Here is a 57,140-nt window from a genome sequence, read left to right as displayed (position 1 = left end):
ACAGATCCTCGTCACCCAGGCCTACAAGTTCTCGTTCGAGATCAGCCCGCGCGACTTCGCGCAGTCCTCCACCTGGGGCGTGCTGATCCTCGTGCTGTTGATGCTCTTCGCCGCTGTGTACCGGCGAGTGCTCCGTAAGCAGGGAGACGTCTGGTGAGCACCTCGTCCATGACGACCGGTTCGACTCTGGTGACCGGCCAGCGGGCCAACGTGCAGTTGCGGGAGAAACGCTCCCCGCTGGCGTCGTTCGCGCTGCACGCCACGCTCGTCGTCACCTCGGTCGTCGCCGTGTTCCCCGTGCTGTGGGTGCTGCTCACGTCGCTCAAGCCGGCGAAGTACGCGACGACCACGGACTTCGTGCGCGAGACGACCTTCGACAACTACACCCGGCTGCTCGGCGACACGCCGTTCCTGACGTGGTTCGGCAACTCGCTGCTGATCGCCGGGCTCTCGACGGTCATCGGCGTCTTCGTCTCGGCGACGACGGGCTACGCCATCAGCCGTTTCCGCTTCCCCGGGAAGCGGGGGCTGATGTGGACGCTGCTCATCACGCAGATGTTCCCGGTGGCCGTGCTGATCGTGCCGATCTACAACATCATGGCGAAGCTGGGGCTGCTCAACCAGCCGATGGGCCTGGTCATCACGTACCTGACGATCTCGGTGCCCTTCTGCGCGTGGATGATGAAGGGCTTCTTCGACGGGATTCCGCAGGAGATCGACGAGTCGGGGCAGGTGGACGGGCTCACCCCGTTCGGGACCTTCTGGCGGCTGATCCTTCCGCTGGCCAAGCCGGGCATCGCGGTGACGGCGTTCTACTCGTTCATCACGGCATGGGGCGAGGTCGCCTACGCGTCGGCGTTCCTGGTCGGGGACGAGAACATGACGCTGGCGGGCGGGCTGCAGAAGTTCGTGAACCAGTATTCGAGCCAGTGGGGGCCGATGGCGGCGGCGTCCGTGCTGATCGCGATTCCGGCGGGGGTGGTGTTCGTCTTCGCGCAGAAGCATTTGGTGAGCGGGATGACGGCGGGCGCCACCAAGGGCTGACACATCATCCCCGGCCCGCCCCGTCTCTGGTTCCCCCCGGGGGACCCGGCTCCCTCGCGCGACGCAGCCGCCCTTCGCCCTCGTCCCCTTGGGCGACGGGACGGCCCTTCGCTTCCCCAGCCGCCTTGGGCGACGGGGCCGCCCCAAGGGGGCGGGACGGGCGGGCAAGGGGGCGGCCCCGTCGCTCCCGGCCCACCCGGGTGCCGCCCCTGCCCGAGCGCCTGCGCCGGACGCGCGACCCCGCCAAGGCCGAGAGCTCAGCCCCGGCACCGGATGCCTCAGCCCCGTTCCGCTCACGCAGAAGAGGCCCCGGACCCGCCCCTTTCCCTAAAGCGCTCGCCGCGCGGCCAGGTACACGGTTCCGTGCAGGAGCGTCGTGGCTGGTCGCGCAGTTCCCCGCGCCCCTGACGGGGCGCACCGCCCGGTGGGAGATGTGCACGTACGTCGTGGTTGCTCGCGCCCCCTGAACGGGGCGGACCGACCGGGCCCGCCCCTCCCCACCGACAACACCCCGTACACCCCACACCCCCCAGGGACGACATGACCCAGCACCTCACCGCCCCGGCCTCCGCCGCCGCCCCGGCCGCCCCCCGCGCCGACTGGTGGCGCGACGCCGTGATCTACCAGGTCTACCCCCGCAGCTTCGCCGACGGAAACGGCGACGGCATGGGCGACCTCGCCGGTGTCCGCTCCCGTCTGCCCTACCTCCGCGACCTCGGCGTCGACGCCGTCTGGCTGAGCCCCTTCTACGCCTCCCCGCAGGCCGACGCGGGCTACGACGTCGCCGACTACCGGGCCATCGACCCCATGTTCGGCACCCTCCTCGACGCCGACGGCCTCATCCGCGACGCCCACGCGCTCGGCCTGCGCGTCATCACGGACCTCGTGCCGAACCACTCCTCCGACCAGCACGACTGGTTCCAGCGCGCGCTCGCCGAAGGGCCCGGTTCCCCGTTCCGCGCCCGGTACCACTTCCGTCCCGGCAAGGGCGCGGACGGCGAACTGCCGCCCAACGACTGGGAGTCCGTCTTCGGCGGCCCCGCCTGGACCCGCACCACCGACCCCGACGGCACCCCCGGCGACTGGTACCTCCACCTCTTCGCCCCCCAGCAGCCCGACTTCAACTGGGACCACCCCGCCGTCGCCGACGAGTTCCGCTCCATCCTGCGCTTCTGGCTCGACATGGGTGTCGACGGCTTCCGCATCGACGTCGCCCACGGCCTCGTCAAGGCCGACGGGCTGCCCGACATCGGCTCCCACGACCAGCTCAAGCTGCTCGGCAATGACGTCATGCCCTTCTTCGACCAGGACGGCGTCCACGCCATCTACCGCGCCTGGCGGAAGATCCTCGACGAGTACCCGGGACAGCGGATCGGCGTCGCCGAGGCCTGGACCCCCACCGTCGAGCGCACCGCCAACTACGTCCGCCCCGACGAGCTCCACCAGGCATTCAACTTCCAGTACCTGGGCACCCATTGGGACGCCGAGGCGCTGCGCGAGGTCATCGACGTCTCCCTCGCCGCGATGCGCCCCGTCGACGCCCCCACCACCTGGGTCCTCTCCAACCACGACGTGACCCGCCACGCCACCCGCTTCGCCAACCCGCCCGGCCTCGGCACCCAGATCCGCACCCCCGGCGACCGCGAACTCGGCCTGCGCCGCGCCCGCGCCGCCACCCTGCTGATGCTGGCCCTCCCGGGTTCGGCGTACGTCTACCAGGGCGAGGAACTGGGACTTCCGGACGTCACCGACCTGCCCGACGAGGCCCGCCAGGACCCGTCCTTCTTCCGCGCGGCGGGCCAGGACGGCTTCCGCGACGGCTGCCGGGTGCCGATCCCGTGGACGGTCACGGGTTCCTCGTACGGCTTCGGCGACGGCGGCAGCTGGCTCCCGCAGCCCGACTCCTGGGCGGAACTGTCCGTCGAGGCCCAGACCGGCGACCCCCACTCCACCCTGGAGCTCTACCGCTCCGCCCTCGCCGTCCGCCGCGACCACCCGGACCTGGGCGCGGGCACGGACGTGAGCTGGCTGCCGGACACCGCGCCCGGCGTCCTGGCCTTCGCCCGCGGCGGTTTCGTCTGCACGGCCAACACCACCGCCGAGCCGGTACGCATCCAGGCCCCCGGCCGGCTGCTCCTCGCCAGCGCCGCGGTGGACGCCGGCGACGGCGAGGTGACGCTTCCCGCCGACACCACCGTCTGGTGGTCCGTGTGACGAACCCCGCGCCGGGGAGCGGCCCGCCCGCTCCCCGGCTGGCCCACATCGCCACGCAGGCCGAGGTCAGCGAGGCGACGGTGAGCCGTGTCCTGAACGGCAAGCCGGGAGTCGCGACCACCACCCGCCACCGCGTCCTGGCCGCCCTGGACGTCCTGGGCTACGCCCGCCCCGTACGTCTCAAGCCCCGCGCGACGGACCTGATCGGCCTGGTCACCCCGGAGCTGACCAACCCGATCTTCCCCGCCTTCGCCCAGATCATCGAGCAGCAGCTCGCGGGCCACGGCCACACCCCGATCCTGTGCACCCAGATCCCCGGCGGCGCGACGGAGGACGAACTCGTCGAGCAGCTCGTCGACCGGGGCGTCGGCGGCATCATCTTCCTGTCCGGCCTGCACGCCGACCTGTCCGCCGACCCCGCCCGCTACGCGAACCTCTCCGCGGCCGGCGTCCCGTACGTCCTGGTCAACGGCTACAACGAGCGCGTCAGCGCCCCCTTCGTCTCCCCGGACGACCACGTCGCGGTCCGCATGGCCCTCACCCACCTCGCCGACCTCGGCCACACCCGTATCGGCCTCGCGGTGGGACCGGCCCGCTACGTCCCCTCCCACCGCAAGCGCCAGGCGTTCCTCGAAGCGCTCGGAGACGCCGCCGAAGGGGCCGTCCAGCACACCCTCTTCAGCGTCGAGGGCGGCCGGGCGGCCGCCGCCGCCCTCCTCGACCAGGGCTGTACGGGCATCATCTGCGGCAGCGACATGATGGCCCTCGGCGCGGTCCGCGCCGCCCGCGAGCGGGGCCTGCGCGTCCCCGCGGACGTCTCGGTCGTCGGCTACGACGACTCCCCGCTGATCCCCTTCACGGACCCGCCCCTCACCACGGTCCGCCAGCCCGTCCAGGCGATGGCCTCGGCGGCGGTCGGAGCCCTGCTGGAGGAGCTGAGCGGCAGCCCCGTCCAGCGCACCGAGTACGTCTTCCAGCCCGAGCTGGTGGTGCGCGGCTCCACGGCGCAGGCGAGTGTCAGGGGGCCGGCCGCGCGGACGCGGGCCCCCTTCTGATCACCGGACGGCTCTCTCCTCCTCGGCCGACGGCCGCCAGGAGGGGGCGTTCCGACCGGCAGGCGTCCTTCCCGGGTCCGAAGAACCGGTCCGGGTCCAGTGCCTCGGGGACCTGGCCCGGACCGCCGCACCTCATCGCTCGCGTACAGGTCCGCGCGCCCCTCCGCGAGGTGCCGCCGGAACGCCTCGTGCCCTTGCGCCGCCTGCTCCCGCGTGAAGTCGATCAGGGCCTGCAGCCGGTCCGGTAGGACGTCCAGCACCTCGGGGCCCGCCAGGTCCGGCCCGTACGCCCGGCAGAACGCGGTCACCCGTCGCCCCTGTTCCGCCGACGTGCCGAAGCTCGGCCCCTGCAAGGGGTGCTCCCGGCCCACCGGTCAACTTCCCCGTACGGCCAGCAAGTTACCTGACCTGCACGGACGGACGCCCGACCGTTCGATCAGCCCGGTCCCGGAACTCGATCAGCCCGGCACCGGAACAGCCCTTGCGCGGAGGGTTGACCTCCCCCCGGCCCGCTCATAACGTCACCCCGCAAGAAATTCCCGGTAGTTGCAGCAAGAACCTTCAACGTGCCCTGCGCGGCCCGCGCAGCGCCCCCCACCGAAGGAATCCCCATGCCCCGCAAGCTCCCCGTACCCCGCAGACTCCCCTCCGTCCTCGCTCTCCTCGCCACCACCACTGCCCTCCTCGCCGCCCCCGCCCCCGCCGTCCAGGCGGCCCCGCCCGGCGGCAAGGACGTCACCGCCGTCCTCTTCGAGTGGAAGTTCAGCTCGGTCGCCAAGGCATGCACCCACCGGCTCGGCCCCGCCGGGTACGGGTACGTCCAGGTCTCGCCGCCCCAGGAGCACATCCAGGGCGGCCAGTGGTGGACCTCGTACCAGCCCGTCAGCTACCGGATCGCGGGGCGGCTCGGCGACCGGGCCGCCTTCAAGGCCATGGTCGACACCTGCCACGCGGCAGGCGTCAAGGTCGTCGCCGACGCCGTCGTCAACCACATGGCCGCCGGTGACGGCACCGGCACCGGCGGCTCCTCGTACCGGAAGTACGACTACCCCGGCGTCTACTCCGGCTTCGACTTCGACGACTGCCGCGCCCCCGTCACCGACTACCGCAACCGCTCCAACGTCCAGAACTGCGAACTCGTCGGCCTCGCCGACCTCGACACCGGCGAGGAGTACGTGCGCGGGCGCATCGCCGGCTACCTCAACGACCTCCGCTCCCTCGGCGTCGACGGCTTCCGCGTCGACGCCGCCAAGCACATGCCGGCCGCCGACCTGGCCGCGATCAAGTCCCGGCTGAGCGACCCCGCCGTGTACTGGAAGCAGGAGGCGATCCACGGCGAGGGCGAGGCGGTCTCCCCGGGCGAGTACCTCGGGACCGGGGACGTCCAGGAGTTCCGGTACGCGCGCGGGCTGAAGCACGCGTTCCAGGGCGGCAGCCTCGCCTGGCTGAAGAACTTCGGCGAGGGCTGGGGCTTCATGGAGTCCGGCAGGTCGGCGGTGTTCGTCGACAACCACGACACCGAGCGCGTCGGCGACACCCTCAACTACAAGGCGGGCAGCACCTACACCCTCGCCAACGTCTTCATGCTGGCCTGGCCGTACGGCTCCCCGGACGTCCACTCCGGTTACGAGTGGACCGACAAGGACGCCGGCCCGCCGAACGGCGGTCACGTCAACTCCTGTTACGCGGACGGCTGGAAGTGCCAGCACGACTGGCGTGAGATCGCCTCCATGGTGGCCCTGCGCAACACCGCCGCCGGGCAGCCCGTCACCGGCTGGTGGGACAACGGCGGCAACCAGATCGCCTTCGGGCGCGGCTCCAAGGCGTACGTCGTCATCAACCGCGACGGCTCCCCGCTGACCCGCACCTTCCAGACGTCCCTGCCCGGCGGCGCCTACTGCGACGTCCAGAGCGGCCGCCCGGTCACGGTCGACGGCGCGGGCCGCTTCACCGCGACCGCCCCCGCAGGCACGGCGATCGCCCTGCACGCGGGCGCGCGGGCCTGCTGAGGGCGCGGGGGCGGGCCGTCCGAGGGCCCCGGCGCGATCCGCCCCCGCCTGACCAGCCCAAATCCCCATCCCGTCCAACCCCTTGACCCCTCCCCGCCCCCCTCGTACCGTCACGCGCAAGAACTTTCTGCTGTCTTGCTGCAAGAACATTCAGCGGCAGGCCGAGGACATTCCGCGGTGGATCCGGACCGGCCCCGCACCGCCCCCGCCCGCACCGCCGACCCCGCGCCACCGCCGCTCCGCGTCACCACCCCCTCCGGTCGACCCGTACGAGGAGAACCCGCCCGTGATACCCACACCCCTGCGAAGAGCCGTCGTCGGCGTCGTGAGCGCGGCCCTGTGCGCCGCCCTCGCCCCCGCCGTCCCCGCTCTCGCGGCCCCGAAGGCCCCGGCGGCCCCGAACGCGCCGGCCCCGCCCTCCGACGCCCGGCTGGCCGCGCAGCCCGCCCGCCACGACCTGACCCGCGACCAGTTCTACTTCGTCCTCCCGGACCGGTTCGCGAACGGCGACCCGGCCAACGACCGCGGCGGCCTCGCCGGAACCCGTCCCGACCACGGCTTCGACCCCGCCGACAAGGGCTTCTACCAGGGCGGCGACCTCAAGGGCCTGACCGAGAGGCTCGACTACATCAAGGGGCTCGGCACCACCGCCCTCTGGCTGGCCCCGATCTTCAAGAACAAGCCCGTGCAGGGCACGGGGAAGGACGCCTCCGCCGGATACCACGGCTACTGGATCACCGACTTCACCCAGGTCGACCCCCACTTCGGGACCAACGCCGACCTGGAGCGGCTCATCGACAAGGCCCACGCCAAGGGCATGAAGGTCTTCTTCGACGTCATCACCAACCACACCGCCGACACCGTCGACCACGCCGAGAAGAAGTACGGCTACCGGCCGAAGGGCTCCCACCCCTACCTCGACAAGGAGGGCCGCCCGTTCGACGACCGCGTGCGGACGCCCGAGGTCGACCGGGACGCGTTCCCGTACACGCCCGTCCCGCGCACGGGCGAGCGCAAGACCCCGGCCTGGCTCAACGACCCGACGATGTACCACAACCGGGGCGACTCCACCTTCGCGGGCGAGAGCGCCGAGTACGGCGACTTCTCCGGCCTCGACGACCTGTGGACCGAGCGGCCCGAGGTCGTCGACGGCATGGCGAGGATCTACGAGAAGTGGGTCCGCGACTTCGACATCGACGGCTTCCGCATCGACACCGTCAAACACGTCGACCTCGGCTTCTGGACCCAGTGGGCCACCGCCCTCGACGCCTACGCCAAGAAGCGGGGGCGCGCGGACTTCTTCCTGTTCGGCGAGGTCTACGACTCCGACCCGGCCGCCACCGCCCCCTACGTCACCCGGGGCCGCCTCGACGCCACCCTCGACTTCCCCCTCCAGGACGCCCTGCGCGGCTACGCCTCCCGGAGCGGCGGCGCCGCCCGGCTCGCCAAGGTCTACGGGGCCGACTACCGCTACACCACCGACAAGGCCAACGCGTACGAGCAGGTGACCTTCACCGGCAACCATGACATGGGCCGCATCGGCGCCTTCCTCAAGCAGGACAACCCGAAGGCGAGCGACGCCGAACTGCTCCAGCGGGCGCGTCTGGCCAACGAGTTGATGTTCTTCGGGCGCGGCAACCCCGTCGTCTACTACGGCGACGAGCAGGGCTTCACCGGCGCGGGCGGCGACAAGGACTCCCGCCAGACCCTCTTCGCCTCCCGGACCCCCGACTACCTCGACGACGACCAGCTCGGCACCGACCGCACCCACGCGAGCGACGCCTACGACACCGCCCACCCCCTCTACCGCTCGATCGCCGAACTGTCGAAGCTGACCCGGGCGCACCCCGCCCTGCGCGACGGCGTCCAGGAGGAGCGGTACGCGCGGGACTCCGTGTACGCCTTCTCCCGTACGGACAGCAGGCGCAAGGTCGAGTACGTCGTCGCCACGAACAGCGCCACCGGGGCGAAGACCGTCGAGATCCCGGTCGCGAGCACCGGCTTCCGCACGCTCTACGGCGGCGCCGCCCCCGTGACGGCCACCGGCGGCACGGTGAAGGTCACGGTCCCCGCCCTCTCCAGCGTCGTCCTCCGGGCCGAGAAGCCGCTCGGCACACCGGCTGCCAAGCCCTCCCTCACCCTGAAGGCCCCCGCACCCGGCGCCACCGGCACCGTCGAGATCGAGGCCGCCCCCGCCGGCGGGCAGCTCAACCGGGTCGTCTTCGCCGCCCAGGCGGGCAACGGCCCCTGGCGCGTCCTCGGCTCCGCCGATCACGCCCCGTACAAGGTCACCCACCACGTCGACGCGGCCACGCGTGCCGGAACCGCCCTGCGGTACAAGGCGGTCGTGGTGGACAGCGCCGGACGCACGGCCAGTGCCCTCGCCGCGACGACGGCGGGGCGGACGCCCCCGCCCGAGAAGCCGCGCGCCGGGGACCGGACGTACGCCGTCGTGCACTACCGGCGGACGGACGGCGACTACACCGGCTGGACGCTCAAGTCCCCGCTCGGGACCGGCGCGTTCACCGGCCGCGACGCCTACGGCGCCTTCGCCTGGGTGAAGCTCCCCGAAGGGGCGGCCGCCTTCCCCTACACCGTCGAGAAGGACGGCGCCGCCGACGGGCCCGCGCGGACCGTCGACCTCGCGGCCACCGGCGAGGTGTGGATCGAGCAGGGCGGGGACGGGCAGGCGACGAAGGCCCCCCAGGGCACGTACCCGCCGCAGGACAAGGGCAAGGCGGTGCTGCACTACCAGCGGGCCGACGGGAACTACGACGGCTGGGGCCTGCACGTCTGGACCGGGGCCAAGGACCCGACCGACTGGGCGAAGCCGCTGCCGCCGGTGCGCGAGGACGCGTACGGAGTGACGTACGAGGTGCCGCTCGCCGCCGGGGCCGCCTCCCTCTCCTACATCCTGCACAAGGGCGACGAGAAGGACCTCCCGACCGACCAGTCCCTCGACCTCGCCACCCACGGGCACGAGGTGTGGGCGCTCGCCGGACAGCCGGCGTACGTCCTGCCGCAGACCGCCGGCGCGGGCTCGCTCGACCTGGGCAGGGCCGAGGCGCAGTGGCTCGACCGGGACACCGTGGTCTGGAAGGTCAAGGCCACCGAGGCGACCAGCCAGCAGCTCGTGTACGCGAAGGACGGCGGCATCGAGGTCGTCGACGGCGCGCTGAGCGACGAGGGCCGCTGGCTGCGGCTGAACCCGATCGCGCTGAGCGAGGCGCAGAAGGCGAAGTTCCCGCACCTCAAGGACCATCCGGCCTTCGTGGTCGACGCCCGTGACCGCGACCGCGTGGAGGACGCCCTGCGCGGCCAGGTGATCGCCACCCAGCGGGCCGCCAACGGCGCCCTGCTGGCGGCCACCGGCGTGCAGCTCCCCGGTGTCCTCGACGCCACCTACGCGGCGAGCGCCCAGCAGGCCGCGCTCGGGCCCGTCTTCCGCGACGGCCGCCCGACGCTGTCCGTGTGGGCGCCGACCGCGCAGCGGGTCGTGCTCGACCTGGCCGGGCGCAAGGTCCCCATGCGCCGGGACGCGCGCAGCGGCGTGTGGTCCGTCCGGGGCGAGCCGGGGTGGGCCGGGAAGCCGTACCTGTACGAGGTGACCGTGTGGGCGCCCAGCGTCCGGAAGGTCGTCACCAACCGGGTCACCGACCCGTACTCCACCGCGCTGACGACGGACTCGGCGCGCAGCCTGGTGGTCGACCTGCGCGACCCCGGGCTCGCGCCGAAGGGATGGCAGGGGCTGAGGAAACCCGCCCCCGTGCCCCTGCGGAACGCGCAGATCCAGGAGCTGCACGTACGGGACTTCTCCGTCGGGGACCGGACGGCTGAGCACCCGGGCCAGTACCTGGCCTTCACGGACCGCGCCTCGAAGGGCTCGCAGCACCTGCGGAAGCTGGCGGCCGCCGGGACCTCGTACGTCCACCTGCTCCCCGTCTTCGACATCGGGACCGTACCGGAGAAGAAGTCCGGACAGGCGTCTCCCGCCTGCGACCTGGGCTCCTACCCGAAGGACTCCGAGGCGCAGCAGGACTGCGTCGGGAAGGCCGCGGCGAAGGACGCCTACAACTGGGGCTACGACCCGCTGCACTACACCGTGCCGGAGGGCTCGTACGCCAGTGACCCGGAGGGGACGCGGCGCACGGTCGAGTTCCGGCAGATGGTGCAGGCGCTCAACGGCAGCGGGCTGCGGACCGTGATGGACGTGGTCTACAACCACACCGTCGCCGCCGGACAGTCGGAGAAGTCCGTACTGGACCGGATCGTGCCGGGCTACTACCAGCGGCTGCTGCCGGACGGCTCCGTCGCGACCTCCACGTGCTGCGCCAACACCGCGCCCGAGAACGCCATGATGGGCAAGCTGGTCGTGGACTCCGTGGTCACCTGGGCGCGCGAGTACAAGGTCGACGGCTTCCGCTTCGACCTCATGGGACACCACCCGAAGGCCAACATCCTGGCCGTCCGCAAGGCGCTCGACGCGCTGACCGTCGCCGAGGACGGGGTCGACGGCAAGGCGGTCGTCCTGTACGGCGAGGGCTGGAACTTCGGCGAGATCGCCGACGACGCGCGCTTCGTGCAGGCCACCCAGAAGAACATGGCGGGCACCGGCATCGCGACCTTCTCCGACCGGGCGCGGGACGCGGTGCGCGGCGGCGGCCCCTTCGACGAGGACCCGGGCGTGCAGGGCTTCGCCTCGGGCCTCTTCACCGACCCCAACTCCTCTCCCGCCAACGGCAGTCCGGCCGAGCAGAGGGCCCGGCTGCTGCACTACCAGGACCTGCTGAAGGTCGGCCTGAGCGGAAACCTCGCGGACTACTCCTTCGTGGACAGCGGCGGCCGTACGGTCAAGGGGTCGCAGGTCGACTACAACGGCTCCCCGGCGGGATACGCGGCCGCCCCCGGCGACGCCCTCGCCTACGCGGACGCGCACGACAACGAGACCCTCTTCGACGCGCTGGCCTTCAAGCTGCCGGTGAGGACCACGGCGTCGGACCGGGCGCGGATGCAGGTGCTGGGCATGGCGACGGCGGCCCTGTCGCAGGGCCCGGCGCTCTCCCAGGCGGGGACCGACCTCCTGCGGTCCAAGTCGCTGGACCGCAACTCCTACGACAGCGGGGACTGGTTCAACGCGGCCCACTGGGACTGCCGGGACGGCAACGGCTTCGGCCGGGGCCTGCCGCCGGCGGCGGACAACCGCCCCAAGTGGCCGTTCGGCAAGCCACTGCTGACGTCCGTCTCGGTCGGCTGCCCGGAGATCGACGGGGCGTCGGCCGCCTACCGGGACCTGCTGAAGATCCGTACGACGGAACCGGGCTTCGGGCTGGCGACGGCCGGTGCGGTCCAGTCCCGGCTCTCCTTCCCCCTCTCGGGCGAGGACGAGACGCCGGGGGCCGTCACGATGCGGCTCGGCGACCTGGTGGTCGTGTTCAACGCGACGCCGGACGCCGTGCGGCAGACGGTGCCGGCCCTCTCGGGCCGCCCCCACGCACTGCACCCGGTGCAGGCACGCGGCTCCGACCCGGTCGTCAAGCGGTCCTCCTACGAGGCGTCCTCGGGCACCTTCACGGTCCCGCCCCGCACGGTGGCGGTCTTCCGGGCGGGCTGAACGCGGTCCCCGCGCCCCTGAAAGGGGCGCGGGGAACCGCACGGGCACCCCACCGCCCGGCCGCGCGGCGAGTGCTTCGGGGAAAGGGGCGGGGCAGGGGCGCGGAACGGGGGTCCGGCGGCGGATCCCCCGGCAGGGCAGCCACCGCCCACCCGCCCCGCACGGCGCCCAAGTGGGCAAGAATGACCCCGTGTTGGGAAACCTCCCCGAGGACGCCACGACCTTCGTGGGCCGCCGCGCCGACCTGGCCCGCGTCGCCCGCGCCCTCCGCACGTCCCGCCTCGTCACCCTCACCGGCCCCGCCGGCATCGGCAAGACCCGCCTCGCGCTCCGCGCCGCCCAGCAGGCCCAGGACACCCCGGCCGCCCACCCCGACGGCGTCTGGTGGGCCGATCTCTCCCCGCTCCGCGACGACGCCCTCCTCGTCGCCACCGTCAGCGACGCCGTCGACTTCGCCGACCACACCCTGCGGATGCCCGCCGAAGCCCTCTGCGCCTGGCTCCAGCACAAACAGCTCCTCCTCGTCGTCGACTGCTGCGAACGGCTCGCCGCCCCCGTCGCCCACCTCGTCGCCGAACTCCTCACCGCCGCCCCCCGGCTGACCGTCCTCGCCACGAGCCGGCAGGCCCTCGGCAGCCGCGGCGAGCACGTCCTCGACGTACCGCCGCTGCCGCTGGCCGGCCCCGACGGCGCCGCCGACCTCTTCCGCGAGCGGGCCCGCCGCGCCGCCCCCGGCGCGGTCCCGGACGCCACCGACGTGGACGCCGTCTGCGCCCACCTCGAAGGCATCCCCCTCGCCCTCGAACTCGCCTGCGCCCAGCTCACCGAGGGCCGCACCGTGCACGACCTCGCCCAGCGGCTCACCGCGCGGGCCGGCGCCCGGCTCGACGTCCTCACCCAGGACGGGGTGTGGCCCGAGCGGCACCGTGCCCTGCGGACCGCCATCGGGTGGAGCCACGAGCTGTGCACCCCGCTGGAGCGGCTGCTCTGGGCCCGGCTCTCGGTGTTCCGGGGGGACTTCGACGAGGAGCGGGCCGCCGAGGTCTGCGCGGGCGGCCCGCTGGACGCCGGCGCCGTCGGGCGGGCCCTGCGCGGGCTGGTCCGCAAGTCCGTCGTGCGGGAGCGGGCCGAGGGAACCTTCCGCATGCTCGACACCCTGCGCGAGTACGGGGCGATGTGGCTGCGCGAACTCGGCGAGAGCGCCCGCGTCGCCGAACGGCACGCCACCCACCACGCCGAGCTCGCCCGCCGCGCCGACGAGGGCTGGATCGGGGCGGAGCAGGCCCACTGGTACCGGCGGATCGGCGGCGCGCACGCCGACCTGTGCGCCGCCCTGGACCACCTGCTGGAGACCGCCCCCGAGCGGGCGCTCGCCATGGCCGGGAGGATCGGCTTCTACTGGGGGTGCTGCGGCCACCTCCACGAGGCCCGCGCCTACCTCACCCGCGCCCTGCGGGCCCACGCCGCCCCCGGCCCGCACCGCTCGCGCGCCCTGTGGGCGCTCGGCGTCGCCGGCAGCCTCCAGGGCGACCACGAGGGCGCCCGCCGGCTCGGCGAGCAGTGCGCCGTCGCCGCCTGGCAGGACCGGAACCCCGAGGACATGCTCAGCGCGGCCTACCTGCTGGGCATCACGTATCTGCTGATGGGCAGACCGCGGGCCGCGCACACCGTCGCCGACCGCTGCCTCACCGCCCGGCCGGGCGCCCCCTTCGACTCCGCCGCCCAACTGCGCTGCCGCCTGGTGCGCGTCTTCGCCCTCACCGGCATGGGCGAGCTGGACGACGCCAGGACCGCCGCCGAGGAACTCCGCCGGATCTGCGCCGAGCGGGGCGAGTGCTGGACGCGCTCCTACGCCGACTACCAACTGGCCCTCGTCGCCCTGCTCCAGGAGCGGCCCGACGACGCGGCCGCGCACGCGCGTGCCATGGTCGACGCCAAGTACCGCATCGGCGACAGCTTCGGCATCGCCCTCGGCCTCGACACGCTGGCCGCCGCCCTCGCCGCCCGGGGCGACGGCGAACAGGCCGCCCGCGTCTACGGGACCGGGCACACCTACTGGAGCCAGGTCGGCCACCCCCAGCGCGGCACCCCCGAGCTGGGCCCCGTGCGCGAGGAGTGCGAGCGGCGGGCCCGGGCGCTGATCGGCGACGCCGCGTACGAACGCGCCTACCGGGAGGGGGCGGCGGCCCACCAGGACACCGCCCTCGCGCTCGCCCTCCTGGGGCCGCTGCCCTGACCGGCGCGATCCGCCGCGGCCCCCCGCGGAACCGTCCGGGACGCCCCGGCGCGAAGTCGTGGGTGACCATCCCACGAATGGTTCGTTCTGCGTAATGTGCGCCGCCCCCAGGATGTCCTCAGCCGCCCCAGCAAGCCCACCGACGACCCCGCCGCCGCGCCCCCGGCCGACGCCACCGTCGCCGTCGGCGTCGAGCAGGCCGAGGCCGCGCTCGTCGAGCACTACCCCGGCCTCGTCCGGCTCGCCTACCTGGTGCTCCCGCCGCACCTCGGGCGCAACCGGCGGGTCCTGACCGCCCACTCCCTCGTCCAGCGCGCCCTCCCGCGCGGCCGCACCGGCCGCACCCCGCAGGCCGTCGCCGCGGTCCCCGGCCCCCGCGGCCCCGAGGGCGAACGCACCCGGGGCGGGCACGCGTTCGTACGCCAGCAGGTGCTGCGCCAGGCCCTGGACGCCCAGCCGCCGCTGCTGCGCGGGGCCTGGCCCAAGCGGGCCCAACTGCCGCCCGTGCTGCCGCAGGTGTGGGGGATGCGGCTGTTCCCCGCCTCGGGCGGCGCCGACGAACTCGCCCTGGACCAAAGGCTCGCCGCCCTGTCCGGCGCGGGCCGCGCCGCGTACGTGCTGCGCGGCCTGGAGGGACTGGACGCGGCGGAGGTGCGCGGTGTGCTCGCCGCCGCCGGGGCCGCCGACCCGGACGCCGCCCTCGCGGAGGCCGGCACGGTCGAGCCGTCCCCGCTCCTGGCGTCCGCCGAGTTCGACCCCTGCTCGCTCCAGGCCCGCCCCACCGACCTCATGCGCCGCCGCCGGCTCACCCGCGTCGGCGGCGCCGCCCTCGCCGCGCTGGTCGTGGGCGCGGTGGTGCTGGGCGGACCGGGGGAGCGCGACGCGTCCGTACGCAACCTCGCGGCCGAAGAGGCCCTGGACCCGGGGCTGCTGACGGTCGCGGCGGCCGGGGCGTGGAAGACCTCCGACCGCACCGACTTCTCCGCCTGGCCCGTCCGCGGCTCCCTCGCCGACGACAGCGAGCTGCTGCGCCGCGCCCTGGCCGTCTGGGCCGCGCCGGGCGACGCCGTGCACATCTCCGCCACCCCGGAGACCGCCACCGGGCCCGCCGCGGGCGCGCCCCAGCTCCTGTACGCGGGCGAGGTCGACGGGGCGCGCGTCGTCGTCCTGTACGACGGGCTGCGGCTCGTGCGGTACGCCGAACCCCTGGACGGCGCCGGGCGGACCGCCCTCGACTTCGCCCGCGCGGACGGCGCGCGGGAGGCCACCGCGAACGCCGTGGTCGTCTCCAGGACCGCCACCGCGGTGCGCTACCTGACCGCCCCCTGGGCCGACCGCGCCTCGGTGCGGGACCTGCTCGACGCGGCCGCCGCCCCCCGGCCCCTCAAGCGCGGACCCGACGGCGTCACCGAGCCGGTCGCGGCCTCCTCGATGGCCCGGGACTGCACGTCCTGGGACGCCGTGGAGATCCGCGACACCACCGGGACGCGCACCCTCACCGACCTCGGCGAACTGCTCCCGGCCCGGCTGACCGCCGGAGCTCCGGCGGCCGCCGGGGACCTGAAGTCGCCCGCGGACCGGGCGGGCTGGGCCCGCACCGCCTGCCAGTTGCCCACCCTGCGCTCGCACGGCGTACGCGGCGTCCACGTGTGGTCGTACGCCTCCCAGAGCCTGCCCGAGGGCGGCGGCACCGCGCAGTGGACGTGCGTCAGGGCGGAGACCTGGCGGGGGAGCGGCAGCCGGGTCCTCGCCCAGTTCCTGCCGCCGGCCGCCGGGCGCGCGACGCCGGGGGCGACCGTGGCGAAGGCCGAGGACTCCGCCGCGTGCGGGGCCAAGGACCCGAAGGTGCTCGCCGGGGCGCTGTGGAAGTCCAAGAGCGACAAGTGGTACCTGCTGGCCGCCGGGAACGAGGACTTCGCCTCGGTGACCGCGAGCGGCGGCATCAAGGGCTCGGCGGACGGCAACGTGCTGGCCGTGCCCGCCCGGCAGGGGGCGCAGGCCCACCTCAGCGGCAGGCTCGCGGACGGCACGGAGGCGGACTCGCTGAGGTGACGGCCGGGTGGCGCCGGAGTGCGCGTGGGGCGTTGACCGCGTAGGGGCGGAGTGCGCAGGGGGCGTTGACCGCACGGCGTCGAAGTTCTGGCCGCACAGACCTGTTGCCAAGGTCGTACTCGTCAGTACATTGACGCCATGTCTAATACGCAGCAGGGGCCGGCCCCGGTGGCGTCGGAGCGGACGCCGCTGAAGGCCCGCAACGTGTCCTTCGACTGGGCGGACACCCCGCTCCACTGGCTCCCCGGCCGGCCGTTCGCCACCCACACCATCAACGTCCTGCACCTGCTGCTCCCGGCGGGGGAGCGCTGGTTCGTGCACGTCTACCGGCAGGCGCTGCCGCTGATCACCGACGAGCGGCTGCGCCGGGACGTCATCGGGTTCATCGGCCAGGAGGCCATGCACTCCCAGGCCCACGACGCGGTCCTGCCGCACCTCAAGGCGCAGGGACTCGACCCCACGCCGTACACCGCACAGGTCGACTGGCTCTTCGAGAAGCTGCTCGGCGACCGCACGCTGCCGCCCGGCAGGCCGCGCAGGTGGTGGCTGATCGAGCGCATCGCGGTCATCGCGGCCATCGAGCACTACACCGCCTTCCTCGGCGACTGGGTGCTGAACGCCGACGAGCTCGACCGCCGCGGCGCCGACCCCACCATGCTCGACCTGCTGCGCTGGCACGGCGCCGAGGAGGTCGAACACCGCTCGGTGGCCTTCGAGTTGTTCCAGCACGTCGACGGCGGCTACGCCCGCCGGGTGCGCACCTGGGCCGTGGCGTTCACCGCGCTGGTCTTCCTGTGGCAGCGCGGCGCCCGCTTCTTCATGGCGAACGACCCGACGCTGGGCGGCACGGGCCGGGCCCGCCTCGCCGACTTCGTGCGGGACGGCCGCCGCGGCCTGCTGCCGTCGGCCGGCGCGATGGCCAAGTCCGTCCCCCGCTACCTGAGCCGCGGCTACCACCCCTCCCAGGAGGGCAGCACCGCCCAGGCCGTCGCCTACCTCGCCTCGTCCCCCGCCGCACGCGCCGCCGAGGCCCGCACCCGTGGAGGTTCCTGACCCATGCCCCGTGCCCGTACGTATCTGATCGCGGCCGGTGCCGCGTCGCTCGCCGTCGCCGCCCGGCGGGCGCTGCGCGGCCGCGTCCGGCAGTCGCCGCTGTGGCCCCTGCCCGCGCTGGAGGAGCCCCTGTCGGGGCAGCGGCAGCCGTCCGCCGGCCTCCGGGTCCTGGTGAGCGGCCGGTCGGAGCCCGCCGAGGGCGTCGTACAGCTCCACCTGGAGGCCCTGGACGCCGGGGACCTGCCGCGCTGGGAGCCCGGGGCGCACCTGGACCTGGTGCTGCCGTCGGGTCTCGTACGGCAGTACTCGCTGTGCGGCGACCCCGCCGACCGCGCCTCGTACACCGTCGCCACGCGCGTGCTTCCCGAGGAGGCGGGCGGCCGGGGCGGCTCGCGGGAGGTGCACGAGCGGGTCCACGAGGGCTCCGAGCTGCGGGTGCGCGGGCCCCGCAACCGCTTCCCGCTCGTCGGCTCCGCCTCGTACGTCTTCGTGGCGGGCGGCATCGGGATCACCCCGCTGCTGCCCATGCTGCGGGCGGCGCGGGCCGCGGGCGCGGACTGGCGGCTGCTGTACGGCGGGCGGAGCCGGGCCACCATGCCGTTCCTGGCGGAGGTCGAGGAGCTGGACGGCTCCGGGCGGCGGGTGCGGATCGTCGCCGAGGACGAGGACGGGCTGCCCGATCTCGCGGAGCTCTGGGCCGGTGTGCCGCAGGGGACGGCCGTGTACGCGTGCGGCCCCGAGGGGCTGCTGGGGGCGGTGGAGGGATCACTGCCGGAGCACTGCTCGTTGCACGTCGAACGCTTCGCGCCGGGCGCGAGCGCTCCGGGCTCCGGCGCGTTCGAGGTGGAGCTGCGCAGGAGCGGCACGGTGGTGCCGGTGGCCGCCGGGCAGTCGGTGCTGGCGGCGCTCAAACCGGTCGTGCCGAACCTCTCGTACTCCTGTGAGCAGGGCTTTTGCGGGACCTGCCAGCAGCGGGTGATCGCGGGCGGGATCGACCACCGCGACGAGTTGCTGACGGACTCCGAGCGGGACGACTCGCTGCTGATCTGTGTCTCGCGGGCGGCGGGGGAGCGGCTGGTGCTGGATCTGTAGGGGGAGCCGGGGAGGGGCCGGGGCGCGATCCGCACCGGCCCCTGGGGTGCCGCCGTGCGGAGGACGGCGGTTAGGCTGGGAGGATGACGACCGGGGTGCGCCGCAGGATGGGCGTCGAAGAGCGCAGGCAGCAACTGATCGGCGTGGCGCTGGAGTTGTTCAGCCATCGCTCGCCCGACGAGGTCTCCATCGACGAGATCGCGGCTGCCGCGGGAATCTCCCGGCCACTCGTCTACCACTACTTCCCCGGCAAGCAGAGCCTGTACGAAGCCGCCCTGCGGCGCGCCGCGGACGAGCTCGCCGCCCGCTTCGACGAGCCGCGCGAAGGGCCCCTGGGCGCGCGGCTGCTGCGGGTCATGGAGCGCTTCTTCGGGTTCGTGGACGAGCACGGCCCCGGCTTCTCGGCGCTGATGCGCGGCGGGCCCGCGGTCGGGTCCTCGACCACGAACGCGATGATCGACGAGGTGCGGCAGGCCGCGTACGAGCAGATCCTCGACCACCTGGGGGTGGGGAACCCGCCCGCCCGGCTCGCGCTGGTCGTGCGGTCGTGGGTCTCGCTCGCCGAGTCCACGGCGCTCCTGTGGCTCGACGGGCGGGAGATCCCGCGCGCCGAGCTGGAGTTGCAGCTCGTCCACGACTTCGCCGCGCTGATGGCGGTCGGCGCGGCGTACGATCCCGCGACGGAGCGGATCGTCCTGCGGATACTGGCCGACGAGCCGCCGGACGGGCCCTTCGGGGAGCTGGTGGGACGGCTGGTGGGGATGGCGTCGGCACTGCCGGCGGTGCCGGGGCCGCGGGGGACGGCGACGTAGCGGTCACCTGTAGGTGACCGTGATGTCCTTGAAGCCCAGGGAGCGCAGCAGGCCCTGGAGCATGCTCGTGGTGTTCTTCTCGGCGCGGGCGAGCAGTTCGCTCTCCTTGGCGGCCTCGCCGATGCGCTGGGCGGCGAGCTGGTTGACGGCCCGCTCGTCGTTCGGGTTGTCGGAGAAGAAGTCGCCGAGCCGGTCCAGCAGACCGCGCTGCTTGGAGACGGCGTACGAGCGGTCCGGGTCCAGGGCGGGCTTGCCGAGGGTGGCGTGCGGGAGCCGGATGACGGCGGCGGTGCGGTCCTCGTTGACGGTCACGTCGCCCTTGCCGAGCCTGCCCAGGGCCACGCTCGCGCCGACGGTGCCCGCGCCGACGTAGAGCGTGCGGGTGCCGCGCAGGGCGTCGGGGAGGAACTTGGCGTCCTTCTCCAGGTCGACGACCACCTGGAAGTTGCCCGCGGCCGCCTCGTAATCGCTCATGTCCTGGAGGGACTTGAGGACGGCGGGGCCGGTGCGGTCCTTGGTCTCGGTGCCGAAGAGGCCGCCGAGGCCGGGGATCAGGAAGAGGCGGGTGCCCAGCAGGAGGGCGGCGACCAGGGCCAGCAGGACGCCGGGGATCTTGATCCACAGGGGGATGCGGCGGGGGTGGACGGGGGCGGGGGGTGGAGTGCGGGGACTCTCGGTGTCCCCGGGCCCCGGAGGCGCTTCGGTGCGGTCCATAGGGGGCGGATGCCCGGTGGGGGGCGGCTTTACGCGGGGACCTCGCGGGGCGGCGGGGCCGGGGCGGGGCGGGGCCGTCCCGGGTGCCCCGGGGGCCCTGTCGGGCGCGGCCCCGGGTGCGGGGACGCGCGGCTTCGCGGGCGGTCGCTCGCGCAGTTCCCCGCGCTCCTGACGGCGTGCCCTGCGGGCGGCCGTCCCGGGCGCGTGCCGGTCACGCCTCCTGGGTGAGGCGGGTGCGGAGGCGGGCCACCGCGGCGTCCGGGATGCCCAGGCCGTCCCGTACGTAGGTCTCCATCGAGCCGTACGCCGCGTCGACCTCCGCCAGCGCCGTCGCCAGGTACTCCGGGACGACCCCGATGACCGCCTGCGCGATCTCCGGGTCGCCGCCCTTCGCCACGAACCCCGCGATCAGCGGCTCGAAGGCGGCCCGCACCGCCGGGTTCACCGCCAGGTACTCCGCCTCCACCGTCTGCGGCGACGCCCCCAGCAGGGTCAGCACGATCGTCGCCGCCCACCCCGTGCGGTCCTTGCCCGCCGTGCAGTGGAAGAGGAGCGGGCCCGCGTCCGGCGCCGTCAGCTCCAGCAGGAAGGCCCGGTAGGCGGCCCACGCGGAGCCGGAGGAGACCAGGGCGCGGTAGGTCTCCGCGAAGAGGGTCTGGGCGCGGCCGCCGCCGAGGTGCTCCTCGGCCAGCGCCGGGTCGGAGAGGACGTGCTTCAACTGCGCCGCCGCCGGCTTGTCGTCCGCGCCCCCGCGCGCCACCGCCGCCGCGATGGTGTCCGCCAGCGCGTCCGCCACCACCAGCCGCGCCCCGGCCGGCACCCGGTCCGGGTGGTCCGTCCGCTCGGCCGTGCTGCGGAAGTCCACGATCGTCGCGATGCCCAGCGCCGCCACCACGGGGTCCGTCCGCGGGTCCATCCGGTCGAGCTGCCCCGCCCGCAGCAGCAGGCCGGGGCGGACGGTGCGGCCGTCGGCGAGGGGGAGGCCGCCGAGGTCGCGGAGGTTGGCGACGGTGGTCGACGCGAGTGCGGTCATGGGGGTGGGAACTCCTGGGCGTGAACGGGGCTGACGGGCGCTTTCCGCCACCGTACGCGGCCCCCGCTCAGACGGCCCGACGGCCCCCGACCAGCGCCGATCCCAGCCCGACGCCCAGGGCGAGCGCCGCGAAGTGCCCGACGTCGGTGAAGGTGGGCCGGTCCTTGTTGAGGAGCGGGCGCGCGCCCAGGGCCAGCAGCGTCGCCCGCGCCGCCAGCCGGAGCGGACCGCGCGGCACCGCGGCCGTCAGCGCGCCCAGCACCGCGTTGAAGCCGTAGCTGGCGCCCACGTCCACCGCCGAGCGGGTCGCCGCGTCCGCGCCGGTCGCCCGCAGCCCTCCGTACACGATCAGCGTGGCGGCGGTGTGGCCGAGCAGGAAGACCCCGGCCGCCCACCAGGCGCCGTACGCGTACTCGGCGTATCCGAGGACCGCGAGCAGCAGCAGCGCGTACGGCAGCGGCATCGGCTCCTCGACGACGAGCGCGCTGGTCAGGAGGGTCTCCCAGTGGCCCGCTTCGAGCTGGTCGACGTTGGTGGAGCAGGCGCGCAGGAAGTCGTGGCGGTGGCCGGGCTCCGGCAGGTGCCGCCGCGCGGCGTGCGCGCCGAGCTGGACGCCGCCCACATACGCGGGGGCGAGGACGGGGAGGTCCGAGAGGTGCATGGGGGCATGATCGCGCACCTCGGTTAACGGACGTGTCAGAAGCGGCCGTTCGCCCTCGCCGATCACGCCGGGCGGGCCACCATGGGCCGATGCGCGAACGAACGGCTGCCGTGGTATGCGGACTCCTGCTCGGTCTCGGGCCGACCGGCTGCGGGGAGCCGGCCGGGCCCGCCGAGGCCACCGGGACCCTGGAGGAGCTGGCCGCCCTGGCCGGGTGCGAGCCGCGGATCGGCACGGACGCGGCGCAGATCCGGCAGGCCGACTGCCGGGCCGGGAACTCCCGTTACGTCCTCGCGGCCTTCGCCAGCGACCGTGGGCGCGCGGAATGGCTCGACCAGGCCACCGACTACGGCGGCAGCTACCTGGTCGGCCGGCGGTGGGTCGTGGTGGCCGACGGGCCCACCCTGGCCCTGCTGCGCACGCGGCTCGGCGGAGTCCTCCTGACCGGCTCCTCGCACGCCCCGGCGGGCCCGCACGGGGGCCACGGACCGTGACCGGCGTCGGCCCGTGGTCCCTGGTGCGGAGACCGGGTCAGCGGCAGCGGTAGCCCGTGGTTCCCCCGCGCAAGGGGCCGGGTCAGCGGCAGCGGCGGCCCTCGTTGATGCAGCTCACCATCCGCCGCATGACCCTCTCGTCGAAGACGTTGATGAAGTCCCCGTGGTCCGTCACCGGCTTGTGCAACTGCTCGGGGAAGGAGTCCACCGCGAACCCCGGCCCCCGCGGCACCGCGTACACCACCCGCTGCACCAACTGCGGAATCGGCCGGAAGCCCGGCTCGCACGACCCGTCGGGGCGGGTGAAGGCGACATGGGCGCGGTGGTTGGCGCTGTCCGTGTTGCGCCCGTCCCAGCAGCTCTGGAAGCGGAAGGTCCGCACGACCCGGCTGCCGCGCGGGCAGAGGGGGTACTTGTCCTTCAGTTGCCGGTCCTCGAAGCCGGTGCAGCTCCACGACGCGTTGGCGTTCGCCGTGCCGTTGGTGAACGCCTTCGCGTCCCCCGTGATGATCCGCAGGAACCGCGGCATCGCCGTCACCTTCCCCGTCGGATTCCCGGCGAATTCGAGGGTGACCTGGCGCGGCGTCTGGATCTCCCCGGTGTTCTGGTCCTTTCCGCCGCCGTCCGCCGCCGCGTCGTCCTCGGCCTTTCCGTTCTGGAGACGCAGAACGGGCCAGTAGTACGTCGAGCGGTCACCGGGATTGCGGCAGGTCGTCCGGCCCGACGCGAGAACGCCGTCACTCGCGAAAGCGTCCGTCGCCTGGTTTCCGACGTAATCGTGCATGTGGTGGGCGCCATTGCGCACACCCGGCGCGACGATGACATTGTCGGGATTGAACTTCCCGTTCTCGTTGCGTCCGCAGAAGGTGCTGAAGGCGCCCCTGGACGCGCCGGGCCGGGGGCGGGCCTGCGGGGCGCCGGGGCGCACGGAACGGATGTCGACGAAGTCGGAGCGCTCGGGCCCGTTCCCCTGCCGGGCGCCGTCCTGCGGTGTGCTCCCCGCGGACCCGGGCGGACCGGAGCCCGCCGTCTCCTGCGTCGTGCACTCCGCCAGCCGCTCCAGCCCCGGCGGCCGCTCCACCCCCGGCCGGCGCTCCACCGCGTCCCCGATCCGGGCCAGCGACGCCGCCCGCTGTTCCCGCAACGGGCCCAGCACCGCGTCCTGGCCGGCGGCGCTCCCCGCGTCCGCGAACGCGCCGTAGGCCTCCGTGAGGCGGCTGTCCATGGCGGCCAGCTCCCGGTCGACCTCCTGCCGCGCCTCCCGGGGAATCCCGGGCAGCGCGTGCGACACGTCCGGGCAGTTGATCGTCCCCGTGCGCGCGCCGGCGGGCGGCGGGGCGGCCCGGTCCTCCGAGGCGGAAGCGCTCACGTTCAGGGCGATCAGGCCGCCCCCGCCCAGGACGAGCGCGGCGCTCGCCGCGATCGTCCGTTTCACCAAAGGGGAACGTTTGTGCTTTTTCGAATGTGCGGTCTTGTCCAGGCGTGCGGTCTCGTTGCGGCGTGCTGTCTTGCCCATGGGATTCCTTCGGGGAATATGCGATCTTCGCGCTCTGCCACTGCCGGGCGAAGTCCCGTACGGATGCGGGGAACGACGTGTTCAATCCTTTCCCGCACGCCCCGCGCATTTCGGCCGCGTCCCCGAAGTTGCCGCCGAATACGGCGAAATGCCCTCAGGCCTTGAGCGCCCGCTGGTAAAGAGCCCGCGCCGGGGACCCGAAGAGCGCGGCCGTCGACTCCGCGTCGGTGTCGCCGCCGCTCAGCACGCCGATCAGTCTGCCGGGGCGGTCCGGGCCCCGGTAGTCGGTCAGCCAGGGGCTGCCGCTGGTGCCGTTCCAGAACCCCGCGCACTCCATGCGCACCATGCCGGGCAGGTCCTTGTCGGCCCTGCTGTCGGTGGTGCAGGTGACGGGGTGGTTGTCGGGGTTGTGGTCGGGCTCCGGGTAGCCGACCACGGTCACCTGCCGGTCGGGTCCCGACTCCCAGTCGAGCCCGGCGGCGCCCACGACGTCCTGCACGTTGCGCCCCTGCGCGTCCGGCTCCAGGGCCAGGAACGCGAAGTCGTACGGATCGTCCTCCTGCTCCTGCCAGCGGTCGTCCACCTGCACGGAACGCACCTTCCAGGCGCCGTACGGCTGCTTGCCGACGCCCTGGCCCGCGAACCCGGGGGCGAAGGAGATCGTGCGCGGCTCCGAGCTGTCCGCCTCGTACACGCAGTGCGCGGCGGTGGCCACGATGTTGCCCCGGGGGCTGTCCACCACGCTGGCCGTGCACCAGTGGTCGTCGCCGTCCACCAGGACGCCGATGAACGGCGGGTAGTCGATGACGGCGGCCGACTTCCGCGGCACGGGGGAGGGCCCGGCGTCCAGCCGGGGCGCGGAGGCGACCGGTCCGCCGCACGCGCCGACCAGCGTCATCAGCGCCACGCCTCCGGCCGCCGCGGCACCCCGCGATCTCCACGTCCTCCGCTCACCCACGTCGGCAATCTCCCTCGCCCGCTCGCATCCGGCCACCCGCTGACAGGTTAAGCATGTGTCCCGTCGGCGTCGTGTCCATGCGCCGCGCCCGGCGCGGGCCCCGGGTGCCGCCGGGTGCGTCAGCGGTCCAGGTAGGCCAGCACCGCCAGCACCCGCCGGTTGTCGTCGTCCGACACCGTGAGGTCCAGCTTCCCGAAGATGTTCGACGTGTGCTTGGCCACCGCGCGCTCCGTCACGAAGAGCTGCGCCGCGATCGCCGCGTTCGACCTGCCCTGCGCCATCAGCTCCATGACCTCCTTCTCCCGGGGGGTGAGCTGGGCCATCGGCCGGTCCTGCGCCCGCCGCGACAGCAACTGCTGGATGACCTGGGGGTCCATCGCCGTGCCGCCGTCCGCCACCCGTCGTACCGCGTCGACGAACTGCTCCGCGTCGAAGACCCGGTCCTTCAGCAGGTAGCCGATGCCGCCGTCGCCGTCCGCGAGCAGCTCGCGCGCGTACAACTGCTCGACGTGCTGCGACAGGACCAGCACGGGCAGTCCGGGTCTCGCCCGTCGCGCCGCCAGCGCGCACTGGAGGCCCTCGTCGGTGTGGGACGGCGGCAGCCGGACGTCGACGACGGCGACGTCCGGCTGCAGTTCCGCGAAGGCGCGGGTCAGTTCGGGGCCCGTCTCGACGGCGGCCAGGACCTCGAAGTCGAACGCTTCGAGCATCCTGACCAGGCCGTCGCGGAGCAGGAAGAGGTCTTCGGCTAGCAGGACACGAAGGTTGCGCAAGGAATCTCCATGGTCACCATGGTGGGACCGCCCGCGGGGCTGCTGACGGCCAGAACACCGTCGAATGTACCGAGTCGGCGTTCGACTCCGCTCAGCCCCGACCCCGCCCCGATCCGGGCCCCGCCCCGCCCGTTGTCGGTGACCGACGCGCGCAGCATGCCGTCCGTTCCGTGCAGGTCGATCCAGAGGCGGTCCGCCCCGGAGTGCTTGACCGCGTTGGTGAGGACCTCGCTGATGGCGAAGTACGCCGCCGACTCGACCGGTGCGTCCGCCCGCCCGGGCAGGTCCACCTCGACCTCGGTCTCGACGGGCAGCCGCAGCGCGAGCGCCCGCACCGCGTCGCCGAGGCCGCGCTCGGCCAGCACCGGCGGGTGGATTCCCCGGACCAGGTCGCGCAGCTCGGTCAGCGCCTCGGCGGACGAGGCGCGGGCCGCCGCGAGCAGCTTCTTCGCCTGCGCGGGGTCCTTCTCCACCAGCGCCTCGATGGTGCCCAGGTTCATGCCCATCGCCACCAGCCGGGCCTGCGCGCCGTCGTGCAGGTCCCGCTCGATGCGGCGCAGTTCGGCCGCCGAGGTGTCCAGCGCGTCGTGCCGGCTCTCGGTCAGCGTCTCCACCCGCCGGGCGAGCGCGGCCTGCTTGGTCGGCGCGAGGAGGACCTGGCAGAACCGGAAGTGGGAGCGCAGGATCGCCGGGTTCCAGCGGAGCCCGAGCAGGAGGAACACCGCGCCCACCGGGAGGGTGAGCAGTCCCGTCTCCTGGCTGTCGACCCGGATGAAGGCGTACCAGTTCGGGTCGTTCTCGAAGACCCGCCACAGCCCGCACGCGTACGCGACCGCTTCGAGCGGATAGAAGAGCAGCAGCGCGGGCAGCAACGCGGTCATCAGGCCGACGGTCATGTCGAGGAACAGCCACTGGAGGTCCCGCCAGGTCGCCGGGTCCTTCAGCAGGTGCGCGACCAGCTCCACCTGCCCGGTGATCCCGGGCCGCCGGTCGGCGGGCAGCGGCCGGTAGGGCACCGGGATCGGCACGTCCGCCCACGCGCCCGCCAGGGCCCGCCGCCGGTCGGCCCACCGGCGGGTCGCCGCCAGGACCGGCGGGGTGGTGAACAGCCCGACCCCGATCACCATGAGCACCAGGGAGATCAGCGTCAGGCTGAACAGCACGCACGACACGACGACCGCGGAGACCGACAGGCCGAGCCCGCGGACCCCCGCGAGCGCGGACGCGCGTACCGACGCACGTATCTTGATGGCATTCATGGTGGTCTGTCCCTCTCCGCCGGCATCCCGTGTGCCGAGTGCACCCCCAGTCTCGCCGGTGCGGAGGGACGGCGTCACCGGGCCCCGCACCCGGAAAGGGGGTGTACCCAGCACCACCCCGGCGGGCTCCTACGGGGCGTACTTGTAGCCCACCCTGCGCACCGTCTGGATGCTCCGGCGGTGCTCCGCGCCCAGCTTGCGGCGCAGCCGGGCGATGTGCACGTCCACGGTGCGGCCGTCGCCGACGTGACCGTACCCCCACACCGTGGTCACCAGCTGGTCGCGCGTGTGCACCCGGTGCGGGTGCGCCACCAGGTGCGCGAGCAGCTCGAACTCCAGATACGTCAGGTCCAGCGCCCGCCCCTCGACCTCGACGATCCGCCGGGACCCGTCGATCCGCACGGCCCCGTCCCGCACGTCCCGCACGGGCTCGGGCCCGGCCGGCTCCTGCACCAGCATGGGCTGCGCCTGCTGCGGTACGTGTCCCTGGTCGGCCGGTACGAGGACCAGGTAGCCCACCATCGGCGGACGGCCCGGCAGCGCGGGCAGGGTGTGCTGGGGCGCGGGCAGCCAGGTGGCCCCCGGCGGCAGGTAGTCGGCGACGTCGTAGGCCGGGCGGACCGGGGCGGCGGCCGGCGCCTGCGCCACCTCGTCGCGGTCCACGGCCCGCAGCCGGTGGGCCGGGGGGCGCAGCGGTTCGTGGACGCCGCGCCGCTGGACGAGGTTCGCGGTCATCGCGGAGGAGGCGGAGTACGTACGGGTGCCGGTGGTACGGGAGTTCGCCATGGCGGGTCAGCTCTTTCGCGCGGAGGAGACCGCCGCGGAGAGCCGCGCGGCGGCATGGGGTTCACCTCAAGATGTGCGCGCGGGCCGAAGGCCGTACGGGACCGGTCGCCCGGTGCGTGACGGCGTTAGAGGGGCCGCGCGTTCGTCGCGCGACAACAGACCCGGTCGAAGTCGTGGTGCTGCCGGGAAGGCCAGAACGGCTCCAGGTCGGAGCGACCCGGGGCGGTGGAGTTCTGGAAGCCGGTCATGCGCCTATTGAAGCATGTGCGCGCCAGGGGGAGGAGCCCCCCTGGCGCGGGGAACGTGCTCAGACCTGGCCGGCCTTCTCCAGGGCGGTGCAGCAGGTCTCGACGATCAGGCGGGTGACCACGTACGGGTCGACGTTGGCATTCGGCCGCCGGTCCTCGATGTACCCCTTCTTCTCCTGCGCGACCTGCCAGGGGATGCGCACGGACGCGCCGCGGTCGGAGACCCCGTAGCTGTACTCGTTCCACGGCGCGGTCTCGTGGAGCCCGGTCAGCCGGTCGTCGATCCCCGCGCCGTAGTTCTTGACGTGGTCCATCGGCTTCGAGCCCTCGCCCAGCGACTCGCACGCCGTGACGATGGCGTCGTAGCCCTCGCGCATGGCCCGGGTGGAGAAGTTGGTGTGCGCGCCCGCGCCGTTCCAGTCGCCCTTGACGGGCTTGGGGTCCAGGGTGGCGGAGACGCCGAAGTCCTCGGCGGTGCGGTAGAGCAGCCAGCGGGCGATCCACAACTGGTCGGAGACCTCCAGCGGGGACAGCGGGCCCACCTGGAACTCCCACTGGCCCGGCATGACCTCGGCGTTGATCCCCGAGATCCCGAGGCCGGCCGCCAGGCAGTGGTCGAGGTGCTTCTCCACGATCTCGCGCCCGAAGATCTCGTCGGCGCCGACCCCGCAGTAGTAACCGCCCTGCGCGGCCGGGAAGCCGCCCGCCGGGAAGCCGAGGGGGCGCTCGCCCTCGAAGAAGGTGTACTCCTGCTCGATGCCGAAGATCGGCTCCTGGGCGTCGAACCGCTCGGCCTGCGGGCGCAGTTCGGCCCGTGTGTTGGAGGGGTGCGGCGTCATGTCGATGTTCAGCACCTCGCACAGGACGAGGATGTCGTCGCCGCCGCGGAGGGGGTCCGGGCAGGAGAACACCGGGCTCAGGACGAGGTCCGAGGCGTGGCCCTGGGCCTGGTTCGTGCTCGACCCGTCGAAGCCCCAGAGCGGCAGGGCCGCCCCGTCGGCCAGGATCTTCGTCTTCGAACGGAGCTTGGCGGTCGGCTCGGCGCCGTCGATCCAGATGTACTCGGCCTTGAACGTCACGGACGCCATCCTTTGCGGGTTCTGCTGCTGCGCGGCTGCGGGGCGGGCCACCGGTGCGGCGGCGCTCGGCCCGCGGCGGCTGCGGTGATGGTCGGCAGCCTGTCAACCCGCCATTTCCCACCCGTTGCCCCCACGTGAACCCCGTGTTACCTCCCCAACCCCTTGGACGTCGCAGCCTCTCGCCGCCTCCGCCTCTGCTTCCTTGGGCGTCGCAGCCCCCCCTTCCGCCCCGTCCCCTTGGGCTCCGCAGTCGCTCTGCCACCCCAGCCCCCTTGGGCTTTCGCAGCCGCCCTGCGCCCCCGTCCCCTTGGGCGACGGGGCCGCCCCGAGGGGGCGAGGGGGGTACCCCCTGCTCGAGCGAAGCCGAGAGCTTGGGGGAGGGCGGGCAAGGGGGCGGCCCCTCTCGCTCCCGGCCCGCCCGGGTGCCGCCCCCTGCGTGAGCGCCTGCGCCGGGCCACCTCCTCCGCCAGGGCCGGGAGCCCAGCCCCCGTGCCGGACGCGTCAGCCCCGTCCTGCGAACGCAGGAGAGGCCCCGGACCCGCCCCTTTCCCTAAAGCGCTCGCCGCGCGGCCAGGTGCACGGTTCCGTGCGGATGCGTCGTGGCTGGTCGCGCAGTTCCCCGCGCCCCTGACGCAGCACCGCCCCGTGCAGACTGGACCCCATGACGACACCCGCCCCCCTCCGCATCGGCCTCCTCGGTACCGGTCCCTGGGCCGCCCGTACCCATGCCCCCGCTCTCGCCGCCCACCCCGGCGTCCGCCTCCAGGGCGTCTGGGGCCGTCGCCCCGAAGCGGCCGAGGCCCTGGCCCGTACCCATGCCACCACCGCGTACGCGGACCCCGACGCCCTCTTCGCGGCCTGCGACGCGGTCGCCGTCGCCCTGCCGCCGGACGTCCAGGCGCCCCTGGCCGTCCGCGCCGCGCAGGCGGGCTGCCACCTGCTGCTGGACAAGCCGGTCGCCACCACCCCCGGGGGCGCCCGCGAGGTCGCCGACGCGGCGGAGGCCGCAGGCGTGGCGTCCGTCGTCTTCTTCACCCTGCGCTTCGCCGCCGGCGTCGCCCCCTGGATCGCCGAACAGGCCGCCGCCGGCGGCTGGTTCACCGCCCGCGCGCACTGGCTCGGCGCGCTCTTCTCGCCGGACTCGGACAGCCCGTACGCCGCCTCCCCCTGGCGCGGCGAGAAGGGCGCCCTGTGGGACGTGGGCCCGCACGCCCTGTCCGTGCTGCTGCCGACGCTCGGCGACGTCACGCACCTCACGGCCGCCGCGGGCCCCGGCGACACCGTCCACCTCACCCTGCGCCACGCCTCGGGCGCCTCCAGCGTCACCACGCTGAGCCTGAGCGCCCCGCAGGAGGCCGCGGGCGTCTCCATCGAGCTGCGCGGCACGGACGGCGTCCACGAGCTGCCCGCCGAGTGGGGCCCGGCGACCGACTCCTTCGGCGCCGCCACGGACGCCCTCCTGGAGGCCGTCCGCACCGGCGCCCCGCACCCCTGCGACGCCCGCTTCGGCCAGCGCGTCACCGAGATCCTGGCCCGGGCCGAGGCGGCCCTCTCCGCCGCCTCCTGAGCCGGCGGGCCCTACCCCCGCCGCCCGAGCGCGTCCCGTACCGCTTCCTCCGTCCGCCCCACCACGGCCGTGCCGTCGTCCGCCGTGATGATCGGCCGCTGGATGAGCTTCGGATGCGCGGCGAGCGCCGCGACCCAGCGCTCCCGCGCGTCCGCGTCCCTCGGCCAGTCCTTCAGCCCGAGCTCCTTGGCCTCGGCCTCCTGGGTGCGGGTGATGTCCCACGGCTCAAGGCCCAGCCGCTCCAGCACCTCCCTGATCTCCCCCTCCCGCGGCACGTCGTCGAGGTAGCGCCGCACGGTGTACTCCGCCCCTCCCTCGTCCAGCAGCCGCACCGCCGACCGGCACTTGGAACACGCGGGATTGATCCAGATCTCCATGCCCCAAAGCTACCCCCGACCCCACCCGCCCCGTGGCCGCGAACCCCCTCTGGCCAGGGCCGATTGTCAGTGGTGCCCAGTAAAATGGGAAGCGTCCGAGAGGGTCCGTGAACGCCTCAGGAGGATGCCCGTGACCGCTGCCGCACTGCTGACCGACACCCGCCCCCGCAAGCCGAAGTCCACCCCTCCCAAGCCCCTGCGGAAGAAGCCGCTCCCGGCCGGCCTGCCGCGCGAGTGGTACATCTCCCACAACCGCCGCCTGAAGGCCATGCGGCTGGCGATAGTCCTGATGGACACGGGCGTCTACGTCCCGGAGAAGGCCACCAACCGCAAGATCCGCACCACGGCCGCCCGGGTGGGCATCCACCCGCCGTCCAACACGACGTGCCGACTGGTCCGCGACCTGATCCGCGACGGGCTGAGCTGATCCCGAAGCCCGGCAGACGGCGAAGGGCCGCCCTCCCCGGCGGGGGAGGGCGGCCCTTGTGTCACGCGGCTGCGGCCTAGAGGTCGAAGTACAGCTCGAACTCGTGCGGGTGCGGGCGGAGCTGGATCGGGGCGATCTCCTGCGTGCGCTTGTAGTCGATCCACGTCTCGATCAGGTCGGGGGTGAAGACACCGCCGGCGAGAAGGTACTCGTGGTCGGCCTCCAGGGCGTCCAGGACGGCTGGGAGCGAGGTCGGCACCTGCTGGACGTTGGCGTGCTCCTCGGGAGCCAGCTCGTAGAGGTCCTTGTCGATCGGCTCCGGCGGCTCGATCTTGTTCTTCACGCCGTCCAGACCGGCCATCAGCAGGGCCGCGAACGCGAGGTACGGGTTGGACGACGGGTCCGGGGCGCGGAACTCGACGCGCTTGGCCTTCGGGTTGGAGCCCGTGATCGGGATGCGCATCGCGGCGGAGCGGTTGCGCTGCGAGTACACCATGTTGACCGGCGCCTCGAAGCCCGGCACCAGGCGGTGGTAGGAGTTCACCGTCGGGTTGGTGAAGGCCAGCAGCGACGGGGCGTGCTTGAGGATGCCGCCGATGTAGTAGCGCGCCATGTCGGACAGGCCCGCGTAGCCCTGCTCGTCGTAGAAGAGCGGGATGCCGTTCTGCCACAGCGACTGGTGGACGTGCATGCCCGAGCCGTTGTCGCCGAAGATCGGCTTCGGCATGAAGGTCGCGGTCTTGCCGTTCTTCCAGGCGACGTTCTTCACGACGTACTTGAAGAGCATCAGGTCGTCGGCGGCGGCGAGGAGGGTGTTGAACTTGTAGTTGATCTCCGCCTGGCCGGCGGTGCCGACCTCGTGGTGCTGGCGCTCGACCTGGAGGCCGTTCTTGTCCAGCTCCAGGGAGATCTCGGCACGCAGGTCGGCGAAGTGGTCGACCGGGGGAGTGGGGAAGTAACCGCCCTTGTAGCGGACCTTGTAGCCGCGGTTGTTCTCCACCGCACCGGTGTTCCAGGCGCCCGCCTCGGAGTCGATGTGGTAGAAGCTCTCGTTCGCCGACGTCTGGAAGCGGACGCTGTCGAAGACGTAGAACTCGGCCTCGGGACCGAAGTAGGCGGTGTCCGCGAAACCGGTGGAGGCGAGGTACGCCTCCGCCTTCTTGGCGACGTTGCGCGGGTCACGGCTGTACTGCTCGCCCGTGATCGGGTCGTGGATGAAGAAGTTGATGTTCAGCGTCTTGTCGCGGCGGAAGGGGTCGATCCGCGCCGTCGACAGGTCCGCGCGCAGCGCCATGTCCGACTCGTGAATGGCCTGGAAGCCGCGGATGGACGAGCCGTCGAAGGCCAGCTCCTCGTCCGGGTCGAAGACGTTCGCCGGGATGGTGAAGTGCTGCATCACACCCGGCAGGTCGCAGAACCTGACGTCGACGAACTTCACGTCGTTGTCGGCGATGAACTTCTTGGCGTCGTCGGCGTTCCCGAACATCCAGCTCCTCCTACTCCCGCCCGGGGCCGGACGGGGTTGCCGCGTTTCCGCGGGTCTTCATGCGGGCCAGTGCGGTGGCGCACGCTGGCGTCGACCATAGGCAGCCGGGATTTCTCCAGCATGACCCATTTGTTTCGCCCAAGTTAACCAGCAGCTCCACCGCTCATCGCCGAACCTGCCCCCGACGGACCGGGACGAACGCCGCCGGGGACGTGACGCGGGCCGCATCCCGCGCCCCGGGCGGACCGGGACGAACAGGTGCGCAGTACCGTGGTGGGGTGGACAACAGGCAAGCAATCGGATCGTGGCTCTCCGGGCCGCGCGCGGCCGCCGAAGAGATGGGCGCCGACTTCGGGCACCGGGGCAAGCGCCTCGGGCTGCCCCCCGAGGGCCCCGGCGCGGTGGCCCCGCTGGGCCGCCGGTTCGGCGCCCTCTTCGTCGACTGGATCCTGTGCCTGCTCATCGCGAACGGCCTCTTCGCCCGCGGTGACGCCCAGACGGCGGGCAACGCGGCGCTCCTGATCTTCCTCGTCCTGAGCGTCCTCACCGTTGGCACCGTCGGCTGCACCCCCGGCAAGCGCCTGTTCAGGGTGCGGGTGGTCGCCGAGAGCGGCAGGCGGCTCGCCTTCGGCTGGGCCGTGGTGCGCAGCGTGCTGCTGTGCCTGGCGATCCCGGCCCTCATCTGGGACCGCGACGGACGCGGCCTGCACGACCGGCTGAGCCGCTCCGTACAGGTGCGGATGTAGCCCCGGCGGCGGGCGGACGAGCAGGACGGCCCCGGCGGCTCTCACACGGTGAGAGCCGCCGGGGCCGACGCTTGCGTAGCAGGAACGGGAGGGGAGGAGCGGTCAGCGGCCCTTCGGCATCTTCATGCCTTTCGGCATGGGGCCCTTCGGCAGCGGCATGTTGCTCATCAGGTCGCCCATGGCGCGCAGCCGGTCGTTGGTCGCGGTCACCTGCGGACCGGTCAGCGTGCGCGGCAGCTTCAGCATCGTCGTGCGCACCTTCTTCAGCGGGGTCTGGCCCTCGCCGGTGCCCACGATGATGTCGGTGACCGGGACGTCCGGGCCGACGATGCGCGCCATCTTCTTCTTCTCGGCGCCCAGCAGCGTCCGCAGCCGGTTCGGGTTGCCCTCGGCCACCAGGACGATGCCGGCCTTGCCGACCGCCCGGTGCACGACGTCCTGGTTGCGGTTCATCGCGACCGCCGGAGTCGTCGTCCAGCCGCGGCCCACGTTGTCCAGCACGGCCGCAGCGGCTCCCGGCTGTCCCTCCATCTGCCCGAAGGCAGCGCGCTCGGCACGCCGTCCGAAGACGATCGCCATCGCGAGGAAGGCCAGCAGGAAGCCGAGAATGCCCAGGTAGACCGGGTGACCGATCAGAAAGCCGAGGCCCAGGAGCACGCCGAAGACGACGATGCCCAAGCCGAAGACGACAAGACCCACCTTGGGGTCCTGCTTGCGCGTCATCTTGTACGTCAGAGCGATCTGCTTGAGTCGCCCGGGGTTCGCAGTGTCCGCGTTCGCTGCGCGTTCCTTCCTCGCCATACGAGAAAGTTTACGTTGCCTAGGACGTACGAGCGGACACTGCCTCCAGCGCGTGCTGCGTCTCCATCCGGTCCTTGGCGCGGCGGCGGTCCTCCAGCACGGCGGTCCAGGCGTTGCGGCGCGCGGTGCGCTGGCCGGTGCCGATCAGCAGGGACTCGACGGCGCGGAGGGCGTCGGTGACGGACGGGCGGGCGGTGTCGCGTACGGCCTGCATGACGGGGGTCCCCCTCGTGGCGACGGCGAATGGCGGCAAGGGTGCGGCTGCGGTGGGTCAAGTCAGGGTCACTGATCGGTGTTACCAGTGCGTGACCGGGCGGTCAAACGGTGATGAAGCCCTGACGGTGGGGCGCCTCCGGGGCGAGAACGCCGACGCGGCCCGTACGGGGTCCCCCGCCTGCGGGGATCGTACGGGCCGCGTCCTGACGGTCATTACCGCTCAGTAACCGCTTGTGTGCCGATTCACACGGCGGGCGCGGACTCCAGCGCTCCGCGCCGCTCCATCGCCTGGCCGTACAGCCGGCCCGCGCGGTACGAGGAACGGACCAGCGGCCCGGACATCACACCGGAGTAGCCGATCGCGTCGGCCTCGTCCTTCAGCTCGACGAACTCCATCGGCTTCACCCAGCGCTCGACGGGGTGGTGCCGCGGCGAGGGACGCAGGTACTGGGTGATCGTGATCAGCTCGCAGCCCGCCTCGTGCAGGTCCTTCAGCGCCTCGCTGACCTCTTCACGGGTCTCGCCCATGCCCAGGATCAGGTTCGACTTGGTGATCAGACCGGCCGCCCGCGCCTTGGTGATGACGTCGAGGGAGCGCTCGTAACGGAAGCCGGGGCGGATGCGCTTGAAGATGCGCGGCACCGTCTCCACGTTGTGCGCGAAGACCTCGGGGCGGGACTCGAAGACCACGTCCAGCAGCTCGGGGACCGCGTTGAAGTCGGGGGCCAGCAGCTCCACCTTGGTGCGCCCGGCCTCCCGGCCGGCGGTCTGCTGGTGGATCTGGCGCACGGTCTCCGCGTACAGCCAGGCGCCGCCGTCCTCCAGGTCGTCGCGCGCGACGCCCGTGATGGTGGCGTAGTTCAGGTCCATGGTGACCACGGACTCGCCCACGCGGCGCGGCTCGTCACGGTCCAGCGCCTCGGGCTTGCCCGTGTCGATCTGGCAGAAGTCACAGCGCCTGGTGCACTGGTCACCGCCGATGAGGAAGGTGGCCTCGCGGTCCTCCCAGCACTCGTAGATGTTGGGACAGCCGGCCTCCTGGCACACCGTGTGCAGTCCTTCGCCCTTCACCAGGGCCTGCATCTTGGTGTACTCGGGACCCATCTTCGCCCGGGTCTTGATCCACTCGGGCTTGCGCTCGATGGGGGTCTGGCTGTTCCGGACCTCCAGGCGCAGCATCTTGCGTCCGTCGGGTGCGACAGCGGACACGTCCGCACTCCCTCTTGCCGTAACGGCTTCGATTCATCGGCGGACACCAGGGTACGCCCGATATTTGCATGGCACTACGTCCGGACAACCTGGGCCCGGGCAGGGACATTCCCCCGACGACGCTCAGACGGCCGCCTTCTCGACGGCCCGGGGCGCGAGGACGGACTCCGCCATCACCGCGCTCAGGTGCTTCTCCACCACCGGCAGGACCTCCTCGATCGTGACGTCCCGGCCCAGCTCGCCCGCGAGCGAGGCGACGCCCGCGTCGCGGATGCCGCACGGCACGATGCGGTCGAACCAGGTGTTGTCCGGGTTCACGTTCAGCGAGAAGCCGTGCATGGTGACGCCCTTGGCGACCCGGATGCCGATCGCGGCCAGCTTGCGGTCCTCGCGCCGCTGGCCGGCGTTGGAGGGCGCGTACTCGGGCCCGTTCAGCCGGGCGTCGAACTCGGGGTCCGTCAGGCGCGGGTCGAAGTCCAGCGACAGACCGCCGGTCGCGGGCCGCTCTGTGCCTTCGGTCGCGCTGCGCCTCGACTCCGCTTCGGCCGGGTGCCCCTCGCTCGTTCCTCGCTCGGAACCCCCAACCTGCGCTGCGTCTCGGCTGCGCCGCTCCGTGGGGTCGCCGAGCACCCACACGCCGCTGCGGCCCTCGACGCGGGTGGTCTCCAGGCCCAGCTCCGCACACGTGCGGATCAGCGCCTCCTCCAGCCGGCGCACGTGCGCGACCACGTCCACCGGGCGGGGCAGCTTCTGGATCGGGTAGCCGACGAGCTGGCCGGGACCGTGCCAGGTGATCTTGCCGCCCCGGTCCACGTCCACCACCGGTGTGCCGTCCAGGGGGCGCTCACTGTCCTCGGTGCGCCGCCCCGCCGTGTAGACGGGCAGGTGCTCCAGCAGCAGACAGGTGTCGGGGACCGCGTCCTCGAAACGGGCGGCGTGCACCTCACGCTGCTTCTGCCATGCCTCCTGGTACTCGACGGCCTCGTCGCCGAATCCCAGTCGGACGAACCGCAGCTCACTCACGGTGTGTCTCCTTCGTATCGCCACGCCCTCAGCCACTGTACGGCGGCCGAGACGTCGCCCCCCGGGCAGGGAGGGGACCGGGGCGCACGGCCCCCAGGGGCGGGAGCGGCGTCAGCGCCTCCCGTGAATCGTCACACGATCGGATGAAGTAGAGGCGCTCGGGCCGGTTCCGGGGGCCAGGATCGCTAAATTCGCGCCGTCCCATGCAGGGCTGCCACCCGGGGCCCGGAAGGCAGGAGAGCACAGAGCTGATGACGGAACGACCTCCGCAGCGCATTCCCAACCGACAGCTCGCCGCGCTCATCGCGGAGGCGGGATTCTCCAACGCGGGTCTGGCCCGACGGGTCGATCAACTGGGACTGGAACACGGGCTCGACCTCCGCTACGACAAGACCTCGGTCACCCGCTGGCTGCGCGGCCAGCAGCCGCGCGGCACCACGCCCGCGCTCATCGCCGAGGTGTTCACCAGGAGGCTGGGCAGGCGGCTCTCCGCGCAGGACCTCGGCCTCGACGCGTGCGCCCCCGTCTACGCGGGGCTCGAATTCGCGGCCACGCCCGAGGAGGCCGTGGACATCGTGAGCGGTCTGTGGCGCAAGGACTCCGGCAGCCACGCCGAACTCCGCAAGATCGCCTTCACCCCGGCGGGGCTCGTGGTGCCCAGCCGCGACTGGCTGATCGGCCGCGCCGACGACCGGGTCGGGCGCGGCGAGCCCCCGGCGGTCAACGGGGCGCCGTCCACCCGGGTGCCCGCCCAGGGCGGCCGGGCAGCCGTGCTGCCCCGCCAGCGGCAGACCGACCGGGGACCCGGCCAGCGGGTCACCGCCGGCGACATCGCGGCCCTGCGCTCGGTGGCCGATCTCTTCCGGACCCTGGACCACGCGTACGGTGGCGGGCACGCCCGGCAGGCCCTCGTGCGGTACCTGGAGCACGAGGCGGAGCCCATGCTCCGGGGGACCTACGGGGAGGCGACGGGCCGCAGACTCTTCGCGGCCGCCGCCGACCTGACCCGGCTGGCGGGCTGGACCTCGTACGACATCGCGGCGCACGGCCTGGCCCAGCGGTACTTCGTGCAGGCGCTGCGGCTGGCGCAGGCGGCGGGCGACCGGGCGTACGGCAGCTACGTGCTGGTCACGATGAGCAGACAGGCCGTCTACCTCGGGCACGGACGGGAGGCCGTGCAGCTCGCGCGGGTCGCCCAGCAGGGCGTCGGCTCGTCCGCGCCCCCGGTCGTCCAGGCGCTGCTGCACGCGGTGGAGGCGCGCGGCCACGGGGTGCTCAGCGAGGTGCGGGCCTGCACGTCGTCGCTGGTGCGGGCGGAGCGGGCGATGGAGGCCGCGCGGCCGGGGGACGAGGTGCCGCACTGGGCGAAGTTCTTCGACGAGGCGCAGCTCGCGGACGAGTTCGGGCACTGCCACCGCGACCTGCAGCAGTACCGGGCGGCCGCCCAGCACGCGGAGAAGTCCCTCGCGCTCAGGCCGCACGGGTACGCGCGCAGCCGGCTGTTCTGCCGGGTGGTGCTCGCGCAGGCGCGGCTCGGGCTCGGCGAGCTGGACCAGGCGTGCGCGCTGGGCGCGGAGGCGGCCCAGCAGGCCTCCGAGATGCGGTCGGCGCGGGCCACGGAGTACGTACGGGAATTCGAGCGGCGGCTGGAGCCGTACCGCGACGCGGCGGCGGTGCGCGGTTACCGGGACCGGGTGGCGGCGCTGGGCTGAGGACGCGCGCACGGAACGCCGGGGCCGGGTCGTCGGTGCGACTCCGGCCCCGGCGGCTGATCGCGCGGTACGTCGGACCGCTCCGCGCGCGTCGGGCCGTCCCGCATGCGTCGGGCCCCCGCGTGCGTCAGGCCGCGTCGCGCAGCTCGTTCGCCGCGTGACCGGGCTGGACGCCGAAGTCGCGCAGGATCTCCCGCGCGGCCCGGCGGCCCGAGTGCAGGGCGCCCTGCACGGTGCTGGTCTCCCGGTGGTCCCCGCAGACGTACAGCCCGGAGAGCAGCCGGACCGGGCGGCGCACGTCGTGGGGTGCGGGCATCGCGGGCACGGCGTCCGCGTCGTGGTGCACGGCGAGCAGCTCCCAGCCGTCGGTGGACGTGCCGTACAGCCTCGACAGGTGGGAGCGGACCTGGCGGTCCAGGTCCGGCGGGGGCGTGCCCAGGACCGTGGAGGAGATCAGCACCCCGCCGTCGGGCGCGCGCGTGGGATCGACCGCGCTGACGACGGCGGTGTGCGACACGGGGCCGCCCCGGTCGGCTTCCAGGACCAGCGCCGAACCGGTCGCGGGCGCCGTTGCGGCGGTGTGGTGCAGGACGGTCACGGGGTGGAAGTCGGGGACGCGCAGGCCCGGCAGGAGCTCGGCGGCGGCCCGCGCGCCGGTGGCCAGCAGCAGGGAGCGGCAGCCCAGTTCGCCGTCCTCCTTGGTGGAGACGCGGGAGATGGAGGCGCCGGTGACGTGGACGCCGGTACGGATCGTGCCGGGCGGCAGCGCCGAGGCGAGGAGCCGCGGCAGGGCGTCGGCGCCGCCCTCCGGCAGGCAGAGGCGGCCGCGGGCGAAGCCGCGCAGGGCGAGGTCGGCGCAGCGGCTGGAGGTGGTGAGGCCGGGGTCGCTGAGCAGGGCCGTCAGAAGCGGGCGCAGGAAGCCCTCGACGGTGCGCGACGGCAGGCCCCGGCTGAACAGGGCGTCCAGGGCCGGGAGTTCGGGCCGGGCGAGGAGCCTGTCGAGGGGGGTGGCGGCGAAGCGGGTGAGGGCCGCGGTGAGCCGGGCCTGGTCGAGGGCGCCGCCGAGGGGGCGGGTGGACGGGGGGCCGGCGGGCCGGCCGACGGCGGCCCCGTTGCGGGGGGCGCTCGCGAGGGCGCGTGCTGCGGTGAGTGCGCCCCTCGCGCCTCGGGCCCGCGTGCCGGGCGGGCCCGCGACCTCGCCCGCGCGGTAGTGGCGGCCCTCGCTGTGCACCAGCACGCCCGGGGCGAACGGGCGCAGGGCGACGCCTTCGAGGCCGGGCGTACGGAGCAGCTCCGGGTAGGCGCTGCTGAGGATCTGGCCGATCCGGTCGAGCCGGAATCCGTCGATCCGTTCGGTGGACATCCGGCCGCCGACATGAGGGGCGGCCTCCAGGACGCTGACTGTCACCCCGGCCCGGATGAGCTGATGAGCGGCGCAGAGGCCCGCGACCCCCGCTCCGACGATGACGACGTCCGCATGGTGCGCTGGATGACGCACGTGCCCCTCCCCGAGGTCGGCGCGGCTGTGGTGCAGGGCCTATGCCCCCGACAGCCGTGCGGGATGCCCGCACTGAGGACGCAGCGTAGAAGTCGGCTCATTCTCTGCGGCAGGCGCACACCTCCCGTGCACCGGTGCACGGCGGTCGCACACATGCGGAAATCCGGTCGCGCGGGGAGGGGAAAACGGTCGCCAAGGAGTCGGGAAACGATCGCCGAGGGGTCAGGAAACGGCCGGGAACGGTCGCTCGGGGAACCCGGCCGCCCGTCGTCACCGCGAGCGCAGCGCCGCCCGGATCGCGTCGTCCACCGTCGGGAACGCGAACGAGAACCCGGACTCCAGCAGCCGCGCGGGCACCACCCGCTGGCTGCCCAGCACGTCCTCCGCCAGCTCCCCGAGCACGATCCGCAGCGCCGGCTTCGGCACGGAGAACAGGGTCGGGCGGCGCAGCACCCGCCCCATGGCCGCCGTCACCTCCTTGTTGGTGACCGGTTCGGGGGCGGTCAGGTTCACCGGCCCCGACAGCGACTCGGTGTCGATCAGGTGCCGCAGCGCCGCCACCTCGTCGTGCAGCGCGATGAAGCTCCAGTACTGGCCGCCGTCGCCGAGCCGCCCGCCCAGACCCGCTTTGAAGACCGGGAAGAGCCTGCCCCAGGCCCCGCCGCCGCGCGCCACCACCAGCCCGGTGCGCGGGAACACCGTGCGGATGCCCGCCTCCCGCGCCGGCGCCGCCGCCTCCTCCCACTCCACGCACAGCGACGGCAGGAAACCGTCCCCGGGCGGGGCGCTCTCGTCGACCTTCCGGGCGCCCGTCTCCCCGTAGAAGCCCAGCGCGGAGCCGCTCACGAAGACCCGCGGCGGGGCGTCCAGGGACGCCACGGCCTCGGCCATCGCCGAGGTGCCCAGCAGTCTGCTCTCGCGCAGCTCGCGCTTGTACGCGTCGGTCCACCGGTGGTCGCCGATGCCCGCGCCCGCCAGGTGCACCACCGCCGTGCAGCCGACGAGGCCCTTGGTGTCGACCCGGCCGCGCTTCGGGTCCCAGGCGACCTCGTCCGCGGCCCTGGCCGGGCGGCGCACCAGACGCACCACCTCGTGCCCGTCGGCGCGCAGCGAGCGCACCAGTGCCGTACCGATGAGGCCCGTCGAGCCCGTGACTGCGATCCGCGTGGCGGCCGTGGCGTTCATGGGGTCCATCCTGCCCCGGGGCGGGGGAGATGTGCGCTCCGTGGCACAGTGTCGCCATGCCGCAGACGCAGGAAGAGCCCGACGCATCCGCGCGCCCCGGCGACGCCGTGACCGTACGGGTCGCCACGCTCGCCGACGACGCCGCACTGGCCGCGCTGGACGGGGACAGCTGGTCGCCGCTGCACGCGGTGACACCGAGGCCGGCGCCTCCGTACGGCCCCTACTTCGACGAGCGCCACCGCCCCGACGACGTCCTGGTCGCCGAGGCGGGCGGGCGTCTGCTCGGCTATGTGCGGGTCGTGCCGCCCACCCCGCTCGCCTGCAACAGGCACGTCCTGCAGATCAACGGGCTGGCGGTCGCCGCGCAGGCGCGCGGCCGGGGGGTCGGCCGGACGCTGGTGCGGGCGGTCTGCGCGGAGGTGCGCCGCAGGGGGTGCCGGCGGATCACCCTGCGGGTGCTGGGGCACAACGCGCCCGCCCGGGCGCTGTACGAGGCGGAGGGCTTCGTGGTGGAGGGGGTGCTCCCGGAGGAGTTCTTCCTCGACGGGAAGTACGTGGACGACGTGCTGATGGGGCGCGCGCTCACGGACTGAAGCGGCGGGACGGCGCCGGCACCGAACGGCGTGAAAGGGACAGTGCGGGCATAGTGATCGTCAGGGGTGTGCGCACGGAAGGCCGTGCGGGCGCCCGCACCCAGCCCCTGTCGTCTGCCCGAGGAGCCGGAAGCCGATGAGCTCGGTCCGCGCGCGTCAGGGGGAGGTCCCCCGGTGGCTCAGCGGCGAGAAGGCCCCGCTCTGGCTGCGCCTGCTGCCCCTCGTGGTGCTCGTGCTGCTGGCGCTGTCCGACCGGATCACCCCGGACGACGTGGAGCTGAGCTACTTCGTCGCCGCCCTGCCACCGCTGACCGCGCTGCTGTACGGGCCGCTGAGCACCGCCCTCATGGGCGTGGCGGTGGTGGTCTTCGGGCTCTCCGGCACCGACGAGTTCGCCCACCGGGACGGTGTGCTGCTCTCCCTGGTGCTGCTGTGCCTCACCAGCGTGGTGGTGTCCTGGTCGCGCACGCGCCGGGACGCCCGGCTGGTGACCGTGGGGACGGCCGCGGAGGTGGCGCAGTTCGCGGTGCTGCCGCCGCTGCCGGCCGCGGTGGGCCGGGTGCACTGCTTCGGCCTCTACCGGGCGGCCCGGCTGGGCGACCTGGTCAGCGGCGACCTGTACGACGTGCGGGCGGGGCCGAACGGGGTGCGCGCGGTGGTCGCCGACGTGGAGGGGCACGGGCCGGGAGCGGTGGCCACGGTGTCCGCCCTGCTCGGAGCGTTCCGGGAGGCGGCGCTCGACGACGCCGACCTGCCCGCGGTGGCGGCCCGGCTGGACCGACGGCTGGTGGTCGACTCGGCGGCGGTGGAGCACGCGGAACTGTTCGCGACCGCCGTGCTCATGGAGTTCGCCGAGGACGGGCTGTCGGTGCGGGTGGTCTCCTGCGGGCACCCGCCGCCGCTGCTGCTGCGGCGGGGCCGGGTGACCGAGATGCCGGTCGACCCGGCGCCGCCGCTGGGGCTCGGGCTCACCGAGTTCGGCCTGCCGTCGGTGACCGAGGTGCCGCTGGAGCGCTGCGACCGCATCCTGGCCCACACCGACGGCATCACGGAGGCCCGTGACGCGGCGGGCGTCTTCTACCCCCTGCGGGAGCGGCTGGAGGCCCTCGGCCCGTCCCGGGGGAAACTGCCCGACCTGGCGGAGGCGATCCAGCGCGACCTGCTGCGGTTCGCCCGGCACGTCGAGGACGACGTGGCGCTGCTGCTGGTGGAGCCGGACCCGGAGAACTGCCCGGACGAGGACTCCGATGAGCCGCGACCGGCCCGGGGCGAGGGGCCGCGGCCCGTCTGAGCCGAGGGGCCGTGACCGGCCTGGCCCGGGGGCGGTGACCGGCCTGGCCCGGGGGCGGCGAGCGGCCTGGCCCGGGGGCGGTGACCGGCCTGGCCCGGGGGCGGCGAGCGGCCTGGCCCGGGGGCGGTGAGCGGTCTGACGCGCGGGCTCAGGACAGGCTGATGCCCCGGGTCAGCTCCTGGAGGCAGCGGGCGGCCAGTTCGGCGGGCGAGCCCGGCCCCCGGGCGGGGGCGTCCGTGCGGGCCCATTCCTCCAGTGCCGTACGGATGGCCGCCGTCGCCGCCGCGGCCGCCAGGCGCACCTCCAGCGGGTCCGCGCCGGGGCCCGCGAGACGTCCCAGCACCGGGACGAGCTGCTCCTCGGACTCCTGGTTCACCCGGTACCAGACCGCCCGCAGCGCCGGGTCCTGGGCGGCGGCGCGCAGCAGCCCCCGGGTCCAGTCCAACTGCTCGCGGGCCTGCGGGTCCGGGGCCGCGAACACCTCGGCGACCGCGCGCTCCAGGGCGCTGAGCACGCCCGAGCCGGGCTCGGCCGCCGCGAGCAGCGCCCGCCACTGGTCGCCGCCGCCGGAGAGCAGCGGGGCGACGGCGTCCTGCTTGCTGCGGAAGTACCGGTAGAAGGTGCGCAGCGCCACCCCCGCGCGCGTGGCGATGGCCTCGGCGGTGGTGCCGTCCGGGCCGTGCTCGGCGAACAGTTCGGCGGCGGCGCGCGCGATCTCCCATTGGGTGGCGGCCTTGCGCCGCTCGGTGAGGGACGGCTTGGGGGTGCCGGCCGTCGGCGGTGCCGGGGGCGGGGGCTGCGGGGACTCGGTGCTCACGTCGGCAGCGTACGCCCAGCGAGGACCGCGCTCCGGCAGTGAGGCACGGAATGACCTGATGACAAAACGTGTCATCCGGGCGTAACGTGAAGGGCGATCCCGATGGAAGCAGGTCCGGAGGGGACGGGGACAGCGGAGAGGAAGACCATGCAGCGCTACGAGGGCCGTCGGGTTCTGATCAGCGGCGCCGGATCGGGCATCGGGCGGGCGACCGTGCACCGCGTGCTCGCCGAGGGCGGCCGGGTGTTCGCCGTGGACGTCAACGGGGCGGGGCTGAAGGAGACCGCCGAGCAGGCCGCCGCCACCTCCGCCGAGGCCGCGCGGCGCCTCGCCACCGCCGTCCTGGACATCTCCGACGAGGCCGCCGTCAGGGCCGGTGCCGCGGCCGCCGTGGAGAGCCTGGGCGGGCTCGACGTGCTGGTCAACGCGGCCGGTGTGCTGCGCTCCTCGCACACGCACGAGACCACGCTCGACTTCTTCAACAAGATCATCGCCGTCAACCTGACCGGCACCTTCCTGATGATCCGTGAGGCGATACCGGCCCTGCTGGCGGGCGACCGGCCGGTGATCGTGAACTTCTCGTCGACCTCCGCGTCCTTCGCCCACCCGTACATGTCGGCGTACGCGGCCAGCAAGGGCGGCATCCAGTCCATGACGCACGCCCTGGCCGCCGAGTACAGCAAGCAGGGCCTGCGCGTCGTGGCCGTCGCCCCGGGCTCCATCGCCTCCGACATGACCAGCGGCAAGGGGCCGGGCCTGCCCGAGGACGCCGACATGACGCTCTTCACGAAGCTCGCCCCGGCCATCGGGCAGGGCTTCGCGGGACCGGAGACCGTCGCGGGCGTGGTGGCGATGCTCGGCTCGCAGGACGGGGCGTTCATCACGGGCACCGAGATCCGCGTCGACGGGGGCACGCACTACTGAGCCGGCGGGAGTACGCACTGCTGACGGGGGGTCACGGCGCCGGGGCCGGTGACCCTCCGTGCCGCCGGGGCGGAACCCTGTCGGGAGCCGTGCCCGGCGCCCCCGCGGCGGCTCCGCCGCGCGGGTGCGAGCGACCGCCACGCACCCGCGCGGGAACCCCAGGACCGCGCCGCCCCCGAGCGGTCAGTCGCCGAACCGTTCCCAGAGCTGAGGGAAACGATCCGCCAGCGCGTCGTCGTCGTCCAGGTCCAGCGGCGTGCCCTCCGGCTCCGCCGCCTGCGCGGGTACTCCCAGGTCCGGGGCGACCGAGCCGGTCAGCTGTTCGTACGCCTCGTCCGCCGCGTACCCCAGCTCCTCCCCGTCCCCGTCGATCTCGTCGTCGAAGTCGCCCAGGAGCGCGGCCAGGTCGTCCGGCTCGTGCAGCGCGCCCTCGAAGACCTCCCGGCCCTGGCCGATCAGCCAGCACCGGAAGCAGTCGAACGCGTCGTCGCTCGCGCCGCCCATCAGGACGACCGCGGCCCCCCACAGGTCCCACCGGTACGCGCGGTTGTAGCGCACCTCGAAGTGTCTGGCGAAGTCGAGCACGGCGTCGGGGTCCAGTTGGAGCAGCCGCTCGACCAGCAGGTCGGCGTGGTCCTCGGGGTCGCCCTCGGCGGCCGCGCGGGTGCTGTCGACGATCTCCCAGAATTCCGTCTCGTCCATCACGTGCTCCAGCATCGGGCTTGCGCGGGTGCCGCGCACGCGGAGCGCCCGGATGAGAGCCGTCTCGTTACCCGCGCGATACGGACGTCTGCCCGCCGCGCGGACGGGCGGCCGAATCCCGATCCACTCCCGGGCGCGGTGCCGGGGCGGGTCCGGGCCCCGTGTGACCGTCCGATGATTCACTCGTTTGAAGGGCGAGTGACGCACGCGGTGTCACCCACTCGCACCCCCAAGGGAGCCGCCCTCGCCATGGACACGCAAGACCGTACGGAACACTCCGGGGCCCGCGGAGCCCCGCTGAGCGTGGCACAGGCCGAAGCCGCGCTGGTCGAGCACTATCCGCGCCTCGTCAGGCTCGCCTTTATCACCCTTCCGCCCTCCCTCGGCCGCCACCGCCGCGTCCTCGCCGCCCACGGGCTCGTCCAGCGCGCCCTGCCGTCGCTGCGGACCACGACCGGCCGGCCCGCTGCCGCATCCACCCTTCCGGCCCAGCGCACCGCGTCCGCCGAGGGCGCGTACCTCACGCTGCGCGCCCGGGTGCTGCGCGAGGCACTGACGTACGGAAAGCGACCCGCCTGGTGGCCCAGGCACGTGCCCCGGCCCGAGCGCCTGCGGCCCTTGCTCCCCGCCGTCTGGGGGCTGCGGCTCTTCCCCGCCGCCGGCGGCGCCGACGAACTCGCCCTGGAGCAGGCCCTGTCCGGCGCCGACTCCGCCACCCGCGCCGCTCTCGCCCTGCGCCGGGTGGAGCAATTGAGCGAGGACGAGACCCGCCGGCGCCTCGCCGACGCGGGGGTGGCCGAGCCCGCCCTCGCCCTGCGCACCGCGGAACGGCTGGGGCGCCAGGTGCTCGGCGAGCCGGGGGAGGGGCGCGAGCACCCGCTGCTGTCCGGCGAGTTCGACCCCTGCTTCGTGCACACCCGCCCCACCGACCTGCTGCGCCGCCGGCACCGGGTCCGTACCGCGGCCGCCACCCTCGTCGTCGCGGCCGTCGCCGCCGGGGTCCTGCCCGTCGTCATCGGCGACACCCCGCGCCCCGCGGAGCGGACGGCCGCCACCGGCGCCGCCAACGCCTCCATAGCCCAACGCGTCCTCGACCCCCGCAACCTGGTGCGGCCCGCCGACGACGAATGGGCCGACACCTCCCGGGTCGACTTCACCGTCTGGCCCGCCCGGGGCGACCGCGTGGACGACCTGCCGCTGCTCGACCGCGCCCTCAAGGTCTGGGCGAGTCCGGCCCGTACGGTACGGATCTCCAGCACGCCCGGCGCGGGCACCCAGCCGCCCACCGCCCCGCCCCGGCTGCTCTACGCCGGAGACGTCGACGGCACCGCCGTCGTCCTCCTCAACGACGGCGACCGTACGATCCGCTACGCGGAACCCGCCGACGGCGACGAGCCCCCGGCGCTCGACTTCGCCCGCACCGACGACGCGGACGTGGTCACGGGAGCGGCCCTGGTGGTGACCCGGGACGGCGCGAACACCCGCTTCCTGCTCGCCCCCTGGATCGACGAGACCACCACCCGCGACCTGCTGGAGCCGGACGCGCCCGGCGGGAAGCTGGGGGTGCGCGCCGACGGCGTCACCGACCCCGTCCGGCGCCCCGGGGCCGGCGGCACGTGCGACTCCTGGCCGGTGCTCCAGCTCCGCTCCTCCGAGCTGATCGTCGAGAAGCACGCCTTCCTGCTCACCGACCTGGGCGACCTGGCGCCCGTCCACCTCACCTACACCCCGCCGCCCGGCAGCGGCGCCCCCGCCCGCCAGCCCCGCGAGGCGACCAGTGCCGCCGCCCTGCGCACCTGGGCGCGCAGCGCCTGCCACCTCCCCGCGATGCGGGGCTTCGGGGTGCGCGCGGTCAACAACTGGGTGTACGCGCAGCAGACGCTGCCCGAGGCCGGGGGCCGGGCGGACTGGGTGTGCACCCGGGCCGACACCTGGCGCGGCCCCGGCCGGGTCATGGTCCAGCTCCACCTGCCGGCCACCGCCCCCACCGCCCTCGGCACACCGGTCGCGACCGCCGAGGACACCGCCTCGTGCAGCCGCTTCGGCCAGCACGTGCTCGCCGGGGCGAACTGGCGGTCCCCCAAGTCGGGCACCTGGTACCTCCTGGCGGCGGGCAGCCGCAAGGTGCGCACCATCGAGGCCGGCGGCGGGCTCAAGGCCGAGGCGCGGGGACCGCTGCTGGCGGTGCGGGCGCCGCAGGGCGTCAAGGCGGAGCTGAGGGCGAAGACGGCCGACGGCTCGACGCTGGAGGGGATGCGCTGAGAATTCCCGGCGGGTCCCCGTAAAACCGGACATCGGTTGTCCGGTTTCGGCGGCAGACTCCTTCCCACGAGACGACGGAGGAGCCGCACATGCACGCCGAACAGCCGAACCTGACCGGCCGGATCGCCCTGGTCGCCGGGGCGACCCGGGGCGCGGGCCGCGCCATCGCCGTGGAACTGGGTGCGCTGGGAGCGACGGTGTACGTCACCGGGCGCACCACCCGCACGCAGCGGAGCGAGGTCGGCAGGGCGACCGAGACCATCGAGGAGACCGCCGAGCTGGTGACGGCGGCGGGCGGCGAGGGCGTCGCCGTGCCGACGGACCACCTGGAGGTGGAGCGGGTACGGGCCCTGGTCGAGCGCGTCGACCGGGAGCGGGGCCGGCTCGACGTCCTGGTCAACGACATCTGGGGCGGGGAGCACCTGGTCGAGTTCGGGAAGAAGATGTGGGAGACGGAGCTCGCGCACGGGCTGCGGATGCTGGAACTCGGCGTCAGGTCCCACATCATCACCAGCAATTGCGCGCTGCCGCTGCTGGTGCGGCACGCGGGCGGGCTGGTGGTCGAGATCACCGACGGCACCGCCGAGACGAACAAGGCGTTCCGGGAGAACTTCTACTACGACCTCGCGAAGAACGCGCCGATCCGGATGGCCGCCAACCTCGCCCACGACCTGGCGGGGGTGGGCGGGACGGCGGTGTCCGTCACGCCCGGGTTCCTGCGCTCCGAGCAGATGCTCGACCACTTCGGGGTGACGGAGGCGAACTGGCGCGACGCGATCGCCCAGGAGCCGTCCTTCGCGATCGCGGAGTCGCCGGCGTACGTGGGGCGGGGGATCGCCCGGCTGGCGGCGGACCCGGACCGGGGGCGCTGGAACGGGCGGTCGCTGTCCAGCAGGGACCTGGCGGTGGCGTACGGGGTGCGGGACGCGGACGGGTCGCAGCCGGACGCGTGGGGGTACCTCTCGCGGGTGACGGCGGGCGAGGAGGGCGTCCTGGCGGACGACTACCGCTGAGCCCGGCCGGGGGCTCCGGGGGCTGACCGGCGGTGCGGCCCGCGGTTTCCCGCGGGTGCGCCGTGGCCGGCCGCGCGGTTCCCCGCGCCCCTGACGGGGCGCTCCGTGTGCGTGGGGGGCGGGCGGCGTCCCGTCCGCGCCCCTGAAGGGACGCTCGTGCTCTCAGCCGTACAGGCGGCTCAGGCCCCTGGCCGCCTCCGCGACTGCCGACCGCAGGTCCTCGGGGGCCAGGACCTCCACCTCCGGGCCCAGGCACAGGAGTTGGCCGAGGGCGACCTCCACCGACTCCACCGGCAGCGTGATCCGCACCCACCCTTGCGCGTCCGGTGGTCCCGCCGCGGCCAGGGCCTCGCGGGTCACCGCCGCGTCCATGACCCGCAGGAGTCCCGGCACCCCCGTCGGCGAGATCCGCAGCTCCGTCTCCGTGCGCAGGATCGAGCGGGCGAACTCCGCCGCCCGGGACGCCCAGAAGCCCGGCAGGTCGAAGGTCTCGTCCCGGGTGAAGTGCGCCGAGGTCACCGTCACCGCCGTGAAGCGGTCGAGCCGGTAGACCCGGAAGTCCCCCGGCTCCGCCCGGGCGCACACGTACCAGATGCCGCCCTTCAGGACGAGCCCGTACGGCTCCAGACGGCGTTCGGCGGCCCGGTCCGGCCGCTTCGCGTACCGCGCCTGCACCACCAGGTCGCCCCAGACGGCCTCCGCCACGGCGGGCAGCAGTTCCGGCGTCACCGGCTCCTGGTACCAGCCGGGCGCGTCCAGGTGGAAGCGCTGCGCGACGCTCGACGAGGCGTCGCGCAGGGAGGGCAGCAGCGCCGCCGAGACCTTGAGCCGGGCCGCCGACGCCGCGTCCTGGAGCCCCATCTCCCGCAGCGCGCCCGGCAGCCCGGACAGGAAGAGGGCTTCGGCCTCGCTGCGCCCGAGGCCCGTCAGCCGGGTGCGGTAGCCGCCGACGAGACGGTAGCCACCCGCCCGGCCCCGGTCCGCGTACACCGGAATGCCCGCCTCCGAGAGGGCCTGGGCGTCCCGGGTGACGGTCCGCTCGGACACCTCCAGTTCCGCCGCCAGCTCGGCGGCCGTCATCATCGGCCGGGACTGGAGGAGCAGGACCATCTTGATCAGGCGGGCAGCGCGCATGCCCCACATCATGCGGGACGGGAAACGCCGGCGCCCCGCCCGCCGAAGGGCGGGCGGGGCACCGGCGAGCCGAGGGCGCCGGAGACCTACAGGCCGTAGCGCTCCCGCGCCTCCTTGACCGCCGAGGCCGGGACCGCGCCCTTCTTCGCCAGCTGGGCCAGCGTCGCCACGACGATCGACTGCGCGTCGACGCCGAAGTGGCGGCGGGCCGCCTCACGGGTGTCGGAGAGGCCGAAGCCGTCGGTGCCCAGCGAGGTGTAGTCCTGCTCGACCCACTGGCTGATCTGGTCGGGGACCTGACGCATCCAGTCGCTGACCGCGACGACCGGGCCCGGCGCGTCGGCCAGCACCTTCGTCACGTACGGGGTGCGGAACTCGCCGCGCAGCGCGGCCTCGTCGGCCTCCAGCGCGTCCCGGCGCAGCTCGCCCCAGGAGGTGGCGGACCAGACGTCGGCGAAGACGTTCCAGTCGGCCGCCAGGAGCTCCTGGGCCTCCAGGATCCAGTGGATCGCGGTGCCGGAGGCCAGCAGCTGGGCGCGCGGGGCGTCCGCCGAGGTGGCCGCCGGGGCGTCCTTGAACTTGTAGAGGCCCTTGACGATGCCCTCCTCGACGCCCTCGGGCATCGCGGGCTGCGGCATCGGCTCGTTGTAGACGGTCAGGTAGTAGAAGACGTCCTCCGGCTGCTCGCCGTACATCCGCTTCAGACCGTCCTGGACGATCACCGCGACCTCGTACGCGAACGCCGGGTCGTAGTTCAGCGACGCCGGGTTGGTGGCGGCGATGAGGTGCGAGTGGCCGTCCGCGTGCTGGAGGCCCTCACCGGTGAGCGTGGTGCGGCCGGCGGTCGCGCCGACGATGAAGCCCTTGCCGAGCTGGTCGGCGAGCTGCCACATCTGGTCGCCGGTCCGCTGCCAGCCGAACATCGAGTAGAAGATGTAGAACGGGATCATCGTCTCGCCGTGCGTGGAGTACGCGGTCGACGCGGCGATGAAGTCCGCCATGGCCCCGGCTTCGGTGATGCCCTCGTTGAGGACCTGACCGTCCTTGGCCTCCTTGTAGTACATGAGCTGGTCGCGGTCGACCGGGTCGTACGTCTGGCCCAGCGGCGAGTAGATGCCGGCCGAGGGGAACAGCGCCTCCATGCCGAAGGTGCGCGCCTCGTCGGGGACGATCGGCACCCAGCGCTTCCCGGTCTCCTTGTCCCGCATCAGGTCCTTCACCAGGCGCACGAACGCCATGGTGGTGGCCATGCCCTGCTTGGAACCCTTCTTCAGGGCGGCGAAGGACTTCTCGGCGGGCTGGGGCAGCGGCGCGACCGGGTGCACCCGGCGGGCCGGGGCGGGACCGCCGAGGGCGGCGCGGCGCTCCTGGAGGTAGCGGACCTCGGGGGAGTCGGCGCCCGGGTGGCCGTACGGGACGAGCGAGTCGTCCAGCTTCGCGTCCGGGATGGGGAGCTCCAGGAGGTCGCGCATGGCGCGGAACTCCTTGCCGGTGAGCTTCTTCATCTGGTGGTTGGCGTTGCGCGACTCGAAGGTCGGGCCGAGCGTGTAGCCCTTGACCGTCTGCGCCAGGATCACCGTCGGGCGGCCCTTGTGCTCGACGGCCGCCTTGTACGCCGCGTACACCTTGCGGGCCTCGTGGCCGCCGCGCGAGGTGTGGAAGCACTCGGCGATCTTGGCGTCGGACAGGACGTCGGCGAGCTGCTTGAGGGCGGGCTCGGCGCCGAAGAAGTGCTCGCGGATGTACGCCACGTCACGCGTCGCGTACGTCTGGAACTGGGCGTCCGGAACGGCCCGCAGGCGGCGCAGCAGGGCGCCCGTGGTGTCGAGCTGGAACAGCTCGTCCCAGGCGGTGCCCCACAGCGACTTGACGACGTTCCAGCCGGCGCCGCGGAAGGCGCCCTCCAGCTCCTGCACGACGCGGAAGTTGGCGCGGACCGGGCCGTCGAGGCGCTGCAGGTTGCAGTTGATGACGAAGGTCAGGTTGTCCAGGCCCTCGCGGGCGGCCAGCGTGAGGGCCGCGGTCGCCTCCGGCTCGTCCATCTCGCCGTCGCCGAGGAAGGCCCAGACGTGCGAGCGGGAGGTGTCCTTGATGTTGCGGTTCTCCAGGTAGCGGTTGAAGCGCGCCTGGTAGATCGCGGAGAGCGGGCCGAGGCCCATGGAGACGGTGGGGAACTCCCACAGCCACGGCAGCCGGCGGGGGTGCGGGTAGGAGGGCAGGCCGTCGCCGCCCGACTCCTGCCGGAAGTTGTCGAGCTGCTGCTCGGAGAGGCGGCCGTCGAGGAAGGCGCGGGCGTAGATGCCGGGCGACGCGTGGCCCTGGATGTAGAGCTGGTCGCCGGAGCCGTCGCCCTCCTTGCCGCGGAAGAAGTGGTTGAAGCCGGTCTCGTACAGCCAGGCGGCCGACGCGAAGGTGGCTATGTGGCCGCCGACGCCGAAGCGCGAGCCGCGGGTCACCATGGCCGCCGCGTTCCAGCGGTTCCACGCGGTGATCCGGCTTTCCATCTCCAGGTCGCCGTCGAAGGCGGGCTCGGCGGAGGTCGGGATGGTGTTGACGTAGTCCGTCTCCAGCAGCTTCGGCAGCGCGAGACCGGCGGCCTCGGCGTGCTGGAGGGTGCGCCGCATCAGGTATTCGGCCCGGTGGGTGCCTGCGGCCTTGGCGACGGCGTCGAGGGAGGCCGCCCATTCGGCGGTCTCTTCGGTGTCGCGGTCCGGGAGCTGGTCGAGCTCGCTCGGAGCGGTGCGTACGGGGTCGGTCATGACGCCGCCTTCCGGGAAGGGGAGGGGGTGGAGAAAGGGGGTCGGTGTCTGGCAGGACGGGACCCGGTGGTGCTTCTTGACGAGACCTTGATGAGGTCCGCCGTCGACTGTAAGTACTGATCGATGATCGATCAAAGTTTGCGAGGAAAAAATCCTTCCGCCATCCAAAGTCGGCATTCCGTGCCACGGAAAAGGGCACGAAGTGTCAACCGCAAAAGCGGCATATCGTACTAATCAGGCGCGCGGCGCACATCCGAGCACATGGGCCTTCACCAGTTCGCCGATCCGGGGATCGCGCCTGCGGAAGGCCTCGACCAGGTCCTCGTGCTCCTCGGCGTACGACTTCTGCACCGTCCCCAGCCACCGGATCGACAGCGCCGTGAACACCTCGATGCCCAGCCCCTCCCAGGTGTGCAGCAGCACCCCGTTCCCGGCCGCCCGCACCAGCTCCCGGTGGAAGCCCACCGTGTGCCGCACCTGCGCCGTCCCGTCCACCGCCCGGTCGGCCGCGTACAGCGCCACCACGTGCGGCTCCAGCGCCGACACGTCGTCGGCGAGCACCGGGGCGGCCAGCTCGGCGGCGATCTGCTCCAGGCCTGCCCGCACCGGGTAGCTCTCCTCCAGGTCGGCGGCGGTCAGATTGCGCACCCGTACGCCCTTGTTGGGGGCCGACTCGATCAGGCGCAGCGTCTCCAGCTCGCGCAGGGCCTCCCGGACGGGGGTCTGGCTGACCTGCAACTCGGTGGCGATCCGGCGTTCCACGATGCGCTCACCCGGCTTCCAGCGCCCGCTGACGATCCCCTCCACGATGTGCTCGCGGATCTGCTCGCGCAGCGAGTGGACGACGGGGGGATTCATGGGGGGCTCCTTCAGCAAAGACCGACGCGCTGGGTAACCATACGGCGGCGCCCCCGCCCGGAAGAGACCCGGGCGGGGGCGCGCACGTACCGCTGGGAGCCCTACAGGCCGAGCTCGACCTCGAACTCGCCGGCCTCCAGGATCGCCTTGACGGCCGTCAGGTAACGGGCCGCGTCGGCGCCGTCCACCAGGCGGTGGTCGTAGGACAGCGACAGGTACGTCATGTCGCGGACGGCGATGGTCTCGCCCAGGTCCGGGTGGTCGATGACCACCGGGCGCTTGACGGTGGCGCCGATGCCCAGGATGGCGACCTGGTTCGGCGGCACGATGACCGTGTCGAACAGCGCACCGCGCGAGCCGGTGTTGCTGATCGTGAAGGTCGCGCCGGACAGCTCGTCCGGAGTGATCTTGTTGCCGCGGACCTTGCCCGCGAGCTCGGCGGTCTTCTTGGAGATGCCCGCCAGGTTGAGGTCGCCCGCACCCTTGATGACCGGGGTCATCAGGCCCTTCTCGGAGTCCACGGCGATGCCGATGTTCTCCGAGTCGAAGTACGTGATGGTGCCCTCGTCCTCGTTGATCCGGGCGTTGACGACCGGGTGGGCCTTCAGCGCCTGGGCCGCCGCCTTGACGAAGAACGGCATCGGGGACAGCTTGACGCCCTCGCGGGCGGCGAAGGAGTCCTTCGCCTTGGCGCGCAGCTTCATCAGCTTGGTGATGTCCACCTCGACGACCGAGGTGAGCTGGGCCTGCGAGTGCAGGGCCTTCATCATGTTGTCGCCGATGACCTTGCGCATGCGGGTCATCTTCACGGTCTGGCCGCGCAGCGGCGAGACCTCCGGGGCCGCGGCCTTGGAGGCGGCGGGGGCGGCCGGGGCGGCGGCAGGGGCCTTGGCGGCCTCGGCGGCGGCCACGACGTCCTGCTTGCGGATGCGGCCGCCGACGCCGGTGCCCTTGACCTGGCCCAGGTCGACGCCGTTCTCGGACGCCAGCTTGCGGACCAGCGGGGTCACGTACGCGCCGTCGTCGCCGGAGGTCGCGGCGGGAGCCGGGGCCTGCGGGGCGGCGGGAGCGGGCGCGGCCGGAGCGGCCGGAGCCGGAGCGGCAGCGGCGGGCTGGGCCTGGACCGGCGCCGGGGCGGCGGCGGGGGCGGCCGGGGCGGGAGCCTCCTGCTTCGGGGCCTCCTGCTTCGGGGCCTCCTGCTTCGGGGCCTCCTGCTGGGGGGCCTCGGCCTGCTTCGGGGCCTCCTGGGCGGGAGCGGCGGCCGGGGCGGCCGGGGCGGCGGCCGGGGCCGCGCCCTTCGCGCCGATGACGGCGAGCTTCGCGCCGACCTCGGCGGTCTCGTCCTCGGCGACGACGATCTCCAGGAGAACGCCGGAGACGGGGGCCGGGATCTCGGTGTCGACCTTGTCGGTCGAGACCTCGAGGAGCGGCTCGTCCTCGGAGACCTCCTCGCCGACCTCCTTCAGCCAGCGGGTGACGGTGCCCTCGGTGACGGACTCGCCCAGCGCGGGGAGGGTGACGTCGGTGCCTTCGGCAGAGCCGGAAGCGGCCGCGGGGGCCTCCTCCTGCTGCTGCGGAGCCTCGGCGGCGGGGGCCTCCTGCGCGGGGGCCTCCTGCTGCGCCGGGGCGGCCTCGGCGGCCGGCGCCTCTTCGGCGGCCGGCGCGGCGGCGCTCTCGCCACCGCCCGAACCGTCGTCGATGATCGCGAGCTCGGCGCCGATCTCGACGGTCTCGTCCTCGGCGACCTTGATGGAGGCCAGGATGCCCGCGGCCGGGGCCGGGATCTCGGTGTCGACCTTGTCGGTCGAGACCTCGAGCAGCGGCTCGTCGGCCTCGACGCGCTCGCCCTCGGCCTTGAGCCAGCGGGTGACGGTGCCCTCGGTGACGCTCTCGCCGAGCGCCGGCAGGGTTACGGAAACCGACATGGTTTCAGTTGCTCCTTACGGAATCTGGTGCGGGGAAGTAGGTCGTCGCGCCCATGACGGAAACCTATTAGTCGTGGGAGTGAAGCGGCTTGCCGGCCAGGGCCAGGTGGGCCTCGCCGAGCGCCTCGTTCTGGGTCGGGTGCGCGTGGATGAGCTGCGCGACCTCGGCCGGCAGGGCCTCCCAGTTGTAGATGAGCTGCGCTTCGCCGACCTGCTCGCCCATGCGGTCGCCGACCATGTGGACGCCGACCACGGCACCGTCCTTGACCTGGACGAGCTTGATCTCGCCCGCGGTCTTCAGGATCTTGCTCTTGCCGTTGCCGGCCAGGTTGTACTTCAGGGCGACGACCTTGTCCGCGCCGTAGAGCTCCTTGGCCTTGGCCTCGGTGATGCCCACGGAGGCGACCTCGGGGTGGCAGTACGTCACCTTCGGCACGCCGTCGTAGTCGATCGGCACGGTCTTCAGACCGGCCAGCCGCTCCGCCACCAGGATGCCCTCGGCGAAGCCGACGTGCGCGAGCTGGAGGGTCGGGACGAGGTCGCCGACCGCCGAGATGGTCTCGACGTTCGTGCGCATGTACTCGTCGACCAGGACGTAGCCGCGGTCCATCGCGACGCCCTGCTCCTCGTAGCCCAGGCCCTGGGAGACCGGGCCGCGGCCGATGGCGACCAGCAGCACCTCGGCCTCGAAGGTCTTGCCGTCGGCCAGCGTGACCTTGACGCCGTTCTCGGTGTACTCGGCGCTCTGGAAGAAGGTGCCCAGGTTGAACTTGATGCCGCGCTTGCGGAACGCGCGCTCCAGGAGCTTCGAGCTGTTCTCGTCCTCGACCGGCACGAGGTGCTTGAGGCCCTCGACGATCGTGACGTCCGCGCCGAAGGACTTCCACGCCGAGGCGAACTCGACGCCGATGACGCCGCCGCCCAGGATGATCGCCGATTCCGGGACCCGGTCCAGCACGAGCGCGTGGTCCGAGGAGAGGATGCGGTTGCCGTCGATCTCCAGGCCCGGCAGCGACTTCGGCACGGAGCCGGTCGCCAGCAGGACGTGGCGGCCCTGGACGCGCCGGCCGTTCACGTCGACGGAGGTGGGGGAGGACAGCCGGCCCTCGCCCTCGATGTACGTCACCTTGCGGGAGGCGACCAGGCCCTGGAGGCCCTTGTACAGGCCCGAGACGACCTCGTCCTTGTACTTGTGCACGCCCGCGATGTCGATGCCCTCGAAGGAGGCCTTCACGCCGAACTGCGCGGACTCGCGCGCCTGGTCGGCGATCTCGCCCGCGTGCAGCAGGGCCTTCGTCGGGATGCAGCCGTTGTGCAGGCAGGTGCCGCCCAGCTTGTTCTTCTCGATCAGTGCGACGTCGAGGCCCAGCTGGGCTCCGCGCAGCGCCGCGGCGTAACCGCCACTGCCACCGCCGAGGATCACTAGGTCGAAAACGGTGCTGGCGTCGTTCGCCACGTCACGTCCTCCATGCATGTGCGCCACTCGCCGGTCGTCGACGACCGGGCGGCGGGGGTGTACGGCCGCTTGTTGTTCGGCCCTGTGGTGGGGGCCCTGTCCTGCCGGTAAACCATCTTCGCACTTGTTCACGGATGGCGGGACGCCGGGCCGGGTTCCGGGACGGGGCCGGGGCCGGGTCTCCGGGGTGAGCGATGCGTACGTACGTACAAATATTTCGTTCAGGGCGAAACCGTACGTAAACGCACCCGCGACCCCGGGCACGCCGGCCCGGGGTCGCGGTGCGGGAGCGACTAGCCGAGGTCGCCGTCGGCGGTGCGCTCCGCCAGCTTGACCAGGGTGCGGATCGAGGACCCGGTGCCGCCCTTGTGGGTGTAGCCGTACGGGGCGGCCTCGTGGAAGGCCGGGCCCGCGATGTCCAGGTGCGCCCAGGCGATGTCCTCGCCGACGAACTCCTGGA

General features: G+C 73.5%; 46 protein-coding genes and 1 pseudogene (2 of these 47 cut by a window edge). 21 read left to right on the top strand and 26 right to left on the bottom strand.

Annotated elements, in window-relative coordinates; all coding sequences use genetic code 11:
• The 11 genes and pseudogenes from ACZ56L_RS18915 to ACZ56L_RS18865 form a co-directional block, all read left to right on the top strand.
• Positions 1-157, top strand: partial view of a carbohydrate ABC transporter permease gene (locus ACZ56L_RS18915; protein ID WP_380836985.1) — the 3' portion only. It extends 890 nt beyond the left edge of the window; the window shows 157 of its 1,047 coding nt (coding positions 891-1,047); its start codon lies off the left edge, out of view; the stop codon is at positions 155-157.
• A gap of 11 nt (positions 158-168) precedes the next feature.
• Positions 169-1,044 (top strand): sugar ABC transporter permease, encoded by an 876-nt coding sequence (locus tag ACZ56L_RS18910; protein ID WP_468692744.1) that lies wholly within the window; start codon positions 169-171, stop codon positions 1,042-1,044.
• Positions 1,045-1,584: 540 nt separating this feature from the next.
• A complete protein-coding gene (locus ACZ56L_RS18905; RefSeq protein WP_401757414.1) occupies positions 1,585-3,258 on the top strand; it encodes a glycoside hydrolase family 13 protein in 1,674 nt (557 codons plus the stop codon).
• Positions 3,243-4,313 (top strand): LacI family DNA-binding transcriptional regulator, encoded by a 1,071-nt coding sequence (locus ACZ56L_RS18900; RefSeq protein WP_471065231.1) that lies wholly within the window; start codon positions 3,243-3,245, stop codon positions 4,311-4,313. The genes ACZ56L_RS18905 and ACZ56L_RS18900 overlap by 16 nt, the downstream gene beginning before the upstream one ends.
• Positions 4,314-4,924: 611 nt before the next feature.
• Positions 4,925-6,319 (top strand): annotated as a pseudogene (locus ACZ56L_RS18895) (alpha-amylase); the annotation flags it as partial.
• A gap of 289 nt (positions 6,320-6,608) precedes the next feature.
• A complete protein-coding gene (gene pulA / locus ACZ56L_RS18890) occupies positions 6,609-11,933 on the top strand; it encodes a pullulanase-type alpha-1,6-glucosidase (protein ID WP_471065086.1) in 5,325 nt (1,774 codons plus the stop codon).
• Positions 11,934-12,123: 190 nt separating this feature from the next.
• Positions 12,124-14,169, top strand: coding sequence for an ATP-binding protein (locus ACZ56L_RS18885; protein WP_471065084.1), 2,046 nt, complete (start codon positions 12,124-12,126; stop codon positions 14,167-14,169).
• 96 nt (positions 14,170-14,265) lie between these two features.
• On the top strand, positions 14,266-16,221 hold the full coding sequence (locus ACZ56L_RS18880; RefSeq protein WP_471065082.1) for a hypothetical protein: 1,956 nt from the start codon (positions 14,266-14,268) through the stop codon (positions 16,219-16,221).
• A gap of 138 nt (positions 16,222-16,359) precedes the next feature.
• Positions 16,360-17,274: a metal-dependent hydrolase gene (locus ACZ56L_RS18875; protein WP_345223521.1), complete on the top strand. Its 915-nt coding sequence runs from the start codon at positions 16,360-16,362 to the stop codon at positions 17,272-17,274.
• Between the two features lie 3 nt (positions 17,275-17,277).
• On the top strand, positions 17,278-18,366 hold the full coding sequence (locus ACZ56L_RS18870) for a PDR/VanB family oxidoreductase (RefSeq protein ID WP_468692695.1): 1,089 nt from the start codon (positions 17,278-17,280) through the stop codon (positions 18,364-18,366).
• A gap of 83 nt (positions 18,367-18,449) precedes the next feature.
• Complete coding sequence (locus ACZ56L_RS18865) at positions 18,450-19,178, top strand: TetR/AcrR family transcriptional regulator (RefSeq protein ID WP_345223525.1); 729 nt, start codon at positions 18,450-18,452, stop codon at positions 19,176-19,178.
• A gap of 3 nt (positions 19,179-19,181) precedes the next feature.
• On the opposite strand, the gene ACZ56L_RS18860 is transcribed toward ACZ56L_RS18865, so the two are convergent.
• The 3 genes from ACZ56L_RS18860 to ACZ56L_RS18850 form a co-directional block, all read right to left on the bottom strand.
• Positions 19,182-19,892 carry a DUF4230 domain-containing protein gene (locus tag ACZ56L_RS18860; RefSeq protein ID WP_345223527.1) on the bottom strand — a complete coding sequence of 237 codons (711 nt, stop codon included), beginning with the start codon at positions 19,890-19,892 and terminating at the stop codon, positions 19,182-19,184.
• 211 nt (positions 19,893-20,103) lie between these two features.
• Entirely contained in the window at positions 20,104-20,925 is an 822-nt protein-coding gene (locus ACZ56L_RS18855) for a tyrosine-protein phosphatase (protein WP_471065079.1), read from the bottom strand.
• Between the two features lie 67 nt (positions 20,926-20,992).
• Positions 20,993-21,586, bottom strand: coding sequence for a rhomboid-like protein (locus ACZ56L_RS18850; RefSeq protein WP_380836979.1), 594 nt, complete (start codon positions 21,584-21,586; stop codon positions 20,993-20,995).
• An 89-nt stretch (positions 21,587-21,675) separates the two neighbouring features.
• Between ACZ56L_RS18850 and ACZ56L_RS18845 the strand changes: the two genes are divergently transcribed.
• The gene (locus tag ACZ56L_RS18845; protein ID WP_468692702.1) at positions 21,676-22,080 is read left to right on the top strand and encodes a hypothetical protein; all 405 of its coding nucleotides are present in this window, start codon (positions 21,676-21,678) and stop codon (positions 22,078-22,080) included.
• Between the two features lie 82 nt (positions 22,081-22,162).
• Here ACZ56L_RS18845 and ACZ56L_RS18840 read toward each other — a convergent pair whose 3' ends face one another.
• From ACZ56L_RS18840 to glnII, 7 genes are all read right to left on the bottom strand, one after another.
• Complete coding sequence (locus ACZ56L_RS18840; RefSeq protein WP_471065076.1) at positions 22,163-23,596, bottom strand: DUF1996 domain-containing protein; 1,434 nt, start codon at positions 23,594-23,596, stop codon at positions 22,163-22,165.
• Between the two features lie 154 nt (positions 23,597-23,750).
• Complete coding sequence (locus ACZ56L_RS18835; protein WP_345226522.1) at positions 23,751-24,494, bottom strand: trypsin-like serine peptidase; 744 nt, start codon at positions 24,492-24,494, stop codon at positions 23,751-23,753.
• A 179-nt stretch (positions 24,495-24,673) separates the two neighbouring features.
• Positions 24,674-25,264, bottom strand: coding sequence for a response regulator transcription factor (locus ACZ56L_RS18830; RefSeq protein WP_345226525.1), 591 nt, complete (start codon positions 25,262-25,264; stop codon positions 24,674-24,676).
• A 38-nt stretch (positions 25,265-25,302) separates the two neighbouring features.
• Positions 25,303-26,586: a sensor histidine kinase gene (locus ACZ56L_RS18825; protein ID WP_401757432.1), complete on the bottom strand. Its 1,284-nt coding sequence runs from the start codon at positions 26,584-26,586 to the stop codon at positions 25,303-25,305.
• Between the two features lie 129 nt (positions 26,587-26,715).
• Positions 26,716-27,372, bottom strand: a complete 657-nt coding sequence (locus ACZ56L_RS18820; RefSeq protein ID WP_471065074.1) for a winged helix-turn-helix domain-containing protein — start codon at positions 27,370-27,372, stop codon at positions 26,716-26,718.
• Between the two features lie 125 nt (positions 27,373-27,497).
• Positions 27,498-27,620, bottom strand: a complete 123-nt coding sequence (locus ACZ56L_RS18815) for a hypothetical protein (protein ID WP_345223545.1) — start codon at positions 27,618-27,620, stop codon at positions 27,498-27,500.
• A gap of 59 nt (positions 27,621-27,679) precedes the next feature.
• On the bottom strand, positions 27,680-28,699 hold the full coding sequence (glnII, locus tag ACZ56L_RS18810) for a glutamine synthetase (protein ID WP_468692708.1): 1,020 nt from the start codon (positions 28,697-28,699) through the stop codon (positions 27,680-27,682).
• 661 nt (positions 28,700-29,360) lie between these two features.
• Here glnII and ACZ56L_RS18805 point away from each other — a divergent pair.
• Positions 29,361-30,266 carry a Gfo/Idh/MocA family protein gene (locus tag ACZ56L_RS18805; protein WP_471065072.1) on the top strand — a complete coding sequence of 302 codons (906 nt, stop codon included), beginning with the start codon at positions 29,361-29,363 and terminating at the stop codon, positions 30,264-30,266.
• Positions 30,267-30,277: 11 nt separating this feature from the next.
• Here the strand turns inward: ACZ56L_RS18805 and ACZ56L_RS18800 are convergent, their stop codons facing one another.
• Positions 30,278-30,643: an arsenate reductase family protein gene (locus ACZ56L_RS18800; RefSeq protein WP_345223552.1), complete on the bottom strand. Its 366-nt coding sequence runs from the start codon at positions 30,641-30,643 to the stop codon at positions 30,278-30,280.
• A 124-nt stretch (positions 30,644-30,767) separates the two neighbouring features.
• On the opposite strand from ACZ56L_RS18800, the gene ACZ56L_RS18795 reads away from it, so the two are divergent.
• Positions 30,768-31,070 carry a hypothetical protein gene (locus ACZ56L_RS18795; RefSeq protein WP_345223553.1) on the top strand — a complete coding sequence of 101 codons (303 nt, stop codon included), beginning with the start codon at positions 30,768-30,770 and terminating at the stop codon, positions 31,068-31,070.
• A 76-nt stretch (positions 31,071-31,146) separates the two neighbouring features.
• Here the strand turns inward: ACZ56L_RS18795 and glnA are convergent, their stop codons facing one another.
• Positions 31,147-32,556: a type I glutamate--ammonia ligase gene (glnA, locus tag ACZ56L_RS18790; protein WP_471065069.1), complete on the bottom strand. Its 1,410-nt coding sequence runs from the start codon at positions 32,554-32,556 to the stop codon at positions 31,147-31,149.
• Positions 32,557-32,834: 278 nt separating this feature from the next.
• On the opposite strand from glnA, the gene ACZ56L_RS18785 reads away from it, so the two are divergent.
• The gene (locus ACZ56L_RS18785; protein ID WP_468692713.1) at positions 32,835-33,302 is read left to right on the top strand and encodes an RDD family protein; all 468 of its coding nucleotides are present in this window, start codon (positions 32,835-32,837) and stop codon (positions 33,300-33,302) included.
• Between the two features lie 102 nt (positions 33,303-33,404).
• Here the strand turns inward: ACZ56L_RS18785 and ACZ56L_RS18780 are convergent, their stop codons facing one another.
• The 4 genes from ACZ56L_RS18780 to lipB all read right to left on the bottom strand — a co-directional run bounded on the left by ACZ56L_RS18780 (position 33,405) and on the right by lipB (position 36,551).
• Positions 33,405-34,103 (bottom strand): DUF4191 domain-containing protein, encoded by a 699-nt coding sequence (locus tag ACZ56L_RS18780; protein WP_345223559.1) that lies wholly within the window; start codon positions 34,101-34,103, stop codon positions 33,405-33,407.
• A 19-nt stretch (positions 34,104-34,122) separates the two neighbouring features.
• On the bottom strand, positions 34,123-34,317 hold the full coding sequence (locus ACZ56L_RS18775; RefSeq protein WP_345223560.1) for an SCO2195 family GlnR-regulated protein: 195 nt from the start codon (positions 34,315-34,317) through the stop codon (positions 34,123-34,125).
• 245 nt (positions 34,318-34,562) lie between these two features.
• Positions 34,563-35,528, bottom strand: a complete 966-nt coding sequence (gene lipA, locus ACZ56L_RS18770) for a lipoyl synthase (protein ID WP_471065066.1) — start codon at positions 35,526-35,528, stop codon at positions 34,563-34,565.
• Positions 35,529-35,651: 123 nt separating this feature from the next.
• Positions 35,652-36,551 carry a lipoyl(octanoyl) transferase LipB gene (gene lipB / locus ACZ56L_RS18765; RefSeq protein WP_471065064.1) on the bottom strand — a complete coding sequence of 300 codons (900 nt, stop codon included), beginning with the start codon at positions 36,549-36,551 and terminating at the stop codon, positions 35,652-35,654.
• A gap of 251 nt (positions 36,552-36,802) precedes the next feature.
• On the opposite strand from lipB, the gene ACZ56L_RS18760 reads away from it, so the two are divergent.
• Positions 36,803-38,263, top strand: coding sequence for a regulator (locus tag ACZ56L_RS18760; RefSeq protein WP_471065063.1), 1,461 nt, complete (start codon positions 36,803-36,805; stop codon positions 38,261-38,263).
• 127 nt (positions 38,264-38,390) lie between these two features.
• Here the strand turns inward: ACZ56L_RS18760 and ACZ56L_RS18755 are convergent, their stop codons facing one another.
• Both ACZ56L_RS18755 and ACZ56L_RS18750 read right to left on the bottom strand, forming a co-directional pair.
• Positions 38,391-39,761 (bottom strand): NAD(P)/FAD-dependent oxidoreductase, encoded by a 1,371-nt coding sequence (locus ACZ56L_RS18755; RefSeq protein WP_401757444.1) that lies wholly within the window; start codon positions 39,759-39,761, stop codon positions 38,391-38,393.
• Positions 39,762-40,031: 270 nt separating this feature from the next.
• Positions 40,032-40,955, bottom strand: a complete 924-nt coding sequence (locus ACZ56L_RS18750) for a TIGR01777 family oxidoreductase (RefSeq protein ID WP_471065060.1) — start codon at positions 40,953-40,955, stop codon at positions 40,032-40,034.
• Positions 40,956-41,002: 47 nt separating this feature from the next.
• On the opposite strand from ACZ56L_RS18750, the gene ACZ56L_RS18745 reads away from it, so the two are divergent.
• Both ACZ56L_RS18745 and ACZ56L_RS18740 read left to right on the top strand, forming a co-directional pair.
• Positions 41,003-41,539 carry a GNAT family N-acetyltransferase gene (locus ACZ56L_RS18745; RefSeq protein WP_468692719.1) on the top strand — a complete coding sequence of 179 codons (537 nt, stop codon included), beginning with the start codon at positions 41,003-41,005 and terminating at the stop codon, positions 41,537-41,539.
• Positions 41,540-41,675: 136 nt separating this feature from the next.
• A complete protein-coding gene (locus ACZ56L_RS18740) occupies positions 41,676-42,830 on the top strand; it encodes a PP2C family protein-serine/threonine phosphatase (protein WP_345223572.1) in 1,155 nt (384 codons plus the stop codon).
• A 148-nt stretch (positions 42,831-42,978) separates the two neighbouring features.
• Here the strand turns inward: ACZ56L_RS18740 and ACZ56L_RS18735 are convergent, their stop codons facing one another.
• Positions 42,979-43,647: a TetR/AcrR family transcriptional regulator gene (locus tag ACZ56L_RS18735; RefSeq protein WP_345223574.1), complete on the bottom strand. Its 669-nt coding sequence runs from the start codon at positions 43,645-43,647 to the stop codon at positions 42,979-42,981.
• A gap of 147 nt (positions 43,648-43,794) precedes the next feature.
• Here ACZ56L_RS18735 and ACZ56L_RS18730 point away from each other — a divergent pair, with 147 nt between their 5' ends.
• Positions 43,795-44,571, top strand: coding sequence for an SDR family NAD(P)-dependent oxidoreductase (locus ACZ56L_RS18730; RefSeq protein WP_345223576.1), 777 nt, complete (start codon positions 43,795-43,797; stop codon positions 44,569-44,571).
• 183 nt (positions 44,572-44,754) lie between these two features.
• On the opposite strand, the gene ACZ56L_RS18725 is transcribed toward ACZ56L_RS18730, so the two are convergent.
• The gene (locus ACZ56L_RS18725; RefSeq protein ID WP_468692726.1) at positions 44,755-45,273 is read right to left on the bottom strand and encodes a DUF4240 domain-containing protein; all 519 of its coding nucleotides are present in this window, start codon (positions 45,271-45,273) and stop codon (positions 44,755-44,757) included.
• Between the two features lie 249 nt (positions 45,274-45,522).
• Here ACZ56L_RS18725 and ACZ56L_RS18720 point away from each other — a divergent pair, with 249 nt between their 5' ends.
• Positions 45,523-47,535 (top strand): hypothetical protein, encoded by a 2,013-nt coding sequence (locus ACZ56L_RS18720; RefSeq protein WP_468692728.1) that lies wholly within the window; start codon positions 45,523-45,525, stop codon positions 47,533-47,535.
• Between the two features lie 89 nt (positions 47,536-47,624).
• Positions 47,625-48,548: an SDR family oxidoreductase gene (locus ACZ56L_RS18715; protein WP_471065056.1), complete on the top strand. Its 924-nt coding sequence runs from the start codon at positions 47,625-47,627 to the stop codon at positions 48,546-48,548.
• Positions 48,549-48,710: 162 nt separating this feature from the next.
• Here ACZ56L_RS18715 and ACZ56L_RS18710 read toward each other — a convergent pair whose 3' ends face one another.
• The 6 genes from ACZ56L_RS18710 to ACZ56L_RS18685 all read right to left on the bottom strand — a co-directional run.
• Positions 48,711-49,682 carry a helix-turn-helix transcriptional regulator gene (locus tag ACZ56L_RS18710; protein WP_471065054.1) on the bottom strand — a complete coding sequence of 324 codons (972 nt, stop codon included), beginning with the start codon at positions 49,680-49,682 and terminating at the stop codon, positions 48,711-48,713.
• An 86-nt stretch (positions 49,683-49,768) separates the two neighbouring features.
• Positions 49,769-52,441, bottom strand: a complete 2,673-nt coding sequence (gene aceE, locus ACZ56L_RS18705) for a pyruvate dehydrogenase (acetyl-transferring), homodimeric type (RefSeq protein WP_345223587.1) — start codon at positions 52,439-52,441, stop codon at positions 49,769-49,771.
• Between the two features lie 234 nt (positions 52,442-52,675).
• Positions 52,676-53,299, bottom strand: a complete 624-nt coding sequence (locus ACZ56L_RS18700) for a GntR family transcriptional regulator (RefSeq protein ID WP_189821807.1) — start codon at positions 53,297-53,299, stop codon at positions 52,676-52,678.
• A gap of 101 nt (positions 53,300-53,400) precedes the next feature.
• A complete protein-coding gene (gene sucB / locus ACZ56L_RS18695) occupies positions 53,401-55,224 on the bottom strand; it encodes a 2-oxoglutarate dehydrogenase, E2 component, dihydrolipoamide succinyltransferase (RefSeq protein ID WP_471065052.1) in 1,824 nt (607 codons plus the stop codon).
• A gap of 67 nt (positions 55,225-55,291) precedes the next feature.
• Entirely contained in the window at positions 55,292-56,680 is a 1,389-nt protein-coding gene (lpdA, locus tag ACZ56L_RS18690; RefSeq protein WP_345223593.1) for a dihydrolipoyl dehydrogenase, read from the bottom strand.
• A 293-nt stretch (positions 56,681-56,973) separates the two neighbouring features.
• Positions 56,974-57,140, bottom strand: the final stretch of a protein-coding gene (locus ACZ56L_RS18685; protein ID WP_345223595.1) for a leucyl aminopeptidase. 1,381 nt of this gene lie beyond the right edge of the window; the window shows 167 of its 1,548 coding nt (coding positions 1,382-1,548); the start codon falls outside the window, past its right edge — the gene reads right to left on this strand; its stop codon occupies positions 56,974-56,976.

The organism is Streptomyces sp. NPDC039736 (assembly GCF_055596485.1).
The sequence above is the reverse complement of the archived record's forward strand: the minus strand, read 5'-3'. Positions and strand labels throughout refer to the sequence as shown.

What these genes read in the sequence shown, in the direction of transcription:
- ACZ56L_RS18910 (WP_468692744.1), top strand. Translation starts at nt 169, where the DNA reads ATGACGACCGGTTCGACTCTGGTGACCGGCCAGCGGGCCAACGTGCAG.
- ACZ56L_RS18905 (WP_401757414.1), top strand. Translation starts at nt 1,585, where the DNA reads ATGACCCAGCACCTCACCGCCCCGGCCTCCGCCGCCGCCCCGGCCGCC.
- ACZ56L_RS18875 (WP_345223521.1), top strand. Translation starts at nt 16,360, where the DNA reads ATGTCTAATACGCAGCAGGGGCCGGCCCCGGTGGCGTCGGAGCGGACG.
- ACZ56L_RS18870 (WP_468692695.1), top strand. Translation starts at nt 17,278, where the DNA reads ATGCCCCGTGCCCGTACGTATCTGATCGCGGCCGGTGCCGCGTCGCTC.
- ACZ56L_RS18865 (WP_345223525.1), top strand. Translation starts at nt 18,450, where the DNA reads ATGACGACCGGGGTGCGCCGCAGGATGGGCGTCGAAGAGCGCAGGCAG.
- ACZ56L_RS18860 (WP_345223527.1), bottom strand. Translation starts at nt 19,892, where the DNA reads ATGGACCGCACCGAAGCGCCTCCGGGGCCCGGGGACACCGAGAGTCCC.
- ACZ56L_RS18855 (WP_471065079.1), bottom strand. Translation starts at nt 20,925, where the DNA reads ATGACCGCACTCGCGTCGACCACCGTCGCCAACCTCCGCGACCTCGGC.
- ACZ56L_RS18850 (WP_380836979.1), bottom strand. Translation starts at nt 21,586, where the DNA reads ATGCACCTCTCGGACCTCCCCGTCCTCGCCCCCGCGTATGTGGGCGGC.
- ACZ56L_RS18845 (WP_468692702.1), top strand. Translation starts at nt 21,676, where the DNA reads ATGCGCGAACGAACGGCTGCCGTGGTATGCGGACTCCTGCTCGGTCTC.
- ACZ56L_RS18840 (WP_471065076.1), bottom strand. Translation starts at nt 23,596, where the DNA reads ATGGGCAAGACAGCACGCCGCAACGAGACCGCACGCCTGGACAAGACC.
- ACZ56L_RS18835 (WP_345226522.1), bottom strand. Translation starts at nt 24,494, where the DNA reads ATGACGCTGGTCGGCGCGTGCGGCGGACCGGTCGCCTCCGCGCCCCGG.
- ACZ56L_RS18830 (WP_345226525.1), bottom strand. Translation starts at nt 25,264, where the DNA reads ATGCTCGAAGCGTTCGACTTCGAGGTCCTGGCCGCCGTCGAGACGGGC.
- ACZ56L_RS18825 (WP_401757432.1), bottom strand. Translation starts at nt 26,586, where the DNA reads ATGAATGCCATCAAGATACGTGCGTCGGTACGCGCGTCCGCGCTCGCG.
- ACZ56L_RS18820 (WP_471065074.1), bottom strand. Translation starts at nt 27,372, where the DNA reads ATGGCGAACTCCCGTACCACCGGCACCCGTACGTACTCCGCCTCCTCC.
- ACZ56L_RS18815 (WP_345223545.1), bottom strand. Translation starts at nt 27,620, where the DNA reads ATGACCGGCTTCCAGAACTCCACCGCCCCGGGTCGCTCCGACCTGGAG.
- ACZ56L_RS18805 (WP_471065072.1), top strand. Translation starts at nt 29,361, where the DNA reads ATGACGACACCCGCCCCCCTCCGCATCGGCCTCCTCGGTACCGGTCCC.
- ACZ56L_RS18800 (WP_345223552.1), bottom strand. Translation starts at nt 30,643, where the DNA reads ATGGAGATCTGGATCAATCCCGCGTGTTCCAAGTGCCGGTCGGCGGTG.
- ACZ56L_RS18795 (WP_345223553.1), top strand. Translation starts at nt 30,768, where the DNA reads ATGCCCGTGACCGCTGCCGCACTGCTGACCGACACCCGCCCCCGCAAG.
- glnA (WP_471065069.1), bottom strand. Translation starts at nt 32,556, where the DNA reads ATGTTCGGGAACGCCGACGACGCCAAGAAGTTCATCGCCGACAACGAC.
- ACZ56L_RS18780 (WP_345223559.1), bottom strand. Translation starts at nt 34,103, where the DNA reads ATGGCGAGGAAGGAACGCGCAGCGAACGCGGACACTGCGAACCCCGGG.
- ACZ56L_RS18775 (WP_345223560.1), bottom strand. Translation starts at nt 34,317, where the DNA reads ATGCAGGCCGTACGCGACACCGCCCGCCCGTCCGTCACCGACGCCCTC.
- ACZ56L_RS18760 (WP_471065063.1), top strand. Translation starts at nt 36,803, where the DNA reads ATGACGGAACGACCTCCGCAGCGCATTCCCAACCGACAGCTCGCCGCG.
- ACZ56L_RS18750 (WP_471065060.1), bottom strand. Translation starts at nt 40,955, where the DNA reads ATGGACCCCATGAACGCCACGGCCGCCACGCGGATCGCAGTCACGGGC.
- ACZ56L_RS18745 (WP_468692719.1), top strand. Translation starts at nt 41,003, where the DNA reads ATGCCGCAGACGCAGGAAGAGCCCGACGCATCCGCGCGCCCCGGCGAC.
- ACZ56L_RS18740 (WP_345223572.1), top strand. Translation starts at nt 41,676, where the DNA reads ATGAGCTCGGTCCGCGCGCGTCAGGGGGAGGTCCCCCGGTGGCTCAGC.
- ACZ56L_RS18730 (WP_345223576.1), top strand. Translation starts at nt 43,795, where the DNA reads ATGCAGCGCTACGAGGGCCGTCGGGTTCTGATCAGCGGCGCCGGATCG.
- ACZ56L_RS18725 (WP_468692726.1), bottom strand. Translation starts at nt 45,273, where the DNA reads ATGGACGAGACGGAATTCTGGGAGATCGTCGACAGCACCCGCGCGGCC.
- ACZ56L_RS18720 (WP_468692728.1), top strand. Translation starts at nt 45,523, where the DNA reads ATGGACACGCAAGACCGTACGGAACACTCCGGGGCCCGCGGAGCCCCG.
- ACZ56L_RS18715 (WP_471065056.1), top strand. Translation starts at nt 47,625, where the DNA reads ATGCACGCCGAACAGCCGAACCTGACCGGCCGGATCGCCCTGGTCGCC.
- ACZ56L_RS18710 (WP_471065054.1), bottom strand. Translation starts at nt 49,682, where the DNA reads ATGCGCGCTGCCCGCCTGATCAAGATGGTCCTGCTCCTCCAGTCCCGG.
- aceE (WP_345223587.1), bottom strand. Translation starts at nt 52,441, where the DNA reads ATGACCGACCCCGTACGCACCGCTCCGAGCGAGCTCGACCAGCTCCCG.
- ACZ56L_RS18700 (WP_189821807.1), bottom strand. Translation starts at nt 53,299, where the DNA reads ATGAATCCCCCCGTCGTCCACTCGCTGCGCGAGCAGATCCGCGAGCAC.
- sucB (WP_471065052.1), bottom strand. Translation starts at nt 55,224, where the DNA reads ATGTCGGTTTCCGTAACCCTGCCGGCGCTCGGCGAGAGCGTCACCGAG.